This is a genomic window from thiotrophic endosymbiont of Bathymodiolus puteoserpentis (Logatchev), from assembly GCF_900127505.1.
Taxonomy (GTDB): domain Bacteria; phylum Pseudomonadota; class Gammaproteobacteria; order PS1; family Pseudothioglobaceae; genus Thiodubiliella.
The window spans coordinates 72,604-130,274 of record NZ_UEXF01000075.1 but is presented as its reverse complement, the minus strand read 5'-3'; the positions used below and the strand labels follow the sequence as shown (position 1 = coordinate 130,274).

39 protein-coding genes and 2 pseudogenes (1 of these 41 running past the window's edge) are annotated in these 57,671 nt (G+C 37.5%); 22 read left to right on the top strand and 19 right to left on the bottom strand.

The window, feature by feature from the left end; genetic code table 11:
* On the top strand, positions 1 to 424 hold the 3' end of the coding sequence (locus tag BHECKSOX2_RS09880) for a protein adenylyltransferase SelO (RefSeq protein WP_245391376.1). 1,013 nt of this gene lie to the left of the window's left edge; the window shows 424 of its 1,437 coding nt (coding positions 1,014-1,437); the start codon falls outside the window, past its left edge; it ends in the stop codon at positions 422 to 424.
* On the opposite strand, the gene BHECKSOX2_RS09875 is transcribed toward BHECKSOX2_RS09880, so the two are convergent.
* Together BHECKSOX2_RS09875 and BHECKSOX2_RS09870 are read right to left on the bottom strand one after the other, a co-directional pair.
* Complete coding sequence (locus BHECKSOX2_RS09875) at positions 421 to 1,419, bottom strand: hypothetical protein (RefSeq protein WP_090715480.1); 999 nt, start codon at positions 1,417 to 1,419, stop codon at positions 421 to 423. The two genes, BHECKSOX2_RS09880 and BHECKSOX2_RS09875, sit on opposite strands and share 4 nt — an antisense overlap.
* 1 nt (position 1,420) lies before the next feature.
* A complete protein-coding gene (locus BHECKSOX2_RS09870; protein WP_139683443.1) occupies positions 1,421 to 2,047 on the bottom strand; it encodes a site-2 protease family protein in 627 nt (208 codons plus the stop codon).
* A gap of 35 nt (positions 2,048 to 2,082) precedes the next feature.
* Here BHECKSOX2_RS09870 and BHECKSOX2_RS09865 point away from each other — a divergent pair, with 35 nt between their 5' ends.
* Both BHECKSOX2_RS09865 and asd read left to right on the top strand, forming a co-directional pair.
* On the top strand, positions 2,083 to 3,765 hold the full coding sequence (locus tag BHECKSOX2_RS09865; protein ID WP_139683430.1) for a proline--tRNA ligase: 1,683 nt from the start codon (positions 2,083 to 2,085) through the stop codon (positions 3,763 to 3,765).
* Positions 3,762 to 4,574, top strand: coding sequence for an archaetidylserine decarboxylase (gene asd / locus BHECKSOX2_RS09860; RefSeq protein ID WP_245391375.1), 813 nt, complete (start codon positions 3,762 to 3,764; stop codon positions 4,572 to 4,574). The genes BHECKSOX2_RS09865 and asd overlap by 4 nt, the downstream gene beginning before the upstream one ends.
* On the opposite strand, the gene BHECKSOX2_RS09855 is transcribed toward asd, so the two are convergent.
* From BHECKSOX2_RS09855 to BHECKSOX2_RS10375, 6 genes and pseudogenes are all read right to left on the bottom strand, one after another.
* Positions 4,566 to 5,813: an HlyC/CorC family transporter gene (locus tag BHECKSOX2_RS09855; protein ID WP_139683429.1), complete on the bottom strand. Its 1,248-nt coding sequence runs from the start codon at positions 5,811 to 5,813 to the stop codon at positions 4,566 to 4,568. The genes asd and BHECKSOX2_RS09855 overlap by 9 nt on opposite strands.
* Before the next feature lie 9 nt (positions 5,814 to 5,822).
* The gene (gene eno, locus BHECKSOX2_RS09850) at positions 5,823 to 7,103 is read right to left on the bottom strand and encodes a phosphopyruvate hydratase (protein ID WP_139683428.1); all 1,281 of its coding nucleotides are present in this window, start codon (positions 7,101 to 7,103) and stop codon (positions 5,823 to 5,825) included.
* A gap of 14 nt (positions 7,104 to 7,117) precedes the next feature.
* Complete coding sequence (gene dnaJ / locus BHECKSOX2_RS09845; RefSeq protein ID WP_139683427.1) at positions 7,118 to 8,227, bottom strand: molecular chaperone DnaJ; 1,110 nt, start codon at positions 8,225 to 8,227, stop codon at positions 7,118 to 7,120.
* A 72-nt stretch (positions 8,228 to 8,299) separates the two neighbouring features.
* Positions 8,300 to 10,231, bottom strand: a complete 1,932-nt coding sequence (dnaK, locus tag BHECKSOX2_RS09840) for a molecular chaperone DnaK (RefSeq protein WP_139683426.1) — start codon at positions 10,229 to 10,231, stop codon at positions 8,300 to 8,302.
* A gap of 265 nt (positions 10,232 to 10,496) precedes the next feature.
* Positions 10,497 to 10,976, bottom strand: coding sequence for a pantetheine-phosphate adenylyltransferase (coaD, locus tag BHECKSOX2_RS09835; protein ID WP_090714585.1), 480 nt, complete (start codon positions 10,974 to 10,976; stop codon positions 10,497 to 10,499).
* A 113-nt stretch (positions 10,977 to 11,089) separates the two neighbouring features.
* A pseudogene (locus tag BHECKSOX2_RS10375) lies at positions 11,090 to 11,329 on the bottom strand (transposase); the annotation flags it as partial.
* A gap of 136 nt (positions 11,330 to 11,465) precedes the next feature.
* Between BHECKSOX2_RS10375 and BHECKSOX2_RS09825 the strand changes: the two are divergent.
* The 5 genes from BHECKSOX2_RS09825 (at position 11,466) to BHECKSOX2_RS09805 (ending at position 23,858) form a co-directional block, all read left to right on the top strand.
* On the top strand, positions 11,466 to 12,428 hold the full coding sequence (locus BHECKSOX2_RS09825) for a transposase (protein ID WP_139683425.1): 963 nt from the start codon (positions 11,466 to 11,468) through the stop codon (positions 12,426 to 12,428).
* Positions 12,429 to 12,869: 441 nt separating this feature from the next.
* Positions 12,870 to 13,805, top strand: a complete 936-nt coding sequence (locus tag BHECKSOX2_RS09820; RefSeq protein ID WP_139683424.1) for a hypothetical protein — start codon at positions 12,870 to 12,872, stop codon at positions 13,803 to 13,805.
* A gap of 152 nt (positions 13,806 to 13,957) precedes the next feature.
* A complete protein-coding gene (locus BHECKSOX2_RS09815; RefSeq protein WP_139683423.1) occupies positions 13,958 to 21,262 on the top strand; it encodes an FISUMP domain-containing protein in 7,305 nt (2,434 codons plus the stop codon).
* Between the two features lie 115 nt (positions 21,263 to 21,377).
* On the top strand, positions 21,378 to 22,967 hold the full coding sequence (locus tag BHECKSOX2_RS09810; RefSeq protein WP_139683422.1) for a hypothetical protein: 1,590 nt from the start codon (positions 21,378 to 21,380) through the stop codon (positions 22,965 to 22,967).
* 264 nt (positions 22,968 to 23,231) lie between these two features.
* The gene (locus BHECKSOX2_RS09805; RefSeq protein ID WP_139683421.1) at positions 23,232 to 23,858 is read left to right on the top strand and encodes a hypothetical protein; all 627 of its coding nucleotides are present in this window, start codon (positions 23,232 to 23,234) and stop codon (positions 23,856 to 23,858) included.
* A gap of 337 nt (positions 23,859 to 24,195) precedes the next feature.
* Here BHECKSOX2_RS09805 and rsmD read toward each other — a convergent pair whose 3' ends face one another.
* The 3 genes from rsmD to BHECKSOX2_RS09790 are packed head-to-tail and all read right to left on the bottom strand — an operon-like array spanning position 24,196 to position 26,336.
* Complete coding sequence (rsmD, locus tag BHECKSOX2_RS09800; RefSeq protein WP_139683420.1) at positions 24,196 to 24,825, bottom strand: 16S rRNA (guanine(966)-N(2))-methyltransferase RsmD; 630 nt, start codon at positions 24,823 to 24,825, stop codon at positions 24,196 to 24,198.
* Positions 24,758 to 25,288 (bottom strand): inorganic diphosphatase, encoded by a 531-nt coding sequence (gene ppa, locus BHECKSOX2_RS09795; RefSeq protein ID WP_139683419.1) that lies wholly within the window; start codon positions 25,286 to 25,288, stop codon positions 24,758 to 24,760. The genes rsmD and ppa overlap by 68 nt, the downstream gene beginning before the upstream one ends.
* Positions 25,278 to 26,336, bottom strand: coding sequence for a ribonuclease D (locus BHECKSOX2_RS09790; protein ID WP_139683418.1), 1,059 nt, complete (start codon positions 26,334 to 26,336; stop codon positions 25,278 to 25,280). Before BHECKSOX2_RS09790 ends, ppa begins: the two co-directional genes overlap by 11 nt.
* Positions 26,337 to 26,412: 76 nt before the next feature.
* Here BHECKSOX2_RS09790 and BHECKSOX2_RS09785 point away from each other — a divergent pair, with 76 nt between their 5' ends.
* The 8 genes from BHECKSOX2_RS09785 to BHECKSOX2_RS09750 all read left to right on the top strand — a co-directional run bounded on the left by BHECKSOX2_RS09785 (position 26,413) and on the right by BHECKSOX2_RS09750 (position 37,462).
* Positions 26,413 to 28,584, top strand: coding sequence for a sensor histidine kinase (locus BHECKSOX2_RS09785; protein WP_139683417.1), 2,172 nt, complete (start codon positions 26,413 to 26,415; stop codon positions 28,582 to 28,584).
* A complete protein-coding gene (locus tag BHECKSOX2_RS09780) occupies positions 28,581 to 29,141 on the top strand; it encodes a response regulator (protein WP_090716154.1) in 561 nt (186 codons plus the stop codon). The genes BHECKSOX2_RS09785 and BHECKSOX2_RS09780 overlap by 4 nt, the downstream gene beginning before the upstream one ends.
* A 6-nt stretch (positions 29,142 to 29,147) precedes the next feature.
* Positions 29,148 to 30,521, top strand: coding sequence for a Trk system potassium transporter TrkA (gene trkA, locus BHECKSOX2_RS09775; RefSeq protein WP_139683416.1), 1,374 nt, complete (start codon positions 29,148 to 29,150; stop codon positions 30,519 to 30,521).
* 2 nt (positions 30,522 to 30,523) lie between these two features.
* The gene (locus tag BHECKSOX2_RS09770) at positions 30,524 to 31,972 is read left to right on the top strand and encodes a TrkH family potassium uptake protein (protein ID WP_090716149.1); all 1,449 of its coding nucleotides are present in this window, start codon (positions 30,524 to 30,526) and stop codon (positions 31,970 to 31,972) included.
* Between the two features lie 129 nt (positions 31,973 to 32,101).
* Positions 32,102 to 33,361: a TolC family protein gene (locus BHECKSOX2_RS09765; protein ID WP_139683415.1), complete on the top strand. Its 1,260-nt coding sequence runs from the start codon at positions 32,102 to 32,104 to the stop codon at positions 33,359 to 33,361.
* Between the two features lie 16 nt (positions 33,362 to 33,377).
* Entirely contained in the window at positions 33,378 to 35,498 is a 2,121-nt protein-coding gene (locus BHECKSOX2_RS09760; protein ID WP_237731661.1) for an ATP-binding cassette domain-containing protein, read from the top strand.
* A complete protein-coding gene (locus tag BHECKSOX2_RS09755; RefSeq protein ID WP_090715034.1) occupies positions 35,495 to 36,670 on the top strand; it encodes a beta-barrel domain-containing protein in 1,176 nt (391 codons plus the stop codon). Before BHECKSOX2_RS09760 ends, BHECKSOX2_RS09755 begins: the two co-directional genes overlap by 4 nt.
* Positions 36,671 to 37,462, top strand: coding sequence for a DUF2927 domain-containing protein (locus BHECKSOX2_RS09750; RefSeq protein ID WP_139683414.1), 792 nt, complete (start codon positions 36,671 to 36,673; stop codon positions 37,460 to 37,462). It abuts the gene before it with no gap.
* Positions 37,463 to 37,480: 18 nt separating this feature from the next.
* On the opposite strand, the gene dinG is transcribed toward BHECKSOX2_RS09750, so the two are convergent.
* The 4 genes from dinG to BHECKSOX2_RS09730 form a co-directional block, all read right to left on the bottom strand.
* On the bottom strand, positions 37,481 to 39,535 hold the full coding sequence (dinG, locus tag BHECKSOX2_RS09745; protein WP_139683413.1) for an ATP-dependent DNA helicase DinG: 2,055 nt from the start codon (positions 39,533 to 39,535) through the stop codon (positions 37,481 to 37,483).
* Positions 39,536 to 40,507 (bottom strand): polyprenyl synthetase family protein, encoded by a 972-nt coding sequence (locus BHECKSOX2_RS09740; RefSeq protein WP_139683412.1) that lies wholly within the window; start codon positions 40,505 to 40,507, stop codon positions 39,536 to 39,538.
* Between the two features lie 6 nt (positions 40,508 to 40,513).
* Complete coding sequence (rlmE, locus tag BHECKSOX2_RS09735) at positions 40,514 to 41,131, bottom strand: 23S rRNA (uridine(2552)-2'-O)-methyltransferase RlmE (RefSeq protein ID WP_139683411.1); 618 nt, start codon at positions 41,129 to 41,131, stop codon at positions 40,514 to 40,516.
* 539 nt (positions 41,132 to 41,670) lie between these two features.
* Positions 41,671 to 42,519 carry a hypothetical protein gene (locus BHECKSOX2_RS09730; protein ID WP_139683410.1) on the bottom strand — a complete coding sequence of 283 codons (849 nt, stop codon included), beginning with the start codon at positions 42,517 to 42,519 and terminating at the stop codon, positions 41,671 to 41,673.
* A 231-nt stretch (positions 42,520 to 42,750) separates the two neighbouring features.
* On the opposite strand from BHECKSOX2_RS09730, the gene typA reads away from it, so the two are divergent.
* Positions 42,751 to 44,556 (top strand): translational GTPase TypA, encoded by a 1,806-nt coding sequence (typA, locus tag BHECKSOX2_RS09725; protein ID WP_139683409.1) that lies wholly within the window; start codon positions 42,751 to 42,753, stop codon positions 44,554 to 44,556.
* A gap of 93 nt (positions 44,557 to 44,649) precedes the next feature.
* The gene (locus tag BHECKSOX2_RS09720) at positions 44,650 to 47,703 is read left to right on the top strand and encodes an efflux RND transporter permease subunit (RefSeq protein WP_139683408.1); all 3,054 of its coding nucleotides are present in this window, start codon (positions 44,650 to 44,652) and stop codon (positions 47,701 to 47,703) included.
* Positions 47,704 to 47,720: 17 nt separating this feature from the next.
* Here the strand turns inward: BHECKSOX2_RS09720 and ruvA are convergent, their stop codons facing one another.
* From ruvA to leuC, 4 genes are read right to left on the bottom strand one after another with little or no spacing between them, the layout of a single operon-like run.
* A complete protein-coding gene (gene ruvA / locus BHECKSOX2_RS09715) occupies positions 47,721 to 48,308 on the bottom strand; it encodes a Holliday junction branch migration protein RuvA (protein WP_139683407.1) in 588 nt (195 codons plus the stop codon).
* A gap of 21 nt (positions 48,309 to 48,329) precedes the next feature.
* Positions 48,330 to 48,944, bottom strand: coding sequence for a 3-isopropylmalate dehydratase small subunit (gene leuD / locus BHECKSOX2_RS09710; protein ID WP_139683406.1), 615 nt, complete (start codon positions 48,942 to 48,944; stop codon positions 48,330 to 48,332).
* Positions 48,937 to 50,649 (bottom strand): DUF262 domain-containing protein, encoded by a 1,713-nt coding sequence (locus BHECKSOX2_RS09705; protein ID WP_245391374.1) that lies wholly within the window; start codon positions 50,647 to 50,649, stop codon positions 48,937 to 48,939. The genes leuD and BHECKSOX2_RS09705 overlap by 8 nt, the downstream gene beginning before the upstream one ends.
* Positions 50,650 to 50,675: 26 nt before the next feature.
* The gene (gene leuC / locus BHECKSOX2_RS09700; RefSeq protein WP_139683404.1) at positions 50,676 to 52,079 is read right to left on the bottom strand and encodes a 3-isopropylmalate dehydratase large subunit; all 1,404 of its coding nucleotides are present in this window, start codon (positions 52,077 to 52,079) and stop codon (positions 50,676 to 50,678) included.
* A 57-nt stretch (positions 52,080 to 52,136) separates the two neighbouring features.
* On the opposite strand from leuC, the gene BHECKSOX2_RS09695 reads away from it, so the two are divergent.
* The 4 genes and pseudogenes from BHECKSOX2_RS09695 to BHECKSOX2_RS09680 all read left to right on the top strand — a co-directional run.
* Positions 52,137 to 53,897: an N-acetylglutaminylglutamine amidotransferase gene (locus BHECKSOX2_RS09695; RefSeq protein WP_139683403.1), complete on the top strand. Its 1,761-nt coding sequence runs from the start codon at positions 52,137 to 52,139 to the stop codon at positions 53,895 to 53,897.
* The gene (rnhA, locus tag BHECKSOX2_RS09690) at positions 53,890 to 54,324 is read left to right on the top strand and encodes a ribonuclease HI (RefSeq protein WP_139683402.1); all 435 of its coding nucleotides are present in this window, start codon (positions 53,890 to 53,892) and stop codon (positions 54,322 to 54,324) included. Before BHECKSOX2_RS09695 ends, rnhA begins: the two co-directional genes overlap by 8 nt.
* A gap of 111 nt (positions 54,325 to 54,435) precedes the next feature.
* Positions 54,436 to 54,903 (top strand): toxin-activating lysine-acyltransferase, encoded by a 468-nt coding sequence (locus BHECKSOX2_RS09685; protein ID WP_139683401.1) that lies wholly within the window; start codon positions 54,436 to 54,438, stop codon positions 54,901 to 54,903.
* A gap of 93 nt (positions 54,904 to 54,996) precedes the next feature.
* Positions 54,997 to 57,671, top strand: a pseudogene (locus BHECKSOX2_RS09680) (hypothetical protein); the annotation flags it as partial.

Below are 57,671 nucleotides of genomic sequence, written 5' to 3'. Positions count from 1 at the left end.
GCGAAAAAAGTTCGGTTTCACTCAAAAGGACGAGCAAGATAATGTACTAATCGGTCAATTTTTTGAAGTGCTGTATCAACATAAAAAAGACTATAGTAATTCATTAAGACAGTTGTCTGATATAGATAAATTAACGCAGGACACTGATTTTGATGCGTGGATTAAGTTGTATGACAAGCGCATTGCACAGGAAGATAATCCGAATAGAATAGAGATGATAAAGAGCGTAAATCCCAAGTATATTTTGCGTAATTATTTGGCAGAGGTTGCCATTCGAAAAGCAGAAGATGACAAGGATTATGGTGAGATTGACACGCTATTTACTTTACTGAGTAGCCCATTTTCTGAACACCAAGATCTTGAAGGTTATACGCAAGAAGCGCCAGATTGGGCAAAAAATTTAGAGGTGAGTTGCTCTTCTTAGTCTGACACTCGTGCTAAATATTTGCTGATTGATTCTGGCAATAAATTTAACAAAGCACTTCTGGCTTGATGCCAGAAAGCCGATAAAAGTAGCAGTGTGGCACCAATTAATACACCTGTTAAAGCAAAATTATAGCCAATGTCTCCATAGGTCTTTAAGATATTTGAAATTGCATACAGTACATACGCCATAGAGGAAACCATAAAGGCGCGTCTATCAACGGCGATGGACAATAAACTCATAAAGACATACAAGGCAATCACAATAATTAAGGTGCTAACACTTTCATTACCGTCTAGCACGCCAAGCATTCCAAAAATAGGGTGAATAATTAAGGGAGCAGATGCTAGATGCAACCAAAAAGCAACATCAGATTTGTAGGTAACTCTATGAATATCGGCATAATCCCAAAACATAGCCAATACAAAGGTAATGATGCCAAAAATCAATAAAATTGGCAGTAAATAATCTTTTGTTTCAGGAAAAATGGAGATACTGAGTGCAACTAAAAAAACAATGAGCGAAGTGGCTCCAACGGCAACTGTAATTGGCACTTTAAAGCGCAACCAATGCAAATAGGCGCCCAATGTTGACAAGGAAGCGGCAATGGTTATATTAATATTCTCTGAGAATGATAATAAATTCATACACAGAGTGAATATGCCACCAATAAAAGCAATTAATAAAACAATGGCAGGCAAGGACATTTTTCTTTTACGGACAAAAAATTCACTTAAACCCCATGTAATGATTGGAAATACAATATAACCACTGTTATTTTGGATAGCGTTTAACACCCATCCTGAGGAAAATAGCAATAATAAGCAAGCGATAACAACAAAAATATCGTTGAAACTACCAATCAGCTTAAAATTTTCTTCATCTACATGGTTTGTGTTTTTGCTTGTAGCAATAAATTGTCTAAAATTGTCAACCGATGATTGGTTGAAAATAGTTTGTTTTACAGCATTATTTAAGTCTTCTTCTGTGTACATATTAATTTAATAGTCCTAGTAAATAATTTAAAATAAAGTTAACGATAGGTAAGATTACTCGTTCAAAAATACCCAAGAACAACAAACCTAGTAAGATATATAGACCATAAGCTTCTAATTTATTATACCGATAAGCCAAGTGGTTTGGCAATAATGCACTCACCACACGAGAGCCATCCAGTGGTGGCAGGGGAAGCAAGTTAAACACACCCAAAACTAGATTGATAGCAATACCAAAGTGTGCCATATCCTCTAAAAGTTGAGATTGCAAGTTGCGTGCAAAGACAATAACCAATAACCATAACAATGCCATTATAAAGTTAGACACAGGTCCAGCAAGGGCAACTAAAATCATATCCTGTTTTGGAGATTTAAGGGCGTTAAAGTTGATGGGGACAGGCTTTGCCCAACCAAACAGAAAAGGTGATCCTGTGAAAAATAAGATCGCAGGCATTAAGATTGTACCCACTGGGTCAATGTGTTTAATCGGGTTTAAAGTCAGCCTACCAAGCATTCTAGCAGTGGAATCGCCACGCTGATTGGCAACCCAGCCGTGAGCAAATTCATGCACAGTGATAGCAAAGATTAAAGGAATTGCGTAAATTAAAAGCGTTTGAAAATCAGGCATAGGTAAAATCATATTTTTTGTTTTGACTATTATAAATGAAAACCAGCCAAATTCTTATCCCAACACAAAAAGAAGCGCCAAATGATGCACAGATTATTTCGCATCAATTGATGATTCGTGCGGGGCTTATTTCTAAACTTGCATCGGGCTTGTATTCGTATTTGCCGATGGGCTTGAGAGTATTGCAAAAAGTAGAGAAAATCATTCGTGAAGAAATGAATAACTCAGGTGCACAAGAAGTGCTAATGCCTGTTACACAACCTGCAGAGTTGTGGCAAGAATCAGGGCGTTGGGATGAATACGGTGCAGAATTATTACGCTTTCATGACAGACATAATAGAGCATTCTGCCTAGGCCCAACACATGAGGAGGTGGTTACCCATCTTGCTAGTCAATATCTTAATAGTTATAAGCAACTGCCGATGAATTTTTATCAAATTCAAACCAAGTTTCGTGATGAGATTCGCCCTCGTTTTGGGGTGATGCGTTCGCGGGAGTTTATTATGAAAGATGCGTATTCGTTTCATTTGGATAAGGACAGTATGCAGGCAGAATTTGAAAAAATGCACGCCACTTATTGCCAAATATTTGAGCGTCTTGGACTTAATTATCGCCCAGTGTTGGCAGACAGTGGTAGTATTGGTGGTGAGAGTTCTATTGAATTTCATGTGTTGGCAGAGTCTGGCGAAGATGCTATTTGCTTCTCTGATGAGTCTGATTATGCTGCTAATATTGAAAAAGTAGCTTTCTCTAAACAAGAAAAAACCAACAGTACCAGTGCCAGTGAAAAACAGGTATTAACGAAGAAGATAACCAGTATTGAAGAGGTTGCACAGTTCTTAAAAGTTGAGCAAGCGCAATGTGTAAAAACATTAATTATTAAGACGGCTAATGGTTATAAGGCTTTAGCGCTTCGTGGTGACCACGAGCTAAATGAAATCAAAACACAAAACTTATTGGGTGATTTTGAATTTGCCAGTGATGAGGAAATTAAGTCATTTGATTTGAAAAAAGGTTTTATTGGTGTTAAAGATTTAAGTATTGATTTGATTGTAGATTATTCAGCCGAAGTGATGGTGGATTTTGTCTGTGGTGCAAATCAATGGGACTATCATTTGACCGGTTGTGTGTGGGACGGTATTAAGTTTAAGACGGCTGATCTGCGTAATGCTGTTGCAGGTGATGCTTCACCCGATGGCAAGGGTAAGTTAGTGATTAAACGCGGTATTGAAGTGGGGCATATTTTCCAATTGGGTGATAAGTACTCCAAAGCGATGAACGCCAATGTGATTGGTGAATCTGGCAAAGCAGTGACGATGATGATGGGTTGTTATGGTATTGGTGTTACGCGTGTTGTGGCAGCCGCAATTGAGCAAAATTATGATGAGAGGGGTATTATTTTCCCAGCAAGTATTGCACCTTTTTGCGTGGTGATTGTGCCGATCAACTACAACAAATCCACTCGTGTTAAAGACTTAGCAGATAATTTATATCAGCAATATTTGGATGCTGGCATTGAAGTATTGCTTGACGATAGAAAAGAGCGTGCCGGTATTATGTTTGCCGATAGTGAGCTCTTAGGTATTCCGCATCGACTGGTGCTTAGTGATACGCATGCTGATAACGGCAATGTTGAATATAAAGCTAGAAATAACCCTGAAAAAATTGAAGTGAAATTCAATAACGCACTTGCCTTTATTCAATCAAAATTAAAATGATTTGGCTACAATACTTATTGCCACAGCATTGGCTTTCAAAGTTGATGTTTCGTTTTGCACGCATTGAAAATACTTGGCTTAAAAATACCTTTATTCGCTGGTTTGTTAAAACCTATCAAGTAAATTTGTCTGAGGCACAACGCGAGCAAGTAGAAGACTACAAGAGTTTTAACGACTTCTTTACCCGTAGTCTAAAGCCTGGTGCTAGAGTGATTGCCAAGTGTTCAATTGTCTGCCCTGTAGATGGTGTTGTTTCTCAAGTTGGCAATATTAACAATGCGCAAATCGTGCAAGCAAAAAATCATAATTACAGCGTGGCACAGTTGTTGGCAAATAATGAGAAAGCAGGCGAATTTACCAGTGGTTTTTTTACTACGATTTACCTCTCACCAAAAGACTATCATCGTATTCATATGCCTTATGATGGCAAATTGATTGCCATGGATTATATTCCTGGTGATTTATTCTCAGTCAATCAAAAAACTGTGCAAAGTGTCAATGGTTTGTTTGCTCGTAATGAGCGTGTGGTGTGTTATTTTGAGACTGAGTTTGGTATCTGTGGGTTTGTTTTGGTGGGGGCTATTTTTGTTGGCTCAATGCAAACGGTATGGCATGGACAAATTACCCCACCATATACCAAAAAAGTGAAACATTTTGATTATCAAAACCAGAATATTCAACTCAAAAAAGGTGAAGAAATGGGTAGATTTAATATGGGTTCAACCGTGATTATGCTCATGCCTAATAAAGACAACAAACTAAACCTCAAAGAAGGTGAAACGGTGAGGATGGGGCAGGCGTTAATCTAGTTTTGTTAATCTAACCAACTTAATGGTTTGCTCAGAAATTTGCACAATATCAATCAAGATGTTATCAATTTTTAGGCTGACATCATGTTTAGGAATGCTTTGTAATGTTTCTAAAATTAGACCGTTTAAAGTTTTAGCTTTAGTAACAGATAAGTCTAATTGCAACAATAGATTTAACTCTCGTATATTAACCCTAGGGTCAACTAAATAACTACCATCCTTCTGCTTAATGATTTCATCAATAATTTCATTTTGATTTGAAGTAAATTGACCCACAATTTCTTCCAGGATATCTTCAACAACAATCGCACCACGGACTTCACCGTACTCATCAACCACCAATCCCAAGCGTCTTTTTTGTGTTTGAAAATGCGCCAATTGGTGCGCTAGAGAAGTGCCTTCTGGCACAAAATAAGGTGTGCGAATCAATGTTAAGACATTCTCAATACTAAAGTCGCCTTTGGCATATAAATTTACAATATCACGCATATGTAGCAGACCTGTGATGTTGTCGCTTGATGTGTCATAAATTAGAAGTCTGGTATGTTGTATGTGTTTTAACTGCTTTAAAAGATCACCGGGCTTGTTAATGTCAACACTGATTAATTCATTTCTGGGGATCATAATATCTTCAACTTTCACTTTCTCTAAGTCAATAATATTAAGTAGCATTTTTTGATAGTTTGAGGCAATAATTGGCTTGGCATCATTCACTACCATTCTAAGCTCTTCTGAAGTAATGCTTTCGTTTTCATTTTGTGTTTTTACCCCTAAAGAAGCAAGAATAATTTTACTAATTTGTGCAATTATCCAAACAAAAGGCTTGAATAATTTGATAAATAGGTCAATAACAATCGAAGCGGGAAGGGCGACTTTTTCAGGGTTTTTAGCAGCAAAGGTTTTTGGTGTGGTTTCTGCAAAAACCAAAATAACAAAAGTTAATGCCAGTGATGCTAATATGACCGATCCTTCACCCCAAAGCTTAATTGCTAGTATCGTGGCAATACTGGCAGCAAAAATATTAACCAGATTATTACCCAATAAAATTGTGCCAATTAAATGGTCTAAATCATCTAGTAAACGCTCGGTGCGTTTGGCATTTTTGTTGGTTTTAGCGAGTACTTTGAGACGATAGCGATTAATCGCCATCATTGAAGTTTCAGTCGATGAGAAAAAAGCAGAAGCTAAGATAAGCCCTAATAGGATTATGATTAACCAAGGAGTTGAGAGTGAATCCAAGCGCTCAGTTTAACGCAAATGATTAAAAGCAGCAAGTCCAGGATAGATTGCATTCTCACCTAATTCTTCTTCAATACGCAATAGACGGTTATATTTTGCCAAACGATCAGAACGCGACAGTGAGCCTGTTTTAATTTGACCACAGCCTGTTGCTACAGCTAAATCTGCAATGGTGGTGTCTTCAGTTTCGCCAGATCGATGTGACATTACACAAGTGTAACCAGCCTTTTCAGCCATTTCCATGGCAGCAAAAGTTTCACTCAATGTGCCAATTTGATTAACTTTTATAAGGATTGAATTGGCGATATTTTTATCGATACCTTCGGCAAGAATCTTGCTGTTAGTAACGAATAAATCATCGCCAACCAGTTGTACTTTATCACCAATTTTCTTACTGAGTAAATCCCAACCATCCCAATCATCCTCGTCCATGCCATCTTCGATAGAGAGTATTGGGTAGTTTTCTACCCAGTTGGCTAAGTAATCAGTAAATTCTTGTGAAGTTAGTGAGCGATTTTCAGAAGCAAGATTGTAAGTGCCATTTTCATAGAACTCAGAACTGGCTGCATCAATGCCAATAAAGATGTCTTTGCCTGCGGTGTAGCCTGCTTTTTTAATGGCTTCTAAAATGACTTTAATCGCATCTTCATTCGAAGCAAGATCAGGTGCAAAACCCCCTTCATCACCAACAGCAGTATTGAGTCCTTTAGCCTCTAAGACAGATTTAAGATGGTGAAACACTTCTGCACCATAACGCAAAGCCTCTTTGAAACTTGGTGCACCCGCAGGGATAATCATAAATTCTTGAATGTCCACACTGTTGTTGGCGTGCTCACCGCCGTTGATAATGTTCATCATTGGTACTGGTAATTTGTACTTAGCGCCTAAATCTAATGTGTCGTACAGGGGTTTGTTCTGTCTGTTGGCATTCGCATGAGCCGCTGCCAATGATACTGCCAAAATAGCATTGGCACCTAGGCGTGATTTTGTCTGCGTGCCGTCAAGTGCAATCATTAAAGCGTCAATTTTTCCTAAATCTGTAATATCAGAACCCACTAAGGCCTGAGCAATTTCAGTATTGATAAATGCAACTGCTTTCAAAACACCTTTGCCAAGATAACGAGATTTGTCACCATCACGCAATTCTAACGCCTCGCGTGCACCTGTTGAAGCGCCTGATGGCACCATCGCACTACCCATTGTGCCATCGTTAAGAATAATATCTGCTTCAATGGTTGGGTTGCCTCTAGAATCTAGAATTTCACGAGCTTGAATGTGTTTGATTTTCACTGTGCGTCCTTTACTTATTTTAAAAATGACTTCATTTTACCAAAGAAGGAGTCTGACTCAGGGTGTTGTTTCTTTCCGCATGAGTTTGAGAATTCTTGTAACAATTCTTTTTGCTTTGTATTGAGATTAACAGGTGTCTCAAGTTTGACTTGGCAAATCAAATCACCTGTGCCACTACCTTGTAAACCAGTAATACCTTTGCCTTTTAAACGGAACTGTTTGTCTGTTTGTGTGCCTTCTGGAATTTTAATCTTTAATTTTCCACTCAGTGTTGGTACTTCAATACTACCACCTAGTGCCGCTGAGGCAAAATCAATGGGCACACCGCAATACAAATCATTGCCGTGACGCTCAAAAATATTGTGTGGTCTAACATGAATTTCAATATATAAATCACCGTTCGGTCCACCACGAGCGCCAGCTTCACCTTCGCCTGTGAGACGAATACGATTGCCAGTATCAACACCTGCAGGAATTTTAGCCGAGAGTGTTTTTTGTCTGCGAACCACACCTTTACCATGACAATCGCCACAAGGTGAATCAATCACTTGTCCCGCACCTCTACATTGTGGGCAAGGTTGTTGTACTTGGAAAGGGCCTTGCTGCATATGCACTTGTCCCGCACCTTGACAAGTGCCACAAGTTTTAGCACTGGTGCCTGGCTTAGCACCAGAACCATGACAAGTGTCACATTTTTCGCCTTTAGGAACACGGATTTGAACGGTCTTACCTTCGGCTGCTTCTTTTAGGTCTATTTCTAAATCGTAGCGTAAATCCGAACCACGATTATCTGCTTGCGCTTGGCGACTACCCCCAAAAATATCACCAAAAATATCACCAAAACCACCACCACCACCGAATGGGCTGCCACCACCAAAACCGCCGCCTGCATTGCCATTGACGCCTGCATGACCAAACTGGTCGTAGGCTTGTCGTTTTTGCTTATCAGACAAAACTGAATAGGCTTTTTGTATTTCCTTAAAGGTCCTCTCAGCGGACTCTTTGTTGTTTTTGTTGCGGTCAGGGTGATGTTTCATTGCTAAGCGTTTATACGCTTTTTTGATGATTTTTGCATCATCACCTTTGTTAACACCTAATACTTCGTAATAATCTCTTTCTGACATGGTCTAATTTCCCGTAAAGCAAAAAACCCTCTTTAACAGAAGGTCTTTTTGTGTGAGTTTAAATAAAACGATTTACTTCTTATCGTCGTCCTTAACTTCTTCAAAGTCGGCATCTACCACATCCGCATCTTGTGCGCCTGCATTAGCGGCATCAGTAAAGCCATCACCGCCCGCATCTGTAGCTACTTTTGCTTGTGCTTTTTCAGCCAAAGGTTGAGCTACTTCGCTAAGACTTTGAACTTTAGTATCAATGGCTTCTTTGTCATCTGCTTTCATAGCTTCTTCAAGCTCAGTAATTGCTGCCTCAATTGCCGTTTTTTCATCGTCTGATACTTCATCTTTGTGTTCATCTAACAGTTGCTTGGTTGAGTGAATGATTGAATCTGCCATATTACGCGTGGTTACCAATTCTTGGAATTTCTTATCTTCCTCGGCGTTCGCTTCTGCATCTTTAATCATCTTTTCAACTTCTTCATCGCTCAAGCCACTTGATGCTTTAATGGTAATGCTTTGCTCTTTGCCAGAGTTCTTATCCTTGGCAGAAACATTTAAAATACCATCAGAATCAATGTCTAAAGTTACTTCAATTTGCGGCTGACCTTTGGGCGCATTAGGAATGCCCTCAAGGTTGAATTGACCCAATGACTTGTTTGCACTTGCAATTTCACGCTCACCTTGTAAAACATGAACCGTTACCGCTGACTGGTTGTCTGCTGCAGTTGAGAAGACTTGCGATGCATTGGTTGGAATGGTTGTGTTCTTTTCAATCAACTTAGTCATTACGCCACCCATAGTCTCAATACCGAGTGATAATGGTGTTACATCTAATAACAAGACATCTTTAACATCGCCGCCAAGTACGCCTGCTTGCACCGCAGCACCCATTGCCACTGCCTCATCAGGGTTAACATCTTTTTTCGGCTCTTTGCCAAAGAATTTTTTCACTGCTTCTTGCACTTTAGGCATACGCGTAGAGCCACCAACGATAATCACTTCATCAATATCTTTGGCAGATAAATCTGCATCTTTCAATGCAATCTTACAAGGGTCAATTGAGCGCTTGATTAAATCTTCAACCAAAGATTCTAATTTAGCACGGGTCAATTTAATATTAAGGTGTTTAGGGCCTGAGGCGTCAGCGGTAACATACGGAAGATTAACCTCAGTTTGCTCAGAAGAAGACAACTCAATCTTGGCTTTTTCTGCTGCTTCTTTTAAGCGTTGTAGTGCCATTGGGTCATTTTTTAAATCAACGCCTTGCTCTTTTTTAAATTCATCTACCAAGTAATTAATAATGCGCTGGTCAAAATCTTCACCTCCTAGAAAAGTATCGCCGTTGGTTGACAAAACTTCAAAGTGTTTTTCACCATCAATGTCTTCCATTTCAATAATGGAAACATCAAATGTACCACCACCTAAGTCGTATACAGCAACAGTTTTGTCGCCTTTAGATTTGTCTACACCGTAAGCCAATGCCGCTGCTGTTGGCTCATTGATAATGCGCTTAACATCCAAACCTGCAATCTTGCCGGCATCTTTGGTGGCTTGCCTCTGTGAGTCGTTAAAATAAGCAGGAACTGTAATAACCGCTTCTGTTACTTTTTCACCTAAATAGTCTTCGGCTGTTTTTTTCATCTTTTCAATAACTTTTGCTGAAATCTCAGGTGCCGCCATTTTTTTGCCGTTCACCTCAACCCATGCATCGCCATTGTCTGCTTTAACAATTTTGTAAGGTACAAGATCAATATCTTTTTGTACTGCTTCTTCGTCAAAACGACGACCGATTAATCGTTTAATTGCATATAGTGTGTTTTCAGGGTTAGTAACCGCTTGTCGTTTGGCGCTTTGACCTACCAAAACTTCCTCTGAATCTTTTGGAAAAGCAATAATAGAGGGGGTGGTGCGATCACCTTCAGAATTTTCAATGATCTTTATATTGCCACCATCCATAATGGCAACACATGAATTGGTGGTTCCTAAATCAATACCGATAATTTTTGACATTTTTTGCTCCTTTTAAATAGTTGTGGAGCTTATATAGGGACATAAAAAATTTAGTCAAGTAAAAAATGGATTAAATTTTTTTCTTTTAGAGGTCTTTGCATAAATTAGGAATGATTGGAAAAATCCAATTTTTGCCCAATTGATGATTTCTTTAAACCTTGTCTTAGCAGGGCTAAGACTAGGTTTAACCTCCTAGAGGACTGCTGGGTATCGCTGGAAAAATCGCCAAGTGGGTGAAAAGTGGATTTATGATGATTATTCTTATTTATGCAAAGGTTTCTTTTAATAGGGTTTCAATATTAGCTGGTACAAAACTACTAATATTGCCACCAAGGGATAAAATTTCTCTAACTAAGGAAGAAGAGATATTGGCATATTGTTCTGCTGGGGTCATAAATAGGGTTTCAATATGGGGGTTGAGATGTTTGTTCATACCTGAGAGTTGGAACTCATATTCAAAATCACTTACCGCTCGCAATCCACGCAAAATAATCTGTGCATTTTGTGCCTCGGCGAAGTCCACCAATAAAGTATCAAAACTCATCACTTTGATATTATCAATATCCGTCAAGGCATCTCTAGCGCCTTTTAATCTATTGTTAATAGTTAAAAAAGATGATTTTTTGCTATTTTGCGTAATGCCAATAATCACGGTATCAAATAATTTGCTAGCGCGTTTTATTAAGTCAATATGTCCATTAGTAATGGGGTCAAAAGAACCGGGATAAATTGCAATTTTTTTCATGTCTCTGATTATACCTTCTTGAATTCAAATCATCACTACAACGCTTAATTAGTCGCCCCTTAAAAACCCATTCCAAACCAAACCAAAACCACCCATTTTGCCAACCATCTAAATCAACAAAACTGCTTTTTATCCAGCACCACAAAAAACCTTAGGTATTTTACAAAAAATAAGCCTAGTTTTTGCCAAAACAAAAAAATAGTGGCTATCACCAGCCATTTTCTCAAATTCCAAGCACAGGCAGCTATTAAAACATTAATCTCATCACCAACTTGCCCTTTGAGTAGGTTTCTAGAGAGTCTAAAATCTGATTTAAGATGTCCGATAATCGGCTCAATCGCTGCGCGTCTTTTACACAGTTTGCGCTTTTTGTCTTGTTGATAACGATTGTCTCGCTTAAGGGACTGTTGAAAATAAAAACCCAAAAAACAACCAAAAAACACCATATTTATAGTAAAATACTATTAATATCAACAACTTAAAAAAATAATGACCACTCAAACAGAAATCATCAACCTAGAAGACTTAGTTCCAACCAACCACCTCTATCGTAAATTCACCAAACTTATTGATTTAGACAAAATAACCAATAAGCACTTAACCACAATTGCTGGTAATAGTAATTACAAAGGCTACGGTATCAACACCCTATTTAAAACATTGTTATTACAACATCTAGAAGATATTAGCGACAGAGCGTTAGAAAGATTCTTACAAGAAAATACCGCTGCCAAATGGTTTTGTAATTTCGCTTTAAGCGATAAAACGCCAACTTATAGTATCTTTTCAAAGATGCGAACAAAAATAGGCACACATCTTTTATCCAAAATTTTTAACGAAGTTAAAAATATACTTAAATCCAAAGGCTATCTAAATGAAGTCTTTACCTTTATTGACGCTTCTCATTTAGTCGCAAAAGCCAACCTTTGGCAAGAGCGAGATTTAGCCATTGCTAATAAATTAGAAAAACTCAACAACACAACGCTACCAAAGGTGGCTTATGACCAACAAGCAAAGTTTGGCGCCAAAGGTAAAAATAAATTCTGGTATGGTTTTAAAAAACACATTAGTGTGGATATGCAATCAGGGTTAATCAACAAAGTTGCATTAACCCCTGCTAACATCACAGATGCCAAAGGTTTAAAACATGTACTACCAGGCTCTGGTGCCATCTATGCAGATAAAGGCTATTGTGATAAACAAACTCATATTGATGCTAAACGCAAAGGTTGTAATCTAAAGGCTATCTTGAAAAACAATATGAAAAATAAAAATAAGGGTAGAGACAGTTTTATCACAAAAATGCGTAGTCCGTATGAGCGAGTATTCTCTCAAACTAATCATCGAACAAGGTATAGGGGTGTTGCTAAAAATCAGTTTGCAATGTTTATGGAATCATTGGCGTTTAATCTTAAAAGAATGGTGATTTTAAATGAAGAGTATGGTTTTTAAGGGAGGGGTATTGTTTGTTTTTTGTTGATTTTAAGGGAAATTGACAAAAAATGGGAAGATAGCGGGGTTTAATGGGGGAAATTGGGTTTTAGATTTTTTTAAAAAAATTATTTAAATTTAACGGTTTCATACAGGTACAATTTTATTTTTAGAGATATTGTGATTTTTAAGTGCTAAAAGTTAGACTTTATCACTTATTAAAGAAAGGAGACCTTTGCATAAGGTAGGGGTGATTGACAAAATCCAATTTTTGCCCAATTAGTGATTTCTTTAAACCTTTTCCTAGCAGGGTTAAGGCTGAGTTTACCCACCTAGAGAACTGCTGGGTGTCGCTGGAAAAATCGTCAAGTGGGTGAAAAGTGGGTTTCTGATGATTATTCCTATTTATGCAAAGGTCTCAAAGTGTTAAAAATAATAAAATAGTTTGTCATTGGGAGAGAAATGAGAACAATCAAATTAAGTATATTGAGTTTGTTGCTTTTTAGTAGTTTAAGCGCACTAGGAGAGCAGTGTTACAATAAAGCAGGAAAAAAAATTCCAAACTCTGTTTACACCTACACTAGGGTTGATAGTATGCATACTTGCACATGTACTGGTGGATTTAAGTATACGGATAATAATTCATCTGATAAAGTTATTGGTAATGTATTCACGGGAACTTGCACCCCCATTGAGAACAGTTCTGCAACCATATCGCCAGCCACATGGGCTGTTCCTGTTGCAATAGTAAGTGTTGCAATTGCTTCTGGTGCTGGTTACTATTTTTATAAATCGAATTTTTTTAGTCTACACGCAAATTTAAATGAGAATATTGTAGCAAGAAATATCCGACATATTAATGAAGAAGGGCGTGAATTATTTGATTCAGGAAACCCAGAAGGCACTACTTCTGAGATTCAGCAGCTGCGTTCTGAATATGATCCTCTTATTCCTTCAGGAGAAAATCCCTCCTCAAGCATGACAATGGAGGAATTTTCTTTAGGAAAACCCATAGACGAACTTGAAATTATACCGGAAGAGATGTCATTTGCAGATGCGCCTTTCAACGAAAGTTTGCTGGAAACAACTGTTCCAATTGCAGATCGGCGGCTTAAAGATAAAGATTGGCATTGGCTTTGGGATAAAGATAATGAAGTTAAACCAGGTGAGGACCTTTTATCAAAAATAGAAAAACAAATACAAGATGTTCGAGAAGCCTATAAGGCAGCTGGCGGAGAAAATATAGAGATGGAAGAAATGTTTCCAAAGCAATCAATCTCTAATCCTGAGATTCCTGGTATTCCTGATGCTGCCATTGGAACCAATCCGCCTAAGGACATAGAAAAATGGAATAGAGACAAGGAGTTGACAGAGGAAGAGGGCGAGACATGTTTTTGAGCCTCTTAAATTTGAAATAACTCCAACTAAAGCGTTATTTAATTGTTTATTAAATTTTACACAATACATAAACAAAAAATAACGCAAGTTTTGAATGGACTATAACATTAAAAAAAGTTTTACAATTTATTATTTACCACAGAGATTAATTTATGCAAACAGTTAAGACACTAATTATTGGTTTATTTATTTATGGACTATCCAATATCGGCATATCGGCAAAATCATTGGCAGATCTATTCACTTCTGACGATATCTCATTAAATCAATTTAGCGCACCAACGCTAGGCGGTAGCACTCAGCCCCCTGTTGTATTAACACCAGGTAGCACCCCAAATACTAATATACCTTCTAACCAATTTGGCACACCAACACTAGACAGCCACCCCCCTGTTGTTATACCAGACACTGAACTACATACTGATGCGCTCTCTATAGCTGCATCTGAGGCATTTGTATCAGACATGTTCAAAGATCGTGATGTATACATGATATTTCTTAAACACCTTCAGGTATCGTTGTCATTTAACGACAACTTTAAGGCGATCAACGATTTTTTAAACATAAAGTGCCGTAACAAATGCGATATAAAGTCAATTTTTGCTGTGCTTGATAAATTCAGAAGCGAGAGTTTGTTTTTTTGGGTTGGAAAGTACCGCACCAATTTGAAGTTTAACAAGAAAGGTCAAACCTTTACACTTTTTATAACTAATGGCGCCAAAGTAGAAAACAACAAAGTTGTAGACGGCTCTGTCTTTATAAACGACACACCTATTTATAATGCTATATTTAAGGATAAACAGTTAACTTGGGGCTATGACACTGACTCAATGCAACCTAATACCTCTAAAGGCAACATTAATTTTTTTGATATTTTTCTTGAAAATTCTTTTATAGGTCACAATTTTTTTGGCACATTAGTAGTTGATAATAAGATTACAGGAGAAGAAAATATTTATAAATTCACAGGTTTTTCTCGTGTCCGGACACCAAGTAAGTTGTCGATAAAGGGAAGGGGTGGTTTAAAAAACGGAACAGAAAGCCACTCAAACACAGGAGCCAATTCTAAAAACAGCTCAGGGGATGGCTCTGGAAATGATTCAGGAGACGACTCAGAAAATACATTATCAAACGCCAGTTTTGATATCAACGACTACTACCCAGAACCAATGGGCGTTGGACTGGTCAATTACAAAGCGGATCTCTTTGGTTCGCAAGTATGGACTGTTGAAAATATGCACCATTTCCCAAGCAAACACATGAAGGATATTTTTTTTACAGAGGGTGGTGAAAAGTATTATAAATGGGCCGCAGCTATGAATTCAGAAACCAAAGAAGGCGCAAAAGGAATGTGTGCACCAGGCTGGCGTATTCCAACAGATTCAGATTGGAAAAAGTTAGAAGGTTATTTGCACATGAGCAAAACCCAACAAGATAAAAATAATGCTTATCGAGGCAAAGATCAGGCTAGTTTGCTTCACCAAGGTCGTTTTAACGCTGAATTGTTAGGTTTTTTTGGAACCGATAATCATTTGTTAAAACAAGGCAGCGAAGCTCATTTTATTAGTTCCAGCAAATCCACTACTCCCTCAGATCATTTTATAGGTCGCAAAATTACAACTGTGCCAGCATCTGATGTACGTTTTATATTAATTAAACAAACCACTTTTGGTAAGATGGCAATAGGCAATGTGAAAGTGATGAGTAAGGGTCAGAATATTGTACTCAATAAAACAGCTTTAGCCTATGAAGCTGGCGTTGATAGCGATAAAATAGCTGAAAGTAACACACTTAAAGATAATACAGGTGGCTCCATTCAAGTTACTGGTGACACTACTAAAAGCTTGCCTTTCATGCCTTCCACCCCAACAAGCGTACCTAATATTGTTAACAACCCTGATTTAGGCTTTTTAAGCAAAAAAAATTCAGACAAAGTTGGCATTGATAGCGATAAAATAACTGAAAGCAACACACCTAAAGACAATGTAGGTGGCTTTACTCAAGTTACTGGTGATACCACTAAAAGCTTGTCTTTCATGCCTTCCACCCCAACAAGTATACCTAATATTGTTAACAATTCTGATTTAGGCTTTTTAAGCAAAAAATATTCAGACAAAGGGTGGATAATCATTGATTTGGGTGCAAAATATAAAATTGATCGTATTAGCATCACCGAGTTACTCTATAAATTTAAACGAGTGTCAGCCGCAGGGTTGGCTGTTTTTACTTCTAGTGAAAAAATAAGCACCAAAAAACCCCTAGCAGAACTTAGGGTTGATCCTAATGTTAGCAGCATGGGAATCTCCATTAGGAGACCTTTAGGTGAGTATATACATAATTTTGACATTGACAAAATAACCCTAGATTTATGGCGTGGTGACATCAGCAATGATAATGGCTCTAGTGTGCGTTGCATTCAAAATGACACTGCACCAGCCTTAACTGTTACCAGCGCTGAAAATATCATTCAGATTGGCAAGCCACTAGAGCTTCCAATTACGATTTTGAACTTTGCACCGGGCTTGATTAATAGTTGGTCAATTCATCCAGTACTGGACAATGGTTTGGTGTTTGACACCAAAACAGGTCTCATCTCAGGCACTCCTAACAAACTTCAAAGCAGAGTAAGATACGATATTGCTGCCACTAACGACAAAGGCACAAGCACTGCTACTATTTATATTACAATTGTACCAATATTGGTTAATAACATTGAAGTGTCAGGCAAGAATGTCTTAAAAATTGGCGAAACTGTTCAACTTAGTGCCACTATCAGCCCTAGTGATGCAACCAACAAAAATCTTTTATGGTTGGCAGATGAAAATGTTAAGATTGACAGTAAAACAGGTAAGGTTACTGGACTTAAAGAAGGAATTTCCAGCATTAGAGCGGTTTCTAGTAACGGTTTTGTCGTTGGCAGATTTGAGGTGTTGGTGGTTGATTCGCAAACCGTTGTTGCTAATAAAAAACCTTATAAAATTATTTTATCCGAGACAACAGGGAAAATTTGGCTGGATAGAAATTTAGGCGCATTTCAAGCCTGTAAAACCACTCAAGACAAGAGTTGTTATGGCAATTTATACCAATGGGGTAGAGGTAATGATGGACACCAGTCTAGAGGTCATGTGAGAAAAACCGCAATTTTAGCAAATAGTATTACACCTAGTAGTAACGGCTTTATAGTTAGTGGTAACTCAAACTCAGAAGATGATTGGACAGCATCTGATGTTGACGAATCAGGCAAAAAAAGGGCGGCAGCCTGGAGTAAAAGTGACAATAATATTTGTCCAGTAGGCTTTAGGGTGCCAACTTCTAAAGAGCTAATAAGCGCAGCAACAGACGCCTCGTTAAAATTTTCATTAAGCGGCAACCGCAATGTCAAAGGTAGAATAGAAAACCTTGGTAAAAAGGGTTTTTATTGGAGCAGAAACCTTACTACTAATTCATTTCCTAGAAAGCGTTTGTCTGATGGTTTTGAATTTAATAGCAACGATAACTTCGCCATCATAGCAAAAGAACGCATGCAAGGCTTTAGTGTACGCTGTATCAATGATACCGAATCTGGCACACCCATTATTATTCCTAGCGTTAATCAGTTAAGCACGCGTATCGGCGAAACTTTTACCCCAATTACCTTCACCAATTTTGGCCCTGCTGCTACCCAATGGTCCATCAGACCCATACCTAGTAACGGACTGTCTTTTGATAGAAATACCGGGACAATTTCAGGCAGGCCAAAAAAAGTAATGCCAGAGACCTACTACACTGTTGCTGCCACCAATAGTTTTGGTGCAAATACTGCACTAGTCCGCATTACTGTAAATTCTGTTGCCGTTCCTGTTACCAACATTCAACTTAGCCATAACACCTCACAAATAAAAGGTAGGAATATTCTTGAAGTAGGGGAAACCATCACGCTTAGCGCTGCAATCACCCCCAGTAATGCCACTATTCAAGATCTTTTATGGAAGGTAAAATCTAATTATGCTACTATTTCTGGAACACAAAGTGGCGCCACTCTCACAGGTGTAAGTGCTGGTGTGGCAGATATTTATGCCACTTCCCTAGATGGAGAATATGTAGTTGCCAAGCTTACCGTCCATATTATTGACAAGGTGTTTCAAGGAAAAATTTACAATACAGTTGTTTCACCAAAAACTAAGCGAGTTTGGCTAGACAGAAACACAGGTGCAGATCAAGTTTGTGCCAGTAACAATGAGGTTGAATGTTATGGCAATTTGTATCAGTTTGGACGAGCTTCAGATGGACACCAGCTACGCATAAATGGCACTTTTAAAAAAGAACAAGCCAAGACAATTACACCGAACGAAGTTACTTTTTTCACAAATACAGACCAATCTAAGAATTTAGCAAACGATCCAGTTGATGATGATCGTGGTTGGGTTGAGCAAACATGGGATTCATTTTCCGATTGGATTACTGGTAGTAGTGACTCCCATGCCCTTAAATCCATAATTCAACAAGAATACGACTGGACAAAGGCAGACAAAAAAAGCGTTGATCGTGTTAAATTTTGGTCTAATAACACTGTTACCTCTGATGAAGCCAGAGTTTGTCCAGTCGGCTTTGAAGTGCCCAGTATAGATGAGATCAGTGCTGAAATGGGGTATTTCCCAACATCTGGTAGAGCCACAGCACTTAAAAGTTTCTTAAAATTACCAGCAGCAGGCAGTCGACAATTTCATGATGGCAATCTAAAAAATGAAGGAATTGAAGGGCGTTATTGGAGTAAAACTCCTGTTGGAGCGCACCATACAAAAAACTTAGTTTTCTCTCCAGCGCGCATGGATGTATATAGGGGCATCGATAAATCCCCTAGAAGTAGCATCAATAAAGACCCTATATTTCCTGACTCTAGATACACAGACACCAATAAACCACTTAGAGAGCACACAGCCAATGCTAACGGCTATAGCGTTCGTTGTATAAAAAGTGAAGCAAAAATGGTGGCTGGTGGCATTAAATACAAGACTGTTAAAATTGGTAGCCAGAGATGGACAGCTGAAACGATGCGTCATGGCAATGGCAGAAAAGACAGTTCTAGTTATTACGCTGGCGTTGATGATGTTAAAGCTGGATTAACAGGAAAGTTATACAGATACAGTGTTGCCATGAATAACTCAACAAAAGAGAACGCACAAGGAATTTGCGCATCAGGTTGGCATATTCCAAGTAGAAAAGACTGGACAATTTTGAAAGAATATATGGACAGTAGTCACAATAAAACAGCAGCCACTTTGTTCCTTACACCCTTATTCACTAATACGACAAATTATGTTACCTTATCAAAAAAACTCCACTCTATATTAGCAGATGTATATATTAATCTATGGACTTCTAATAAGAGCACATCGTCAGGGCATAGTATAGACGAGGCTCAAGTGCGTTGCATAGAGGATGAAGAAGTAATGGAGATAGAAGGCACTAAATACAGAACCGTTAGAATTGGCGCTCAAGTATGGACCTCTGAAAATATGCGCCATAGGGCTAATGCAGATGAAATTACTGCTAGTGATGGTTCATTTTCTCTTTATAAGCGTTCGAATAAAGGCAGACTCTATACTTGGTCTGAGGCTATGAAGGGTTCCACTATAGAAGGAGCACAGGGAATTTGTGCATCAGGTTGGCATATTCCAACTACCCAAGATTGGAAGACACTGGAGATGTATTTGGGTATGAGTGCTACAGAATCAAATAAAAATATGGCGTGGCGTGGCACTAATCAAGGCACACAACTCAAAAAAGCTGGAGACAGTGGCTTTGAAGCTATTATGACAGGTGTTATGAGGGGTGGAGTGCTAAGTGTTTTTAACGATAGTGTTAAACAAACTTATTTTTGGTCTTCCAGGCAAAAAATTTCCGATCATAGTATGGCTTGGAAACTGGCATTAGATCTCTCAAAACCTAAAGTTTTTTATGGCACTACCTATGAAACCGACGCTGCCAGCGTGCGTTGTATCAAGAATAACGAAGTCATGAAAGCAGGTGGCATTAACTACAATAGCGTTATCATTGGTGGTCAAGTATGGACCTCTGAAAATATGCGTCATGGTACCAACAGTGCAGAAAACGGTGTCTATTCATATAAGGACAAAATAAGTAACGATAAGTTATATGGCAAATCTTACACTTGGAGCGCCGCCATGAAGGGTTCTATTAAAGAGGGCGCACAAGGAATTTGTGCAGAAAATTGGCGCATTCCAACAGAGAGAGATTGGAAAAACCTAGAAAAATATTTAGGCATGGATGCAGAAGCAATGGATTCAGAAAATGCTTGGCGTGGTACTAACCAAGGCACCAAACTCAAAAAAGGTGGCATTGGCTTTAATGCCGATCTAAAAGAGGGCAAAAATCCTTTTGGTGATACTGCCTTAGTCACTTCCATGTGGACTTCGACATCATTCCCCGAATCTAGTATGGCGCGCTCAAGAACACTAGAGAGCACAAAAGATCAAATTTATAGCGGTGCTAATTCCAAAGATACTGCACTTAGTGTGCGTTGTATAAAACAACAAACAATGGTAGGTATAAATTTGGCTTTGCACAAAACAGCGACACAATCCTCTATGGACCTTCTTGCTAAGAAGGCTGTTGATGGCTCAACTGACGGCAACTTCTTTGGAGGCAGTACCACTCACACCAGCTCAGAGAGAAACCCATGGTGGATGGTTGATTTAGGTCAGGAGTACCCTATTGATAAAATCAATATCTTTAATCGAACTGACTGTTGTAAAGACAGGTTGAGCAATTATCGCGTTATAATTTCTAATGACCCCTCCCTTAATAAAGCTTCTTATGTAAAAGATTTTCACAGTTACCCCAACCCCAAGAAAACCATTGATGTATCTATGTATCACCTAAGAGGTCGTTATGTTAGGATTGAATTACTTGGTGAGAGTGAGCAAGTTTTATCTTTGGCAGAAGTTCAAGTTATAATGCAAGAAGATGTTTTTACAGCCGCTATAAATGCAAAGAATCAAGTGTTAAATGCAAAAAATATATCATTGAAAAAACCCACTAAGCAGTCCTCTACAGATTTAACAACCACTAGTAAATTGGTTGTTGATGGTAACACTGATGGTAATTATGACAATCATAGCGTTTCCAGAACTAGAGAAGAGCCACAAGATACTTGGTGGACTGTTGATTTGCAAGGGGATTATCATATTACAAAAATCAATATCTTTAATCGGACTGACTGTTGTAAAAATAGGTTGAGAAATTATCGTGTTACTATTGCTAATGACGCTAACTTTTCTGACATTAAATATATAAAAGAATTTCATGTTGCGCCCGACCCTAAAGTCACAATTGATCTGTCTGAGTACGACATAGAGGGCCGTCATGTTAAAATTGAAGCACTTAAACTTCCTGGCAGGAAATCAATTTTATCTTTGGCAGAAGTTCAAGTGATGGGCATTGAAGCTCCTCATTAGTGCGTAAATAATAGTAGTTTTTGAAATAAAGGTTGTCTATCAAAAATTACATATAAGCAAAGTAAGTGACAGACATCGAAAAGCGTATTTGTATTTAAAGAATCTAGGATATTTTATGATATTAACAAAATTTAATTTTTTAACACTAATTTTTAGCGCCTTACTGACATTTAATGTTAACGCTACTACATGTAATAACGACGAGTTCGATAATTTGATAGAAAAACAAGAAAGTGCTAATCCAACTGAAATAGAGGCTCTTCCTACAGAAAGCGAATATATTAGCGCTGTCAACAGAACCCTCAGTTCAGTGGCAACGGACACATCTGCAATTTTAGAAGAAACTATTGCAGACACAGCTATAATAACAGCAGAAACAGCGGTATCGGTTTTAGGTGCAATTGGCGTAGTTGTTGCAGTGGGGGTAACAATTTACAATATTGTAACAACTTTTGAAGATCCCAAATCAACAGTTATAGACAAAACGACTGTTCTCGCTGTTGCAGCAGTTCCAGTTCTTGGGCTTATTATCATGTTAGTTAATGATTTTGGACCTTCACCCTATCGCAAAGTAAGAAACAAAATTGATGATTCGTTAAAAGTTGTTGCTAAACAATATGCTTATACTAGTAGCAAAAAAGGCGCTGCCAGCCTAGAATCATTTGTATTAAAGGTTGAGAAAAATTTAACAGAGTCAATAAACAATACAGCTTCTTCAAGAAAAGTCCATGCTGATTATAGCAAAATTCTGCTTCGTCATTATGTGGAGCAGTATTTATTATCTGCTAAAAGATTGAACGACAATTTATCAAAGATATATGCAAAACAATGGATGAAAGCTTCTCCACATTTTATTGCCCTAAATACCGCTCTTAATGGAGCAGTTAGTGAAATGGAAATTGCTCCACCCGATATTATCTCCAGTCAAACGCTTGCGCTTTGCAAGGTTGATGACGATCATTATTTTTTAAGCTTTAAGGGCAAAAAAGCCAACCAAATAAAAAAATGTTTAGATGGTATCTTTTATGACTATAAAACTCATTTTAAGGGTTATACTTTAGATGATACAATCACAATTAGCGCCCCAGATCTCAAACAAACCCCACCTGTAGAAGTTGTTCAAAACACATCATTTAATGAATTTTTAACATCTTATGCAAAAGCTTACAATCATTTTTTAAGTAATATAAAAATCAAGTACGCCAATAGTATTTATAAAGAAAACAAAGAAATGACAAAAACAATTTGCCATAAACAAAAAACCTCTGGAGAAGCTTTTTTAGAAAAAGCGAAAGAGGAAGTATGGAGCTTAGCAGAATCTATATTTAGAGGAACAAATCATATTAACAATAGCGGGCAAAGTATTATTACAAATTGCTGGCACGGAAGAGAATATTTATGTAAAGTAAAGCTCAAGTATGAGAAAGATAAAGATGTTTCCATCACTCCTGCACTTGCTAAGATAGATGCTTTACAAGTGCTGATAGATGATGCACATCAATATTGTGTTGAAGGGGAATATCATGGTGACGATTCCTCTCATGATTTGTTTGTCAATGCTTTGAATACGGATCGTTTCTTCCCCATGCTTAATGAAGAGAATACTTCTAAGTTGTTCTCTGATATATTTCAAGGAGTTAAAGCAGTTCTCTTGTTTTCTGTTAAGCGGCAATCTAAGATCGCTTATGAAAGTAGAAAGCAATAGTTTGCGAATTTAATCTTATGGGCCACCCTCAAAAATCTCAGTATGATTTAGGGAATGCAGAAAATAGTATATTTTTTTACCTAAAAACGAAGAGAATAGCCCGCTATTTGACGAGTTTTTGAGTAAAAAAAGTGCTGTTTTATGTGTTTCATGAATGGAAACCCCTGCATTAAACCAAAAAAACCACCACTCAAATCAAAAACAACTCCAATTTATCATCAATTTATAGTAAAACATTATAATTCTTAAAAAAAAGGACAAAAAATGAAAAAAACAATAATGATTTTAATTATAGCGTTCATAACAGCAATATCATCAACTACATTTGCTAATCACAACAAGAACAATGGCACACTTGACTATATTGTTAACATAGTAGAGTTGATTGATGCAGTGGTGAAAAATGGCAAAAAAGCAGCATTTGACTTAGATGTTGAACATGATGAGGGCATTTATTTAATGTCACCGCATATGGTAATATTTCCGATGGATGTTGAATATTCAGGTACTTCCCCCCAAGCAATTCCTAAAAATCAACAAAAATATAAAAAAATCAACGCTGGAACAGCTGGTAATGTCATATTATATGCTATAGTTGGCAAGCAAAATTTGCATGGCAACAAAACACCAAAAGATTTTGATAAGCGCACTGCTGCACTACTTAGATACATTAACAGCATTCGCACAAATCACGCAGACAAAGATGTTTATAATGATATCAAATCAGTCTTAGGACAAGATTTCCATCCATTTTGTATATCTAGTAAATTTCTTCAATATTTCAATCTTGAAGGTGGCAATATTAGAGAGTGGATGAGCCTTAGAAATGCTATTATTGATGCCCATCATAATAATATTGACTTTTGCAGTAAAGGGATAGATGGCAAGTAAATAAAACCTTTTTTACTTTTGTTAAATCTTTTTTGTATCGCCCATTCAAGTTCCAAGTACAACTTTTTAGAACTAGTAAAAAGTTGTATAAATGAACCTGCAATCCTCTAAAAAATTAACACTCAGTAAAAGTAGAATTTTCTTATAATAAAAACATAAGGAGATTCAAATGAATACAACACATAAATCAGAAAATTCGTTGTTTTAGATGCCTCTTTTCACTCACATAAAGCCATAGCGCCTAGGGAAGAATTGCCTTGACAAGCCGTTATGGTTCTCGTTTAAATCTCTTTCCTGGCTATGATATCCTTAAGTTGAATCTTGGGAATAAGGTAATTTATATAAAGGTTTCTACCAAGCAGTAGTGAACGGCGCCAGATTTTTTTTGTTTGCTGAGGTTGGTTTTTGTCAAATAGTGTGTTTTTAAAAATTTCATTGTTATTTCAAATTCAGATTCTATATAAATTTTGCCACCAATAGCAATAAAATCATTTTTTGAGATTAATTTTAAGGCGTTTGCTAGATAGTTTTTATTAAAAGGAGGGTCTAGTAAAATCAAGTCAAAGGGTATTTTTGGTTTTTTGTTTAAAAATGCAAAGGCATCTTGTTTAAAAATGGCTAAATTATCTGTTTTTAATAATTGTTTATTCTGCTTGAGAAAATGTACGGCGTTTGTATTTTTTTCTACACTGGTTACTTGTTTTGCACCACGAGAAAGCGCCTCAAAACTCAAGGCGCCACTGCCAGAAAATAAGTCTAAAAAAGTTTTACCCTGTGTTTCAAATTGTAACCAGTTAAACAAAGTTTCACGCACTTTTCCAGGGCTAGGACGCAAAGTATCAACATCAGGAAAGCTAAATTTCCTACCTCGATACTCACCACCAATAATAGTAAAGTTGTTATTTTTGATAGGCGTTAAAAGAATCTTGTAACTCTTTTTTGGCTTCTTCAGCGTCACCCCAGCCATCAATCTTTACCCATTTACCCTCATCAAGGTCTTTATAGTAAGTGAAAAAATGCTCAATTTGATCTTTAAGCGTTACTTCCACATCATCAATGCATTTAATATCTCGATAAGATTTGCAGAGTTTGTCAATCGGCACTGCCAAAATCTTATAGTCTCTGCCTGCTTCATCGGTCATTCTTAAAACGCCAATAGGGCGCACCGTAATCACCGAATCGTGAATCAGAGGATAAGGCGTAATCACTAGCACATCTGCAGGATCACCGTCATCGGCTAAGGTTTCTGGTACAAAACCGTAATTGCATGGATAAAACATTGGCGTTGAGATAAATCTATCAACAAACATCGCACCTGTTTCTTTGTCAATTTCATATTTGACTGGTGATGACTGAGCGGGTATTTCAATAATTACATTGACTTCATCAGGTATATTGCCTGCTGATACGGGTTTTAAACTATTTTGCATTTTCTAACTCCTCTTTTAGTATTTGATAACGCCAACCACTGAGAAAATTCACCGATTGGTCACCACGGATATATCTTAACAAGGTTTTGCTAGTGGCAATAACTTCTGTGGTTAGATTATACTGATTTGCTTTTGCTTGAATGCCTTTTTGTAAAATGACTCTTTGTGCTCTTTCTGCTGGTGTGGGTGGTGTATGTTGAGCATCAATCTTGATATCGTATAGTTGTGGATACTGCGTTAAGAAACTTTCAAATGATTGTTGTTTTTTATCGTTAAAATTATCTTTTCCCATTGCGATATTGATTAAATCATCATCAGACAATATCCATTTTCTAGGTTTGTTTTTATCAATCGCTGTGTGCTCTCTCCAAGCACAGAGTTGTGTGCTAATATTGTGCATTTTTTTAGGTAAATGCGAAACCCCTTTCACGCGCCTCCATGCTTGAGTGATATCGACTTCATACAAACTAATATCAAGCAGGGATTGGCCTTCTTCCATTAGCCATTTTAGTTTTTGCTCATTTTCTAAGCGTGTTTTAAGTTGGCGGTAATTTTTAATTAAATAACGCACATCATCTAGTGAATACTCTATTGCCCCATCGGGTAGTGGGCGTGTAGTCCAGTCAAATCGGGTATAGGCTTTTTCCAAGTGCACACCTTGCAAAATTTCAGTCAGACTTTGATAAGATATTTGTGCGCCAGGATTACATGTGTCAGGGCGTAAGTCTTTTAATAAATCAAGTGCAATTTGGGTGTCGAATAATTGCGTGGGTAGTTTCCCAGAAAGACAATACATTGCTTCGATATCTTGTCTTGCGCTGTGCACAATCCAAAGGCAATGCTTTTGATAAAGTTTGTCAAATAAAGGTTGCAAATTTTCGATTGCCAAAATATCAATACAATCTGTAGCACTCTTGGTAGCAATTTGCACCAAGCATAGCAGTGGATAATAAGTATTCACGCGTTTAAATTCTGTGTCAATTGCCAACTCAGTTTCGTCTTCAATGGCATGTAAAAAATCGCTTAGTTGTGTTTGTGTTTGTATCATTGTTGTATTTTAGCAACAATTAGTCTTAGTGGCTATTTTTATGAGATAATCAGCACATACACGCGACAAACGAACTATGATTTTTGAACAAAATTTCTCCCTCAAGAAAGTACCGAATAAATGGGTTTGGCCAATTGCTTTCTTAATTTCAATAGGCGGTTTGTCTTATATGGGGATCAATCCATACTTGATTAAAGATTGGTGGTGGGTGCTGGTATCTTATAATGTTGTTGTTATTTTTATTGCAGGTTTTTATGTATTTCTTGCTGTTTCTAAGGTTAAACAAGACAACAAAAATGGTGTCATTGGCACGCGATTTACTTGGACTTTTATCAAGATTATCCCTCTACTCACAATTGCGCCAGTATTTTCTTTTTATCTATTTTCATTTCAGACGGTACAGGATAATGTTAAGCGCTCTGAGGATACCTACAATAATTTCAATAAAGTATTTTTAAATCAAGTAAATAGCCTATATCATGGTTTACAAATGGTTCGAGATGACCGCTATGTTGATTTCACTAAAGTATTATTACAGCAAATTCAAAGTTATTCTAATTTCCAACAAGATGCAAAAGATTATGACGCTAAGATGCAGGCTTTTGTTCAAGGCTTGATTGATAAAAAATACGCTTGTTCATTGGTGTTAAAAAATGAAAAAGACATCATAATTACACAAATAAGCCAAAGGGATACTTGTATTGTTGAGGACAATCAACCGTTATCGTCTCAGCAGGATTTTGTTGCTTTTGAAGATGAAAATTTAAAGTTGTTTCAAGTGCAAATGTCCAGTCATTATTTAAGTAAAAATGCGGATAAAAAAATCTTGGATTTGACTGCTGTATATGCAACAGATCCGCATCTATTGCGTTTTTTAGGTCAAGTTAAAAGTTTTTATAATTTTGCTAGCAGTGTCACCTTTGATGTTAATACTTCACTCACGAAAAAACGCTTTTTATTAGATTTTTCATCGACCATTTTGCTGACAGTTTTGAGTATGTTGCTCATTGTGTTTAGAATGATTGACCAATTGATGCGCCCAATGCATAATCTCTCACTTGCCACTAAAGAAATTGCCAAGGGTAATTATGGTGTCATGGTTCACAATCAGGAAAAAAACAAAGATGTGCGTCGCCTGATTGAGCAATTTAATGAAATGTCTAAGCAAATTCAGCAATCACGCCAAGGATTAAGTACACATAATTTGTATTTAGAAACCATTTTAAGATATTCTTTTGGTGTGATTGGTTTAGATCAAGACAAAAAAATTCAGTTTGTTAATTCTGTTATCGGCAAAATACTGGGCATTGAAAATGAGCAACAGTTTGTGGGCAAGTTGTGCGATAGCGTTATTAAGAAAAATAGTTATCTTGAGTCATTATTTTTTATCATTCAAGACAGGTTCAACCAAGAAGGCGGCGAATGGAGTGAAGAAATTGAGGTAACTTTATCAAACAAGCGTGTTTTGTTGTCTTGTCAAGGTGCGGCATTAGATGTTAGTGATACAACTTTGGGTTATGTCATTATTGTTAAGGACATTTCGAAACTACACCGTGCACAGAAAAAAGCCGCTTGGGGTGAAGTGGCAATGCGTATGGCACACGAGATTAAAAACCCACTTACTCCTATTTTATTGTCAGCGCAGCGCTTAAGAAATAAATTTTTAGAAAAACTTAAAGGTAAGGATTTGGAAATCGTGGATAAAACCACGGGTGTTATTATTGACCAAGTGAAGTCTATAGATGCAATGGTCAGTGCCTTTTCTGATTATGCCAACACACCACAAGTTGAGAGAAAATTACTGGATTTAAATACACTGATTAATCAGTCAATTGCTTTGTACGATGCGCAAAAAAATATCAGTATTGAGCTTGATCTCTCAGGCGATGTGCCTAAATTACTCTTAGATGCTAATAGTATTTCTAGGGTGCTAATTAACCTAGTTAAGAATTCCACTGAATCGGTTAATAAAGGGCATGATTTGACCATTAATATTGCCACCCAATATTTAAAAGATAAGGGTATAGTGCGTTTAAGTATTAAAGACAATGGTGATGGTTTTGATGAGTCTGTACTTGAATCTATGTTTGAGCCTTATGTAACGACTAAAGAAAAAGGTAGTGGGTTGGGTATGGCAATTGTGCAAAATATTATTGAACAACACGATGGGCGTATTTTTGCCAGCAATGTTAAACCTCATGGGGCAATGGTCATCATTGAATTTGGATACAAAAAGGAGGGCGTATGATAATTGGCAATATTTTGATTATTGACGATGAAAGCATCAATGCTGAGGCGATAAAAGATACCTTGGAAGATGTTAACTATAATGTGGTTTTGGCAGCGGACGCTCAGCAGGCAAAAATCATCGTAAAAAAACAAACTTTTGATTTAATTATGATGGATGTGTGGATGCCTGGACAAGATGGTATGTCACTATTGGAAGAATGGATGAGCGCAGGTTTTTCTACGCCAGTAGTGATGATGTCTGGCCATGCAGAGCATCAAGATGTGGTTAAAGCGATTAAGCTGGGTGCGGTTGATTTTCTAAAAAAACCACTACATGATATTTTGCCGTTAGTACGCAAACTTTTGGCTGAAAAAATCAATGATGATAAGCTAAAAATTGGTGGTATTAATTTTGACTTACCACTTAAAGCTGTTAGAAATATTTTTGAGGCGCAGTATTTTGAGCATCATCTAGCTCAAAATAATCACAACATTGCCAAAGTGGCAGAATTAGCTGGATTGGAGAGAACCACATTGTATCGTAAGTTAAAAGATTTAGGCATTGATAAGAAATAATACATTATGAGAATTTTAATCTTAGGTGCAGGGCAAGTAGGCGCATCACTCGCTCGCTATCTCAGTAAAGATACTGAAAATGAAATCACCATTGTGGATAAAGACGCAACTAATTTAGCCGACATTGCCCGTCATTTAGATGTCAAAACCATTTGTGGGCAAGCTTCATATCCAAATATTTTAGAGCAAGCAGAAATTAGATCTATGGATATGGTGATTGCCGTTACCAAATCTGATGAAGGCAATATGTTGGCTTGTCAGATGGCACACACACTTTACAATGTAGACAAAAAAATTGCACGCATCCGCACCGCTGAGTATCTATATCACGACAAATTATTTTCCAATCAGGCTATTCCAATTGACTTTGTGATTACCCCAGAAGTTTTGGTAACCAATTTTATTAAACGCGTGGTTGAACAACCAGGTGCTGAACAAATCTTTGAATTTGACAATGGATTGATGCAATTAGTAGAAACCAAAGCTCATGCAGGCACACCTATTGTTGGACGACCTATTAAGGAACTACACGAGCACTTACCCAAAACACATATGCGTATTGTTGCCATTTATCGTAATGCTCAAGCTATTCCTGCTTATGGTGATACCGTGATTAAAGACGGCGATAGAGTGTATTTTGTAACTAAAAAAGAAAGTATTTCTCAAGTGTTGAAAGAATTTAGGCGCCTAGACCGACCTTATAAAAATATCATCATTGCTGGCGGCGGTTTGATTGGACTTAGTTTAGCCAAATTTTTAGAAAAAAACCATCATGTTCGCCTTATTGAACTTAACAAACAACGCGTTAAAAAAATTGCTGACGAGTTAGAAAACACCCTTGTTTTGCATGGTAATGCCTCTGACCAAGATTTATTAACAGAAGAAGGTATCGAAAGCACCGACTTATTTCTAGCACTCACTGATTCTGATGAGATAAATGTGATTGTCTCAATTTTGGCAAAACGCCTCGGTGCATACAAAACCGTCGCCTTAGTTAAACGCAATGTGTATAAAGATTTAGCCACCCAAAGTGACGGCGTAGATATGGTCGTATCTCCCGACCAAATTACCACCAGCGGTATTTTGGCACATATCCGCAAGGGCGATACCATGATGGCGCATTCTCTACGACAGGGAAAGGCAGAAGCCATTGAAGTCATTGTTCATGGTGATAAACATCATTCTGATGTGGTGGGTAAAACCATTGAAGAGATTAAATTGCCCAAAGGCACTGTATTTGCCTCTGTTGTTCGTGGTGATGAAGTCATGATGGCTTCAAGAACATTAGTAATTAAAGAAAACGACCATGTGCTTTTAGTGCTGAGTGATGTTAGCAAAATTCACCAGATAGAAGAATTGTTTGAAGGCTATTTTGATTAATTATGCAACTTAATATTGTATTCAAAACCATCGGCTTACTACTAATGGTTTTTAGCTTAACACAACTGCCACCGATATTGGTTGATTTGATTTATGCCGAGCAGCAATACTCTATCTTTTTAACGGCATTATTGCTCACATTGGGTAGTGGAGTGTTGTTATGGGTAAAATTTAAAAACACCAAAGAAACATTTAGAATTCGTGAAGGTATTTTAGTGGTGGTGAGTTTTTGGTTTGTACTTTCATTGTTTGCAACCATTCCATTTTTACTCTCAGATGCTTTGCAAATGTCTTTTAGTGATGCATTTTTTGAGTCAATGTCGGGTCTCACTACCACGGGTGCTACTGTCATTTCTGGATTGGATAACCTACCCAAGGCAATCCTGTATTATCGCCAGCAATTACAATGGCTAGGTGGCATGGGTATTATTGTCTTAGCGCTAGCGATTTTGCCAATGTTAGGCGTAAGTGGTATGGAACTTTACCACGCTGAATCCAGTGGTATTTCTAAAGATAGATTAACGCCAAAACTCACCCAAACTGCCAAAGTTTTATGGATGATTTATATCGGTTTTACCATTGCTTGTGCATTGGGTTATTACTTAGCAGGTATGAATATTTTTGATGCTATTGGACACAGTTATGCCACCGTTGCAATTGGCGGTTTCTCCACACATGATGCTTCTATTGGTTATTTTGACTCTGTTGCCATTGAATCTGTTGCTGTTGTGTTTATGTTTTTAGCAGGTATTAATTTTTCATTGCATTTTTTTGTTTGGCGACAAAATCATATTAATCATTATTATTATGATTCAGAATTTAAAACCTATGTCATATTTTTAAGTTTTTTAACTGTGGTGGTTTCGCTTTATTTAATCAACATAGGGCAATACCAAAGTATCTTTGAGGCGTTTAGATACGGTATTTTTCAAAGCGTTTCTATGGCAACCACCACAGGTTTTGCTTCCACTAATTTTTCAATGTGGGTATTTATGCTCCCTGTGCTATTAATTTTTTCCAGTTTTGTGGGCGCGTGTGCTGGGTCAACGGGTGGTGGTATTAAAGTTGTGCGGGTACTATTAATGTTTAAACTTGCCGCCAAAGAAATCAAAAAATTCATTCATCCTAACGCCCAAATTAATATAAAACTTAATAAACACAGTGTTGCGGAAAACACCTTGGTATCAGTCTGGGGCTTTTTTTCCTTATATGTTATTGCTTTTATTTTTATTATGGTCGCCTTAATGTTCACAGGGCTTGATCAGGTCAGTAGTTTTTCAGCCACCGCTGCTAGTATTAATAATTTAGGCCCAGCTTTGGGTAAAGTTGCTGCCAACTATAGTAGCATCAGCGACAGTGCCAAATGGATTCTAAGTTTTTCTATGCTTCTCGGTCGCTTAGAAATCTTAACTTTAATGGCGCTCTTACACAAAGCTTTTTGGCGTTTCTAGTAAATTGATAAGGACGAATTTTGTTAAGGATTCATAGAAAAAAGTCAATAAAAAACAATCTTTATATTGCACCTGTAATTTTTACACATATTTTAGATTATAATAGGGTGAATTTTATTAGGAGGCACTATGTTTTTTAGGTATTTATTGGTATTTTTATTAAGCAGTTTTTGTCTGAGTGTTAATGCAAAAGATGATAATTATAGTTTAAATGGTTTGATTTATAAAGCATTTAATTACCACCCTTCAATTAAATCAAGCACCTCTTTGTTGTCTTCTGCAGAAAAAAGTCTTGAGTCAGCAAAATGGCAGTATTTCCCAACACCAAACATTTCAATAAGCCAAGTAAAAGCCTCAACTGCAGACCTAAGCTATCTTGGAGATGATAAAGTTATTAGGCTGGGGCTTAATCAAATACTTTGGGCAGGAGGCAGAATTGATGCAGGTATGGAAAAAGCTCAGGCACAACTGAGTATTCGTAAGTCTATCTCACGTGTTGTAAAAAGGAACTTGGCTTTTAATGTGATTCGTTTTTATAGTGCTTGGTATGGTAGTCATTTAAAGCGTGAAGCATTTTCTGAAAGTAAACAAGAGTATGAGTCTTTACAAAAAAGAATTGAGCGTCGTATTGAGCAAGGACTTTCCTCTGGGAGTGATTTGTTATTAGTTAGTAGTCGTCTACTGCAAGTAAGCGCTAATTTAAATTCTGCTATTACAAAACATCAAGAGGCATTACTGCAGTTGGAAGAGTTGGTTGGTGAGTCTTTAAATACAGATCTTTTAATTAAAAATATTTCAACTAATTATGTGATTGATGGTGTGAAAAAAGTATTGCTTAATCAAGCGCTTGAAATTGATCCAAAGTTAAAAGAATTATCAGGAAAAGTTAAAGAGAGTCGTTCGACTTATAAGCAAGCAAAATCTAGTTTGTCTCCACAGCTTAATTTAAGAGTTGAGAGGCAATGGGGCAATCATAATATTGTTAATGCCGATACCGAGAACCGTATTTTTCTTGAACTCTCTAGCAGTTTTGGTGCAGGTTTAAGTGCATTCTCTAAAATTGAGAGAGCAAGATTAGAAGAGCGCTCTATTTTGCTTGATTTAGAGACCCAGAACAAAAAAACAATCACAGAATTTGAAAATGATTGGCTCTCTTATCAGTCACTATCTAAACAAAATAAACTACTAGAGTCTGCTTTATTGGCATCACAAAAAATACAACAGTCTTGGTATCGACAATTTTTAGCAGGTAGAAAACAATGGCAAGATGTGATGAATTCTATTCGTGAAGTAGCGCAGTTAAAATCTCAGATTGCAGATATGACTGCAGGGTCTTTATCGGTTAGTTGGCGCTTGGCGATACGCATTAAAGGTGCTGATGCAATTTAGTATATAGTAAAAAATCATGACAACAAATACAAATAAAAGTAACGACATTAAACAAATACTGTTAAGCACTCTGCAGCGTCTATCGCAAATGCAACGATCGCGTTTTGACCGTGTTGAATTGCAACAAGTTATTGAAGATGAAGTTAAAGAAGGTCTTGCTAATTTTTCAATATTGCAAAATATTTGTCAGGCATTATTAGTACACAAACCTAAAAAACTTAAATCTGTTGACGACCCTTCGCTTTTGCCGTTATTGATATTTGATAATATTGGAAAAAAATGGGGTATTTTAAAAACCCTTAATAGTAAAGAGCAGTGGATTTCTGAGTGGTTTTCAATTGAGCAGAACACTTGGTTGGAAGTTGTTATTGAAGATTTTAATGATTATGAGATTTTTTCTTTAAAGCTTAAGAAAAAATTTGATGCAAATAGCAGTCGAATTTTTCAAATGGTTAAATCTGAGTTGATTAGGCATAAAAAATGGTTGATCGATGCTTCGGTTTCTGGTGTGCTCATCAATACGGTTGCTGTTACTAGTGCATTTTATTCAATGCAAATTTATGACCGTGTGGTGCCAACAGGTGCGCAACAAACTTTGCTCGTATTAACCATTGGCATACTTTTTATTGTTGGACTAGAGTTTGTTGCTAAATTAGTGCGTGCAGGGTTGTATGAAAAACTCATTGAAAGTGTTGATAGGCGTTTATCTAGAGATGTTTATAAGCGATTTTTATCGCTGAGAATGGATCAATTACCAAAAAGTGTAGGAAGTTTGGCGTCTCAAATGCGAGGTTATGAATCAGTGCGAAATTTTCTATCAGCAATTACAACTTACTTGATTGTTGATGTGCCTTTTGTATTGTTTTACATAGCTTTAATCTTATTGATTGGCGGTTATTTAGCGTTAGTACCCGTGGTATTTTTTGTGATTGCAACTTTTGTTGGCTTGTATTTTCATAAAAAAATAGAAGCACTTGCTGATAACATTAATGAATCGGTGAATCTTAAAGTTGGATTATTGGTTGAATCAGTAGAAGGCGCAGAGACCATTAAATCAGGTCAAGGAGGTTGGCGCATGCTGTCTAATTGGATGAATGTGACTGACGAAGGGCGTGGTTATGATTTAGAGATGAAACGCATGACAGATCAATCTCAGTATATGGTTGCTCTTTTTCAACAGTCATCTTTTATTTTAATGGTGGCATCAGGTGCACTGTTAATTGGTGGTGGTAGTTTAACAATGGGTGGTTTAATTGCTTGTTCAATTTTATCAGGTAGAATTTTAGCGCCTGTTGCACAAATCCCTTCTCATTTAGTGCAATGGGCTAACACCAAATCAGCGATTCGCTCTTTAGATGCTATTTGGGATTTAAAGTGTGATCATGACGATATAGAGCAGCCGATTGTCTTGGAGAATTTGCGTGGAGAATTCTATATTGAGCCTAAGACACAATTTAATTATGGTGGAAAAGTGGCACTCGTGTTGCCAGAATTAACTATTAAACCAGGCGAGAAAATTGCAGTTCTGGGTCCAATTGGCTCTGGAAAAACAACCCTATTGCGCTTGTTGAGCGGCATGTATAAACCAAATATCGGTAGAATTTTACTAGATGATATTGATTTGGCGCATATTTCTAAACCCATGTTAGCTGAAAAAATTGGATTCTTGCAACAAGAGGGGCGTTTGTTTAAAGGCACACTCAGAGAGAACTTGATTTTAGGTTTGGTTGATCCAGGAGATGGCAAGATTTTAGAAGTTGCCAAAATGACAGGGTTGTTAGATAGTGTGATTGCAAGCCATGAAAAGGGTTTAGAACAAGAGATATTTGAAGGAGGAATGGGGCTTTCTGGCGGTCAAAAACAACTGGTTAATTTAACAAGAGTGGTTTTACGATCTCCTAAATTTTGGCTACTTGATGAGCCAACTGCCTCAGTTGATAAAAATTTAGAAAGATTATTGATTAATTTATTTAAACAAATACTAACCCCAGAAGATACTTTGGTGTTAGTCACACATAAAATGGAAATGTTAGAATTGATAGACCGATTAATTGTTGTTAACAAAAGTCAAGTGATTATGGATGGTCCAAGAGATGAGATTATCGCTCAGCTTTCTGGAGGGGCAAAGCAAAAATGAAAATAAAATTAGAATCCGTTTTGTCAAAAATTGAACATTCATTTTCTGTTAGTTATGTTTTATTGGGTGGTTTTGTTGGTTTTTTGTTATGGGCGAGTTTGTTTGATATTGATGAGACTGTGCGTTCTCAAGGTAGTATTGTGGCAAATGGGAATACCCAGATTATTCAAGTTGCTGATGGCGGTGTTTTGTCTAAGTTGCTGGTATCAGAGGGTGATCAAGTTAAGCAAGGAGAACTCCTTGCAACACTTGAGAAAGATAGAGCTCAAGCTGGTTATCATGAGATTAGATCTCAAGTTGCCTATTCAAAATCAGCATTAGCAAGAGCAAGTGCCGAAGTATTGGAAGAGCCAATCGTATTTGACGAACTAACACAAAGTTATCCTGATTTTATTAATGCACAGAAAGCGCTTTATGTGCAGAAAAAACGCTCTTTAAATCAAGAAGTTGGCGTGTTAGAAGAAAGCCTTGATCTTGCCAACAAGGAGTGGGAGATGACACAAACATTGGCCAAAACGGGTGATGTAAGTGAGTTAGAGGTTTTAAGATCAAAGCAAAAGCGTTTAGAGTTTAAGCGTATGATTATGGAAGTCAAAAATCAATATTATGAAAAAGCTTCTCGTGAGATTGAAAGATTAGAAGGGGATCTTGCCAAAAACCTGCATAAACTTAGAGAACAAGAAAGTATTTTGGAATATACTAATATTCACTCACCTGTTTCTGGCGTGGTTAAGGAATTAAAAGTGACAACTATTGGCGGCGTCCTTAGGTCTGGTGATCAATTAATGGAGGTTTCGCCCTCTCAAGGCGGTGTTATTTTAGAGGCAAGAATTAATCCTATTGATATTGGTCGAGTCAATCTTGGACTACCTGTTGTCATCAAATTGGATGCATTTGATTATACAGTTTTTGGTGGTTTAAAAGGCATCGTGACTTATATTAGTTCTGACACTTTACTAGATAAAGACCCATCAGGTAGACAAGTTACTTTTTATCAAGTGAATGTGGAGATACAAGGTCCAGAGCATAAGAACAATGCAAAATCTAAAGAAATTAAGGTTAAATTAGGAATGTCTGGTACCATTGATATTAAAGTCGGTACACGCTCTTTGTTTAAATATTTAACCAAGCCAATTACACGAGGTTTTGGCGGTGCACTTAACGAGCAGTAAATGTTATTTTCTAGATTTAAGTTAATCAAGTCTGGATTTAAGTTTTCACTGATTTTTTTACTTGTTACGCAGGTTAATGCGTACAAGCCATTATGGCAATCTAAGGAGTATATCAAAAAATCTTTCTTTGAAATTGCTTATAATAATGAGTACTCTAAAGAAAAAAGCAAACTAAGGCGCTGGGAAAAACCCATTAAATACAGAGTAGATTATTTTAATTTACCGCCAAAGATTGAAATGGTTGAGACTTTAATTAATGAGCATTTTAAAGATTTATCTAGTATCATCAATTTACCAATTACCAAAGATGATAAAAATCCTAATTTTAGAATTGTACTAACCAAAAAATCACATTATAAAGATGCTATCAGTCGTTATATGACTAGTAAGGTAAAAAATATTGAAAATGAGTCAAATTGTTTATTATCCTTTAGGCATAAAGCATACCAACTAATTGGCGCAACTGTTATTATTCCTGTTGACCATGCAATGCGTTACGGTTTACTACCTGCTTGTGTAGTGGAAGAGCTCACTCAGGCCATGGGGCTACCAAACGATTCTGATTGGGTTAATCCTTCGGTGGCAAATGACAAAAGTATCTTAGATTTATTAACAGGACTTGATTACTTGATGCTAAAAATATTGTATGACAAACGCCTTGTTGTTGGTTTGGATGTTGGGCAAAGTAGCGCTATAGTTGATACTATATTATTTGATTTTGAGCAACAAAACTTAATCAAGAATTCTGTATTAAAATCAAGAGAACTCCGACTCAGCAAACAGTTGGAGTAAAAAAATAAGAATTGCTTTTTATTCAACGACTATATTGTAATTGGGTAGGGCGTTGAGAAGTTGTTTGCCGTAGAATTTAGTGACAAGTCGATTATCAAAAATGGTGATTTTGCCTGTATCAGTTTCAGTACGAATCAATCTACCGCAGGCTTGAATGAGTTTGAGCGAAGCATCAGGTAGGGATATCTCCATAAATGGGTTGCGTTTTTGTGATTCTAAGTAGTCTGCTAGTGTCTTGTCAATCGGTGAGGTAGGCACATTAAAGCGTAGTTTTACAATAATCACATGGGTAAGATTGTCGCCTTTGAGGTCTACGCCTTCGGCAAAACTATCCAGTCCAAAAATCACACTAGCTTGATTTTGTTGTCGCAAATTGATGTGTTTTTCTAAAATCCCTTTTTTTGAGAATTCGCCTTGCACCAATAAATGTGGTTCGAGCTTGTTTTCAACCAAGTCTGCTACCATTTGCATTTGTTTGTTTGAAGCGAACAATACCAGTGTACCTTGATTGGGATCAATACGCTGTAATAGTTGTGTGGCAACTTCTTGTGTGTGCTCATAGACTTGTTGAGGTGCAGCCTTAAATTTGGCAATTACGAAATCTACTTGTTCAAAAGAAAAAGGCGATGGTAGACGCAAATATTGGTTTTGTGTTTTCACCAAACCTAATTGTTTATTTAGCCTGTCAAAACTACCCAGTGAAGATAGCGTGGCAGAAGTTAAGACACAACCTGCTGCCTTGGACCAAATTAGAGTATCTAAGTTAGTAGAGATATCTGTTTGTGCGCTACAAAGGCTATAGTTGGTCTTTTTATTAGAGATATTTTTTTCAATCCAGCGAGAATAAGGTGATTTTTTAGCATCATCATCAGTTCTTAAAAATGATAAGAATAGCTCAACAATATTGATTAAATGTTGTTCGCATTCACCAAGGGCGTTATTCAGTGGGCTAGCAATATGCTTATCAATGGGTTTTATTTTTAAGTAATCTTCCCATGATTTTTTCAAGATGATGAATTTGTTTAGAGTGTGGGTGATTAAGGTGTTGAGTTGTGTGCTAATTTTAGCAATACCACTATCAACTTTTCCTTGATTAAATAGGTATACATTTTCATCAAAAGACAGCGATTTTAATAAGCTACTCAAGTCTTGTAAGTAGCCATCTATTTGTTTAATATCAATTTCAATCGGATCTTGTTCGGTGAGTTCGGCGATTTGTTCACTGAGTCCTTTGGCTTGACGAAGGCTACTTTTGATAAATTCGGTATTGGTGCTCAGCGAAAAGTGCGATAAGGCTTTAGTATTTAGATGGTGCGCTTCATCAAAAATAAATATACTATCTGCCACATCAGGTAGCACTGTATTTCCTGTTGATAAATCTGCTAATACTAAGTCGTGGTTGGCAATAATCACATCAGCTTGGGCGATTTTTTTTCGTGCTTTAAAAAAAGCACAATCTTGATAAAATTCACAGTTTTTCACAGTGCAAGTGAAACGATTACAGGCAATTTTTTGCCACAGCATAGTCTCAGGAGTTTTGGTTAAATCATCAATCTCGCCATTCCATTTTTTTGCTTCGTAGTCATCGTGTAAATGGTTTAATGCTCTTAATTGATACTGGTTAGGGGGTTTGTCAAATAATAAATCGGTGTTAAGTGGCAACTCTTCGCTAGCGTTATCTTGTGCTAAATTAATCAAATCTCGAATACATACATAACGAGAACGCCCTTTAGCCAATGTGTATTCAAAATCCACTGTACAATATTTTTGCGCTTTGGGTAAGTCTTTTAACAACAGTTGCTCTTGTAAGGCAACATTTGCACTAGAAACAATTAGCGTTTTTTTGCTGAATTTAGCAATAGGGATGCTACTTAGTAGGTAAGCAAAAGTCTTACCTGTGCCAGTTGGCGCTTCTACGCATAGAATTTTGTTGCTATCGTATTCTCCAGCTAAAGTTTTGGAGATTTCTGCAATCATTTTGTTTTGTGAGCCGCGTACTTGAAAGCCATCCATATCTTCTTTTAACGCAATAAACGAATCACGGATTTTGGCTTTTAACTCGTCAGAAAGCATTTAAGATTTTCTTTGCAAGGATAGATCGCAAAGCAAAATAAGTGCTTCTTTGTATTTAGAATCTTGTAAAGAGTCTAATGATTTTTTTGCAAGGTTGGCTGATTTCTGCGCTTGTTTGCGGGTGTAATCAAAAGCATTCACTGATTGTAAAATACCAAGGACCTGTTCAATTTTAGAATTGTCTGCGTTATTAATGGCGTCTTTTAGCAGTTGCCTGTCTTTGGCAACCGTATTTTTGAGTGCATAAATTATCGGTAGTGTGGTTTTACCTTCACTTAAATCATCACCAACTTCTTTACCCATAGTCTCAGCATTAGATTGGTAATCCAACACATCGTCGATAATTTGAAAGGCATTACCGAGATGCAAGCCGTAATTTTTTAGCGCTTGTTCTTGTACTTTGTCTATATTTGATAAAAGTCCACCAATTTGTGTTGCTGCTTGAAATAATACCGCTGTTTTGCGTTCAATGACTTGATAATATTCTTCTTCAGTAAGGGCAGAATTTTGACAATTTAGCAGTTGTAACACCTCACCTTGTGCAATTTCATTAGTGGCTTTAGATAGAATTGTCATAATGCGCATTGAATCAGATTTAACCATCATTTCGAACGCACGAGAATAAAGGAAGTCACCTACCAGCACGCTGGCAGCATTACCCCAAACCTTGTTGGCAGTTTCTTTGCCACGGCGTGACTTAGACTCATCAACAATATCATCGTGTAATAAGGTAGCGGTATGAATAAGTTCAATCACTACTGCCATTAAATGATGATGCTCACCTTGGTAATGGGTGGCGCGTGCACATAACAACAACAACAGCGGACGCAAACGCTTACCGCCAGCGTTAATAATATAACCACTCATCTGATTGATAAGTGCCACATTAGAGCCCAGATGTTCAATTAATACTTGGTCAGTTTTATTAATGTCATTTTGAATTAGATTTTGAATATCTTCAAAGGTGTTCATAGGTGTTTATTTTAAACTATTGGCTAATAGATATACTTCTTTAGAGCGTGCGCGTGATGCCTTGGGTTTGCGAATGACTACTTTGTTAAAAGCCACTCGAGCAGCCTTGACATACTCATCAAAGCCCACACCTTGAAAGACTTTAACAAAGAAGTAACCTTGTGGTGTGAGTGTTTTTATTGCCAAATCTAGTGCTAATTCGCACAGATACATAGATTTTGGAATATCAACAGAGAGTTGTCCGCTCATATTTGGTGCCATATCGCTAAGCACTATATCAACTTTTTTGCCTTTTGTGAGTGCGAGTAATGCTTCGTAAACTTCAATTTTAGTAAAGTCACCACGCAGGAAATCCACACCATCAATGGGTTTAATATTCAAAATATCGCTAGCAATCACTTGTCCTTTTCTGCCAACCATTTTAATTGCAACTTGACTCCAACCACCAGGGGCAGCGCCTAAATCCAAGACCACATTGCCAGATTTGATAAATTTGTCTTTATCATTGATTTCAGTTAGTTTATAAACTGCCCGCGAGCGATAACCCTCCTTTTGTGCGCGTTTTACATACTCATCATTTAGATGTTCATTCATCCAGCGAGCAGAAGATCCTTTTTTTGTCATATTAAATTAATATTTAATGGGAGACCTTTGTATAAATAGGAATAATCATCAAAAACCCACTTTTCACCCACTTGACGATTTTTCCAGCGACACCCAGCAGTCCTCTAGGAGGGTAACCCAGCCTTAGCCCTGCTAGGACAAGCTTTAAAGAAATCATCAATTGGGCAAAAATTGGATTTTGCCAATCACCTTTATTTTATACAAAGACCTCAATAATATCATTGTCGTTTATTCATATTTATTAAGGGGTGGAAATATATGGATATCTATTTCTTTGCACTGCACTTCTGGGCTGGCTGGCTAACCCCCTCCTTTCGATAACATTGCCTTCGCTTTTATTTATACCTGCAAAATCAATAACTTTTGTATCGGTTTTGCTAAATAGTATATAAAATTTTCCTGAATTATTGTCAACAATAGAGTTTGTCGTATAGGCGCTAATAATCAGATTATCTACAGATACCAAAAAACCCCGGTACAATTTATGTATTTCATAAATTGTACCGGGGTTTTTGTAGGAATCCTAAACTAATCAATTACTATAAAATAGCAAGGTCTTGCACCTCATTCCAGTTATTTCCACTAATATCAGAAACTATTGACTCGTTAACAGTTTTGTAGCATCCCGTGCTGTTAGAATATGGAGTTTCTTCTGTATTTTGATCAAGCAAAGTAAGTTTATACTGAGCTCCTTCTGTATTTTGATCAATCAAGATATCATTAATACCATATCTGATAAAAACATCAGTAAGATTAATTCCTTCTTCAGTGTGCCAAGTTCTTTGATAAATCAAGATATCATCAGTGCTATCGCTGACAGAATCCTCAGTAAGTTTATACTGAGTTCCTTCTGTATTTTGATCAATCAAGGTACCATTAGTCATATCGATAACAAGAACATTAGTATCATAGGCGGTAGAATCATCAGTAACATCAATCCCTTCTCCAGTGCCTTTGTTATTAAAATCTTCTTGTGTTTTGTCGTTGGCTTGATTGTCATTATGCTTGTCTTCTGTTTTAGCAATAGCGTCGTCAGCAACTTCAATGGTATTTTTGGCGATTTCAGCAGAAGCATCAGCTTTTGCAATAGCGTCTTTAGCGATTTCAGCAGAAGCATCAGCTTTTGCAATAGCGTCTTTTGCTAGAATGGCATAATAATCAGCCTTTTTAATAGAATAATCGTCTCCGTCGCGTTTAGCAACTTGAGCAGTTTCATTGGCATGCTCAATAGCAATTTTAGCAGCCTGAGCGTCTTTATCGGCATTTTCAATAGCGATTTTAGCGACTTTGGCATCAGCACTAGCTATTTTAGTGGTGTCTTCAACAGTTGCTCTCTTATAACTACAGGCTATTTCTATTTTAGTGCTTTTATCGTCTTTATATGTCATTTGTTATTCCCTCTTATTGGTTTATGTTAAAAATTAAACTACTTTACTACATTAAGTAGATTATACAACAAATTTTTGGATAACTCAATTTATAAATATAATGCCTTTATACGGTTTGACAAAATAAGTGTTGCAATCCAATGTTTTGGCTAATTGTCTTTATTTTAATGCTAATATAGGGATACTTTAGGGGATAATAGCGAATTTTTTAAACACTTTCAATATCATAAAATGAACGATAAGCTTAGGAATATTGCCATTATTGCCCATGTTGACCATGGAAAAACGACACTGGTTGATAAATTATTGGAGCAGTCTCAGACTTTTAATGAGCGCTTTGAGTCAAGTGATAGAATGATGGATTCTAATGATTTAGAAAAAGAACGAGGTATTACTATCTCTAGTAAGAACACGGCGATTAAGTGGAATGATTATCATATTAACATTGTTGACACGCCAGGACACGCTGACTTTGGTGGTGAGGTAGAGCGTGTACTGTCAATGGTAGATTCAGTTTTGCTATTAGTAGATGCACAGGAAGGTCCAATGCCACAAACGCGTTTTGTGACTAAGAAGGCTTTTGACCAAGGACTTAATCCAATCGTGGTGATTAATAAAATTGATAAAGATGCAGCACGCCCTGATTGGGTGATTGACCAAGTATTTGATTTATTTGATCAATTGGGTGCAACCGATGAACAATTAGATTTTCCGATTATTTACGCTTCAAGTATTAATGGTTATGCGAGTTTAGAAGACGATGTACGCTCAGGTGACATGACACCAATGTTTGAAACCATTGTGGATAAAGTAGCGGCACCCGATGTTGATGTTAATGCACCATTGCAAATGCAAATTACTGCTTTAGACTATTCATCATTTATTGGTGCGATTGGTATTGGACGCATTACCCGTGGCACAATTAAGAAAAATCAGCAAGTGATGGTGGTGAGCGCTGATGGTGCGCAGCGCAAGGCCAAAATTGCAGGTTTGATGGGCTTTATGGGTTTGGAAAAGATAGATACAAACAGCGCTGAGGCGGGTAATATTGCTTGTGTCACAGGTATTGAAGGTATTTCTATTTCAGATACGATTTGTGATGTTGAAACCGTTGAAGCCTTGCCACCACTTAGTGTGGATGAGCCAACAGTATCAATGGCATTTCGTGTCAATGATTCGCCGTTTGCAGGTCAAGATGGTAAATACATTACTTCAAGAAATATCCGTGACCGTTTGGATAAAGAGCTTATTTATAATGTGGCACTTCGTGTTGAAAATACACAAGACCCATCTGAGTTTTTAGTATCGGGTCGGGGTGAGCTACATTTATCTATATTGATTGAAACCATGCGCCGTGAAGGGTTTGAGTTGGCAGTAGGTCGTCCACAGGTAATTTTAAAAGAGATTGATGGGGTGATTTGTGAGCCGTTTGAAGATTTGAGCGTGGATGTTGAAAGTCAGCATCAAGGCACAGTAATGGAAAAACTCGGCGAGCGCAAAGGCGAATTAACCAATATGATGCCTGATGGCAATGGTAGAGTGAAATTAGATTTTAATATCCCTGCACGCGGTTTGATTGGTTTTAGAACAGAATTTTTAACCGCTACGACAGGCACAGGTTTAATGAACTCTTCATTTGATGCTTACAAGCCAAGAAAAGAGGGTGAGATTGGGCAGCGAAACAATGGTTCGCTTATTTCTATGACACAAGGTCAAGCAGTGGCATATGCGATTTTTAACTTGCAAAAATCAGGTAAATTCTTTGTTGAACACAATACTGATATTTATGAAGGTATGGTGGTGGGCATTCACTCGCGTGATAAGGATTTGGTGGTAAATGTCATGAAAGGTAAGCAGCTCACCAATGTTCGTGCCTCAGGTACTGATGAGGCTGTGTCTCTTACGCCTGCAATTAAGCTTGATTTAGAGCAAGCATTAGAGTTTATTGATGATGATGAATTGGTTGAAGTAACGCCAAACAATACGCGTATTCGTAAGCGTCTATTAACTGAAACTGAAAGAAAAAGAGCGCGGTAACAGTTAATAAATCGCAAAAAATTATCACATTTATGATGTTACGATCCCTTCAGTAATTTTTTTTGTTTAGGTGTTTTGGTATACTAGTGCATTATGGATAGTTTTTTTAGTTTCTTTGTTAAACAAAAAAAGTTAGCACTGGTTTTTACCGTCAGTGTTATTGTTGTTGGATTGTTTTCTTTGTTTAATATTCAAAGAGATCAATTTCCTGTCGTAGATTTTGAAGTTGTCACTATTGTTACAGCTTATTCTGGTGCCTCCCCTGAGGATGTTGAACAAAATGTTACTAACCCAATCGAAGATGAGCTTCGAGGCATCACAGGAATTGATAGCTTCACCTCATTTTCTCGTGAAGGGATCTCTAGTATTTTTGTAACACTGTCTCAAGATACAAGTGATATTGGCGCCTTAAAACAAGAAATTACCAATGCAGTTGATCGAGTTAGAAGCTTTCCAAAAGAGGTAGTGGACTTACCCAAGGTAGTTGATCGAAAAATCTCACTTAGAAGTATTTTAAAAGTGAACCTTAGTAGCAAAACCCTCTCTTTTTCCGAATTAAGAAACAGTGTTGATGTGATTGCCAGAGAGCTAGAGTTGGTTGATGGGGTTTCTGAAGTGGTTAAGGAAGGGTATTTAGACAGGGAAATCCAAATTAGAATTGATACTGATAAACTCTATCAATATGAATTATCCCTGCCGCAAGTGATTGATGCCATTGAAAAACGCAATCAGCGTTATACAGTAGGAAATAATCATGACATTACTGATGAAAAAACCATTGTTGTATTGGCTAATTTTGATAAAGCACAGGCCGTTGGTGATGTGGTTGTTAAGTCAAGTTTTGATGGGCCGGTAATACACTTAAAAGACATTGCCAGTATTACTGATGGCAATGTTGAGGAAAAATCTATCATTCGTGTTAACAGTAATAAAGGTTTTATTCTGAACATTCGTAAGCAAGAGCAAGCGGATATTATTACCACCATTGATTTAATCAAAGAAAAAATAAACGAACTACAGCGTAAAAAACATCCAAAATTGAGGATTTTTTATTCTTCTGATTTATCTAAATTGGTGCGTAATCGACTTGATATTGTCACCAAGAATGGGGTGATTGGTTTGTTGCTGGTATTGCTTGTACTTGGTGTGTTTTTATCTTTAAAAACAGCATTTTGGGTGGCACTTAGTTTGCCAGTATCTCTATTAGGTGCAGTGGCACTATTAGATGCGAGTGGCGAGACTATTAACCTAATATCTTTGGCAGCAATGATACTAGTGCTGGGTATTGTGGTGGATGATTCAATTATTGTAGCAGAAAGCATCCACCGCCATAAGCATAAGGGAGGGGATAAATATCAGTCTGCTGTACGAGGCTTTAAACGCGTTATTATGCCAGTAGTTGCCACAATATTAACCACTATTTTTGCATTTTCATCTATGTTTTTAATGGGTGGGACAATGGGTAAATTTATTTATGTTATTCCACTGGTGGTGATTTTTGCCCTTACGCTGTCTTTTATAGAGGTGACAATTGCCTTGCCAGCACATCTGGCTGGCCTAGATGAAAAACCGCTTGGGCAAGCTTTGTTTGATAAAATTGAAAAATGGTTTGAAGGCTTTCTCAATAAAGTATTAAGGCTGCGTTATTTGGTGGTAGTGGTATTTCTAGTGGCTTTGTTGGGTTCAGTGTATTTTGTTGCAACACAAATGCATTTTACCATGTTTCCTGCTATAGGCGCGGATGTAATTAAGGCAAAACTACAAATGCCGGCGGGCAGTTCTTTGCAGCATACAATGCAAATTAGTCAGAAAGTAGAAAAGTTAATTACCAAAATAGTGGGTGATGATCTAGATTCACTAACCAATGTTATTGGTCGAGAATTTGACCATATGGCAAAATTTAGTATTGACTTAGTTCCTTCTGGGAAAAGAAAGCAACAAGTAGAAAAATTATTATCACAGTTAAAAAATCACGCTCAAGATATTCCAGAAGTTGAAAAACTAACCTTTTCAGTCAGGCGACCAGGTCCACCACAAGGTGAAGATGTTGAGATACAAATTATTGGGAGTAATGACAAGCAACGCCAAGGTGCTGCTAATGAACTTGAGAAAATTTTCTCCAATGTCAAAGGACTAGATAATATTGATAGAGATGATAAATTAGGTAAATCACGCATTGAAGTGGTGCTTGATTTTGAAAAAATGGCAAGACTAAATGTTGATTTTGAAACTGTGAATCGTTATCTAAGGTCTGTTTTTACTGGTATTGATGTTACTGATATCCGTTATGGCGATACCGATGTTAATTTTCGTATGTATCTAGGTAACCCAAAGCAATCTGAGGGTGTTATTAGTACATTAAAAATTAGTAACCGTAATGCTAGACCAGTACCACTTAAGCAATTTTCATCGATTCAATATATTGATGGAGAGCCAGATTTTAATCATTTTGATGGACAGCGTTCAGTGCTAGTTAGCGGTAGTGTTGATGACCAAGTAACGACATCACAAGCTATTATTAAGCAAGCGTTAGAACAGCTAAATGCAACTGTTTTGTATCCTGATGTTCGTATTCTGAATGAAGGAGGTGCAAAAGAAACGCAAAAATCAATGAAGAGTTTGCTAAAGGCGTTCATGATAGCAGTTTTTGCAATATTTTTATTATTGGTGCTATTGTTTAATTCCTACACCCAGCCGTTATTGGTATTAAGTGCCATTCCATTTTCAGCTATTGGCGTTATTTGGGCATTTTTCCTGCACGCTCAAGCGCTCAGTTTTTTTGCCATGCTAGGCGGTTTGGCGCTTATTGGCGTGATTGTAAACGATTCTTTGGTGATGGTGTCACACCTGAATTATTTAAAACAAAAATTATCTACCACTACACCTGTGTTTGAATGGGTAGTGCGTGGTGCAAAAGAGCGTTTGCGTGCGGTCGTGCTAACCACACTTACCACTTTAGCGGGCGTCATTCCAATGGCTTATGGTATTGGTGGTAGCGATTTTCTCTTGCAACCCATGGCATTGTCGTTAGGTTATGGGTTACTCTTCGGTACTTTAATAACTTTGGTGTTGCTGCCGTGTCTGTATTTAATAAATTATGAGTTTGTGAGCTGGATAGAAGGAAAGAAAGTTAAGTTTAAGGCTTAATCTTTGACTAATTTTCATTATTTATTCTGGAGTGCTAAGCGAATAAGTTGCTCAGTACTTAATGAATTATCAGTGATGGCGCTCAGCATCTTTTCAGCTTCCTTAACCTTAAAGCCGAGCGCTTGTAGTGCAGATAATGCTTTTCCAGTGTTTGGATTGCTGTTGCTAAGTGCAACAGTTTGGTGATTGGTGTCAGTGAGTTCAAGTTTTGTCAAACGGTCTTTAAGTTCAACAATCAACTTTTGTGCGGTTTTCTTGCCAATACCTGGCGTTTTTGCCAGTAATGCATCATCATCATTGGCAACTGCACTCATTAGCGTGGCAATATCAAGATGTGACAAAATCGATAATGCCACTTTGGGTCCAACACCATTGACACGAATCAACTCTCTGAATATGGTTTTTTCATCTTTAGAGATAAAGCCGTACAGTGTTTGCGCGTCTTCTTTAACATGAAAATGTGTATGTAGCGTCAGTTCACCTCTATTTTCCATGGCGTAAAAAGTAGGCATTGGGCAAAGCACTTCATAGCCAATACCACCTACCTCAAGTAGCACTTCAGGTGGGTTTTTTTCTAAAATTTTGCCTGTTAATTGCCCAATCATGATAGCTAAATTATAGCCTTCTTACAACCAAGAATAAGTTTTGAAGTAGTTTTTTTCAAAGTTTTTAATCTCTTTAGCATATTGCAAAGTTAGGTCAATATCGTCTAAGCCGTTTGTTAAGCGTCGTTTGCGTTCGCCATCAATATCGAATGTGTAAGTTTTGCTATTAGCAAGGATAGTTTGCGCTTTAAGGTCAATGGTGATTGCATTGCCAAATGCAAATAATTCGTCCATCACATTATTATCTTGCACAATTGGTAAGAGTCCATTTTTAAAGCAATTATTGTAAAAAATATCGGCAAAACTCGGTGCAATAATCACCCGAAAACCATAATCTTCTAACGCCCAAGGCGCATGCTCGCGACTTGATCCACAGCCGAAATTCTCTCTTGCTAAAAGTATTTGTGCACCTTGATACTCAGATTTATTTAAAATAAAATCTGTATTGAGTGGGCGCTTGCTATTGTCCATACCTACTTCGCCGTGGTCTAGGTAGCGCCACTCGTCGAATAAATTCACGCCAAAGCCCGAGCGCTTGATGGATTTCAAGAATTGCTTAGGAATAATCGCATCGGTATCCACATTTGCTCTATCAAGCGGTGCGGTAATAGAGGTTAGTGTAGTAAATTTATTCATAATTTATACTCCAAGTATTTACGGCTTGTTTCGCCAGCCAGTCTTGATGACTCTCAAGTGTTTCGCTATCCCATTCAGCGTATTCAGATATTTTTTGAGAGAGTTTAGAGAGAGAATTTTGGTAAATCGCCTTTTTCTCATTGAACAGTTGAGTGCCGCAGTTTTTGTTATCTTCTTTTATTAATAGCGTCATATTACCCAATCTGTCAACAGCTTGGCGATGTTGCTCTTGATAATATCTTTCCCATTCTTCGGTGATATTATAGGGGGCAATATGCTCTAAAGTCCAAGTGTTGTAATCTGAAGCGGTGTTTGCCAGTTTGTTTTCAACCTCTGTTAATAGAAAGCGAATTTTTTTATTGCTTTGTCGGCTGGGCATAGTATGATATTTTAATACGGATTGGAACGCTTGATCATTGGGATATAACTGCTTAAACTCTGGTTGATTTTTAATATGACTTGCTCGTTCCAATTCTCCACTTGAAATTTTCATTGCTAATGTGTTGTAAGTCTTTTCTTGCTCGTTGGGCGAAGAGTGAATAATGACATTGTAACGAATAGATAAAATATATAAATATTTGGCAAGTTTTACAAACTCATCGGGACTAAACTTATCATAAGCGGTTAATAGCAGTAAAAACGGCTGTTTAATGTTGAATAATTTAAAAGCCTTTAAGTAGGGTTTGACTGAATCATAATTTGGATTGCCCCATAATTTATCTTCTGCATCGTTAAGTGCTGCATAGATAGGGGCGTATTTCGATAGATTTCTTAAATAGTCTACAGTCTCTTTCGGTTGTTGAATTTTATCTCTAATACTGGCAAATAATTTTTTCTTGGTAACTAGAGAGTAATGCGTATTATGGTAATAACGCACAAAGTCCGTGAAATTTCTCTCCCCTAATTCTGAAATGATGCCACTCCACTTTTCATCCATGTCATTAAGTTCGCTCTCATCAACAGTACGCTGATTGTTATCAACAACTTTTGAAAATAAATAATTTTTAAGCAAATCGGGGGTTGAAAGTTGAACGCCTCTAGCGTTTAGCGTTTCAAAAACTTTGTAAGCATTTAAGTTATTATCTACTACAATTTTAGTAAACAACATGCCATCTGCTGTTCGTTCAATAAATTTAGCAATATTTAAGCCAGAGTCATGGGTTATTTTTTTGCAGAAAAATTCAAAACAATCCGACATTAATTTGTCTGTTTTGGTTAAATTTCTATTGACTAGGGGTTGCAAATCTTCAGTCAGTTTTTTAAATTTAGTATTGTTATTTCTATTTAAAACTAGTTTGTTATAAGGCGCAAGTGTGGTAGGGCTTAATGTACCAATAAAACCTCTTCTTATTTCGTTTAATCGTATTTTATTATCTTCAGTATTTTCGTTGTCATTAGGTAAATTTTGAATCTTATGCATGGCTGATAAAATCAAAAGAGATAGAGTAATAAGGCGCTGTTGCCCATCAATGATTACAAAATTGTTTTTATCTTTTTCATTACGCTGAAGGACAATATAGCCCATATAATGCTCTTCTTCGTTTAAATTTTCAATATCTTCCTCTTCTTCGTTTAAATTTTCAATATCTTCCCATAGCTCTTCCCATTGTTCTTTATCCCATGAGTAATCTCTTTGGAAATGCGGCACATTATATTTAACGCTGTTACCCATTAAAGCTTTAAAAGTCTGATTGCTGGGTTCCATCGCAAGAAATGACGTATTTTTACGCATCAAACATTTGAAAAATGACCCGCAATCGCGCTGGCAGCAGCAATTGCAGGGCTAACTAAATGCGTGAATGAACCTTGTCCTTGACGACCCTCAAAATTGCGATTTGAAGTTGAAGCGCATCGTTCACCAGCTTCTAGTTTATCTGCATTCATTGCCAAACACATAGAGCAACCTGCTTCACGCCACTCAAACCCGCTATCTATAAATATTTTATCCAAACCTTCATATTCAGCTTGTTTTTTAATCAAACCAGAGCCAGGGACGACCAAGGCAAGTTTGATATTGCTGGCAATATGTTTGCCTTTTGCAACTTCAGCAGCAATGCGTAAATCCTCAATACGAGAGTTGGTGCAGGAGCCAATAAAAACTTTGTCAATTTTAATGTCTGAAATCTTAGTATCGGCTTTAAGATGTGTGTAATTCAACGCATTTTCCCAACTGGTTTTTTGTACTTCGTCTTTGGCGTTTTTAGGGTTAGGCACGACCTCATCAATGGCGATGACCATTTCAGGCGAAGTACCCCAAGTAACTTGTGGCTTGATATCATTGGCTTTAAAACTCAATATTTTGTCAAAATGTGCACCATCATCAGAGCGTAGAGTATGCCAATATTTAACCGCCTTATCCCAGTTTTTACCTGCTGGAGATAGCGCTCTGCCTTTGACATAGTCAATGGTTTTGTCATCAACTGCTATCATGCCACAACGACTGCCTGCTTCAATTGCCATGTTGCATAAGGTCATTCTGCCTTCAATTGATAGATTTTCAATGGTGCTACCTGAAAACTCAATTGCATAGCCTGTGCCACCTGCAGTGCCGATTTTTCCGATGATATAAAGTGCCACATCTTTAGCACTGACATATTTATCCAACTCACCATTCACTTCAATCTTGAGATTTTTTGACCTAGATTGCCACAGGCAACCTGTGGCTAAAACATGCTCTACTTCCGAAGTGCCAATGCCAAATGCCAATGCACCCAATGCACCATGTGTAGAAGTGTGCGAATCGCCACAAACGATGCTCATTCCTGGTAGCGTGGCGCCTTGTTCAGGGCCAACCACATGCACAATGCCTTGACGGATATCGTTCATTGGTATTTCATTAATACCAAATGTTTTGCAGTTTTTATCCAGTGTTTCAATTTGTAATTTAGAGATAGGGTCTGTAATACCATTCACGCCTGATGAGCGATTTGTGGTTGGCACATTATGATCAGGCACAGCTAAGTTTGCTTGTAATCGCCAGGGCTTTCTACCCGCCATTGCTAAGCCTTCAAAGGCTTGAGGAGAGGTAACTTCGTGAATGAGTTGTCTATCAATATAAATAAGTGCAGTGCTCTTTTCTTCACGCACCACATGTGCATTCATTAATTTGTCGTAAAGTGTTTGTGCTTGAGTCATTACTGATAGTCAATAACTTGATAAAATAGACTATTTTACATTCTCTATAACTTTAATATGTGTGGTATTTGTGGTCAATTAAGATTTGATAAGCAAGTGGTTAAGTCGCAAGACTTAGAAACAATGATGCAAAAAATTGCCCGCCGTGGTCCTGATGATAGTGGTATTTGGCTTGATAAAAATGTAGGGCTTGGGCATCGACGCTTGAGCATTATTGATCTGTCTAATCACGCACACCAGCCGATGGTGGATGATACCTTAAGTCTGAGCTTGGTGTTTAATGGTACGATTTATAACTATAAATCCTTGCGTCAAGATTTAATCAAACAAGGTTATAGATTTTTCTCTACTTCTGATACTGAAGTCATTCTTAAGTCTTATCATCTGTGGGGTGAAGATTGTGTTTTGCACCTGGATGGTATGTTTGCTTTTTGTATTTGGGATGGCAAAAAATTGTTTGTTGCGCGTGATAGAATGGGGATCAAGCCGTTGTATTTTAATCTTACAAATCAAACATTTAGTTTTGCTTCTAATACGCAAGCTTTGAGCGTAATTGGCGCAGATACCAGTATTAACTCAATAGCGTTACAACAACAATTATCCTTGCACGGCGTAGTGCCAGCACCGAATACCATTTTAAATGGCGTTAATAAAGTCAAGCCTGCCACCACCTTGAGTATTGACAGCAAGGGCAAGATTGTTGAAAAACAGTATTGGCAACCAAAAGCACAAAGAACGGGTTTGACAGATGAGGAATATTTAGAAAAAACGCATGAATTACTGATTAAAGCTGTTGATAAAAGAATGTTGGCAGCCGATGTGCCAATTGGTGTGCTGCTCTCAGGTGGGTTGGATTCTTCGTTATTGGTTGGACTTTTGCATGAGGCAGGACACTCAGATATTCGTACTTTTTCAATTGGTTTTGAAGATATTGACGATGAGAGCGGTTCAGAGTTTGAATATTCTGACCAAATTGTTAAGAAATTCAATACTAAGCATGAAAAGTATATAGTGAGCAATTCACAGGTATTGCCACGACTTGAAGAGGCAGTAGCAAATATGGCAGAACCAATGGTAGGGCAGGACGCAGTGGCGTTTTATTTGTTATCCGAACAAGTGTCAAAACATATTAAAGTGGTGTTATCAGGGCAGGGTGCAGATGAGGCTTTTGCTGGGTATTTTTGGTATGCGCGTATGCAAAGCGAATCAGGTAGTGAATTTGAGCGTTTTGCCAAACACTATGTTGATAGACCTTATGAAGAATATTTACAAACGGTCAATGCAAGTTATCACACAGGTAATCACACGCAAGATTGGCTAAATAAAGAATTTTCTAAGGACAATACGGGAGAATTTATGGATAAGATTTTTCGTACTGATATTACCCGTTTAATCGTTGATGACCCAGTGAAACGCGTGGACAATATGACTATGGCATGGGGTTTGGAGGCACGCGTTCCGTTTATGGACACCCATTTGATTGAGCATGCACTGAGCATACCACCGAGTTTAAAAATGCGTGATGGGGGCAAATATCCACTCAAACGTATCTCACGCGGGCTTTTACCTGATAGCGTGATTGATAGAAAAAAAGGCTATTTTCCAATGCCGGCACTCAAATATGTGCGTGGTGAATTTTTAGAATTTATGACAGATATTCTTAATTCTACTCAGTGCATTAACCGAGGGCTTTATAATCAAAATTTTGTGCAAAAAGTCATCAGTCAGCCTGAGCAATATATGACAGCGCTGAATGGTTCACGCCTGTGGCATTTGGCGTTATTAGAATATTGGTTACAAGTGAATATTGATGGATAAAATACTTATTTATACTGATGGAGGCTGTCGAGGTAATCCAGGTATTGGTGGCTGGGGTGTGTGGTTACGCTATGGTGAGTATTCGAAGCAACTCAATGGTGCAGAGAAAGACACCACCAATAATCGCATGGAACTCATGGCTGCAATTAAGGCGTTGGAGGCAATTAAATCAAGCAGTATCCACATTGATTTATATACCGACTCAAAATATGTGATGAACGGGATAACACAATGGATTACTGGATGGAAGAAAAAAAATTGGAAAACAGCGGCAAAAAAACCTGTTAAAAATGTGGATTTATGGCAAAAATTAGATGAACTCAATCAAAAGCATCGGGTCTCATGGTTTTGGGTTAAGGGTCATAGTGGCGATAAAGGCAATGATATGGCGGATTTATTAGCCAATCAGGCAATGGATAATTTTTAAATAAAGTAGCATTGCGCTTATTCCTAAATTTGCACTTAGAATTTGAATTTAGGGTGTACAATAAAACCCTTTTTTATTTTTTTATATTTAACAGACTTACTTTATTGAATTATGGCGCTAGAAAAAATCACCGAAAAAATGTACATGGAAATCTTAGGAAATGCATTTTGGTTGTCAAGACAATCAGAATTACATTGCAAGCATTATAATATTTGTGGTTTTTTTAGTCGCATTTCAGAGGGGATTTTACTTGATCAATACAAATTAATTCGCAACAACAACGATATGCCTTTAGCTTTTGCTGTATGGGCAAGAGTTGATGACAAAACCCTAGATAAGATATTGCATGAAGATTATAAAATAGTTGCTAACGAGTGGAATAATGGAGACAACATATACTTTTTGGAATATATTTGTCCATTTGAGCATATTTTTCAATTTAATCGAGAAATAAGAAAAACCTTGCCTAATAAAGCTAAAGTGTACGCTACAAGGGTTAAGGTTGCCAAGGATGAAAATAATAAAATTATACCTTGTAAGCGCATCATGAAACTGGTTAACAACCTTTATTCAAGATGATGATTTATAATGTTTACAGTAAGTATTCATCCGTCCAACAAAGGCTTATGTTATTAAAATATTATTATTTGTGCAAAAAATTGTGAGGTTTTTATGGGTTCAATAATAAAACAAATTGTTGACGCTATTGTGTATTTTGTATCAGGAACATACAAAGGAGATGATGGTGACAACACACTAACCGCTGTTGGTTTCGCAGTATGGGGTGATGGCGCTCATATGTATGGCGGCAACGATACAATATATGCTGCCAGTTTAAAGCTGGATGTTTATGATACTTGGGGGCATTTATATATCTACGGAGCTGCTGGCTTTATGACTGTTGATAAAAGCGGCTGGGGCAATATGTCTGTCGCTGGTCTTGCTGGTGCAATGGATTTACAGCATACTGGACGATCGGGCAATATTGACTTTAAAGGCGCAGCGGCAAGTAATTACATATATCGTCGGGGCGATTCGGGGAATATTTCATTTAAAGGTGCTGGCATATCCAACAGAGTGATTAGTAAGGTAAGGCGTGGCAATATTTCATTTGAAGGTATTGGTGCATCTAATATTGTGGAGCGTACAGGGGGGGATCAAGGCGACATTCACTTTACTGGCGCTGGGGTGTCAAACATAGTTACCAACAGTGCAAATAAAGGCAGTATTTATTTCATTGGACTAGGTGCTTACAACAAAGTGGAGCGCAGAGGTTATTCGGGTAATATTGATTTTAATGGGGCAGGTTTTTACAATGAAGTTGTTAATGCCGTCACCCACGAGGGTAATATTGATTTTTTCGGTGCTGGTGGATACAATTTAGTGGAGCGCAGAGGGGGGCGTAAGGGTAATATTGTCTTCAAGGGTGTTGGTGTAGCTAATCATGTTATCAATACAGCTGAGTATGGCAATACTGATTTTATTGGCGGTGGCGGTGCCAATATTATTGAGCATTCGGCTAATGGCAATGTCTCATTTAAAGGGATAGGTGCTATTAACAAGGTAACACACACGGGTGATTATGGCAATATAAACTTTGTTGGCGGTGGCGGTGGTAATATTATTACTCGCTCTGGATTAAAAGGTAATGGCAATTTAACAGTAGTAGGTGGTGGCAATGTTGTTACTTGGTCAACCAGCGGTAGATTAAAGGCAGAACTCGGTGGCTTTTGCTTAAACCTGTTAAAGAGATACGGCAGTGGTAATACTGAGTTAATGCTGGTTTCATTGGGCAATATTGTTGATGTAGAAGTTTCTAAAGGCAATCTTAGCTTAATCGGCGCTGGTGTGGCAAACATAATTAGTTATAAAGGGAGAGGCACTTTAAACGCCAAATTACTCGGCGGTTCAACTATCATCACCAGAAGGGGCTACGGGAATTCAATTCTGTATCTTGCGGCGGGTGCCAATGTCTTTACTGATTTTTCTACAGGCAATGTCAGTGGCTTTTTATTTGGCGGCGTTAATGCTGTTACTAAACAAGGCGATGGCAATATTGACTTGGCAATGTATGGCGGTGCCAATGTTCTAACGCAAGTTGGTAAGGGCAATATTAAAGCCATGATGTTTGGCGGTGCCAATATCATTACCAAAGTAGGCGACGGTAATATTTTAGCACTATTATTTGGTAAAGCAAATATTGTTACTCAAGTTGGTAAGGGCAAGATGTATTTGTTAATGCTGGGCATAGGTAATATTGCCACCAAAATAGGAAATGGCGATGTTATTGTTGGCATGTTTGGTGTTGGCAATGTGCTAACCCATGTTGGCAATGGTATGACCGCTGCATTAATGGTATCTGTGGGGGTTAATTTTTTTACCAAGGTTGGCAATGGCCCAACGCTGGCATTAATGTTTTCAGCAGGTGGTAATATATTCACTCATATTGGCAACGGGTTAAGCGCCGCTTTAATGATAGGCGGAAAAGCCAATATCTTTACCAAAGTTGGCAATGGCACAACAGTAGCAGTAATGCTAGCAGGTTATGCTAATATATTCACCCATGTTGGGGATGGTTTTAGTGCCGCTTTAATGATAGGTGGGCAGGCTAATATTTTTACCAAAGTTGGCAATGACACCACTTTGGCGGCTATGGTTGGTAATTTCAATATTTTTACTCACATTGGCAACGGATTTTCAGTTGCGTTTGCAATTGGGCAGGCTAATATTGTAACCAAAGTTGGATCAGGTGATCTAATTACAGCGGCTATTGGTCAAGCCAATATTGTTACCCATGTTAATTTAGAAGGAAGTGGCAACACCATGAGTTTGGTGGTTGGCCAAGCCAATATTATTAGCAGAGTATCTTCGGTGGAGGGTTTTACAGTTACCGTATCCCCACTAGATTCCGTAGTCTCAGACCCTGTTTTGGAAAAACATCGCCTCTTCCCAAGAGGTAATGTATTTTCTGCACCACAAAAATTCTTAACATCAGGCGTTGATGCACTCAAAGCAACTGGTGCTGCATTATTAGGTAGAAAGAACGAAGGCAGCATGGTTACATTTGCCGTAGGTCGGGCCAATATTATCACTCACATTGGTAATGGTGCAATGCTAGGTATAGGCATTGGCCAGGCCAATATCATTAGTAAAGTGGGCTTGGGTCAAACCATCCAAGCTGGTATCGGTCAAGCCAATGTTCTTACTTCCGTTGGCGATAATGACAGTTTGCAAATTGCCGTTGGCAACGGCAATCTTGTTACTAAAGTGGGCTCTGGCTATAGCGCCATGATTGCCGTTGGTAAAGTCAATATCACCACCAAAGTGGGTGATGGTTTTCATGTCGG

Bases quoted from the DNA above. Each gene is read 5' to 3' on its own strand.
- BHECKSOX2_RS09870 (WP_139683443.1), bottom strand. From the start codon at position 2,047: ATGCCTGATTTTCAAACGCTTTTAATTTACGCAATTCCTTTAATCTTT.
- BHECKSOX2_RS09765 (WP_139683415.1), top strand. From the start codon at position 32,102: ATGTTTTTTAGGTATTTATTGGTATTTTTATTAAGCAGTTTTTGTCTG.
- BHECKSOX2_RS09720 (WP_139683408.1), top strand. From the start codon at position 44,650: ATGGATAGTTTTTTTAGTTTCTTTGTTAAACAAAAAAAGTTAGCACTG.
- leuC (WP_139683404.1), bottom strand. From the start codon at position 52,079: ATGACTCAAGCACAAACACTTTACGACAAATTAATGAATGCACATGTG.
- BHECKSOX2_RS09815 (WP_139683423.1), top strand. From the start codon at position 13,958: ATGCAAACAGTTAAGACACTAATTATTGGTTTATTTATTTATGGACTA.
- BHECKSOX2_RS09780 (WP_090716154.1), top strand. From the start codon at position 28,581: ATGATAATTGGCAATATTTTGATTATTGACGATGAAAGCATCAATGCT.
- typA (WP_139683409.1), top strand. From the start codon at position 42,751: ATGAACGATAAGCTTAGGAATATTGCCATTATTGCCCATGTTGACCAT.
- ppa (WP_139683419.1), bottom strand. From the start codon at position 25,288: ATGCAAAATAGTTTAAAACCCGTATCAGCAGGCAATATACCTGATGAA.
- dinG (WP_139683413.1), bottom strand. From the start codon at position 39,535: ATGCTTTCTGACGAGTTAAAAGCCAAAATCCGTGATTCGTTTATTGCG.
- BHECKSOX2_RS09740 (WP_139683412.1), bottom strand. From the start codon at position 40,507: ATGAACACCTTTGAAGATATTCAAAATCTAATTCAAAATGACATTAAT.
- dnaK (WP_139683426.1), bottom strand. From the start codon at position 10,231: ATGTCAAAAATTATCGGTATTGATTTAGGAACCACCAATTCATGTGTT.
- BHECKSOX2_RS09760 (WP_237731661.1), top strand. From the start codon at position 33,378: ATGACAACAAATACAAATAAAAGTAACGACATTAAACAAATACTGTTA.
- BHECKSOX2_RS09705 (WP_245391374.1), bottom strand. From the start codon at position 50,649: ATGGAACCCAGCAATCAGACTTTTAAAGCTTTAATGGGTAACAGCGTT.
- coaD (WP_090714585.1), bottom strand. From the start codon at position 10,976: ATGAAAAAAATTGCAATTTATCCCGGTTCTTTTGACCCCATTACTAAT.
- BHECKSOX2_RS09865 (WP_139683430.1), top strand. From the start codon at position 2,083: ATGAAAACCAGCCAAATTCTTATCCCAACACAAAAAGAAGCGCCAAAT.
- BHECKSOX2_RS09685 (WP_139683401.1), top strand. From the start codon at position 54,436: ATGGCGCTAGAAAAAATCACCGAAAAAATGTACATGGAAATCTTAGGA.
- rlmE (WP_139683411.1), bottom strand. From the start codon at position 41,131: ATGACAAAAAAAGGATCTTCTGCTCGCTGGATGAATGAACATCTAAAT.
- BHECKSOX2_RS09790 (WP_139683418.1), bottom strand. From the start codon at position 26,336: ATGATACAAACACAAACACAACTAAGCGATTTTTTACATGCCATTGAA.
- BHECKSOX2_RS09785 (WP_139683417.1), top strand. From the start codon at position 26,413: ATGATTTTTGAACAAAATTTCTCCCTCAAGAAAGTACCGAATAAATGG.
- dnaJ (WP_139683427.1), bottom strand. From the start codon at position 8,227: ATGTCAGAAAGAGATTATTACGAAGTATTAGGTGTTAACAAAGGTGAT.
- BHECKSOX2_RS09875 (WP_090715480.1), bottom strand. From the start codon at position 1,419: ATGTACACAGAAGAAGACTTAAATAATGCTGTAAAACAAACTATTTTC.
- BHECKSOX2_RS09825 (WP_139683425.1), top strand. From the start codon at position 11,466: ATGACCACTCAAACAGAAATCATCAACCTAGAAGACTTAGTTCCAACC.
- leuD (WP_139683406.1), bottom strand. From the start codon at position 48,944: ATGAATAAATTTACTACACTAACCTCTATTACCGCACCGCTTGATAGA.
- BHECKSOX2_RS09810 (WP_139683422.1), top strand. From the start codon at position 21,378: ATGATATTAACAAAATTTAATTTTTTAACACTAATTTTTAGCGCCTTA.
- rnhA (WP_139683402.1), top strand. From the start codon at position 53,890: ATGGATAAAATACTTATTTATACTGATGGAGGCTGTCGAGGTAATCCA.
- trkA (WP_139683416.1), top strand. From the start codon at position 29,148: ATGAGAATTTTAATCTTAGGTGCAGGGCAAGTAGGCGCATCACTCGCT.
- asd (WP_245391375.1), top strand. From the start codon at position 3,762: ATGATTTGGCTACAATACTTATTGCCACAGCATTGGCTTTCAAAGTTG.
- BHECKSOX2_RS09750 (WP_139683414.1), top strand. From the start codon at position 36,671: ATGTTATTTTCTAGATTTAAGTTAATCAAGTCTGGATTTAAGTTTTCA.
- BHECKSOX2_RS09755 (WP_090715034.1), top strand. From the start codon at position 35,495: ATGAAAATAAAATTAGAATCCGTTTTGTCAAAAATTGAACATTCATTT.
- BHECKSOX2_RS09770 (WP_090716149.1), top strand. From the start codon at position 30,524: ATGCAACTTAATATTGTATTCAAAACCATCGGCTTACTACTAATGGTT.
- rsmD (WP_139683420.1), bottom strand. From the start codon at position 24,825: ATGGCTGGGGTGACGCTGAAGAAGCCAAAAAAGAGTTACAAGATTCTT.
- ruvA (WP_139683407.1), bottom strand. From the start codon at position 48,308: ATGATTGGGCAATTAACAGGCAAAATTTTAGAAAAAAACCCACCTGAA.
- BHECKSOX2_RS09805 (WP_139683421.1), top strand. From the start codon at position 23,232: ATGAAAAAAACAATAATGATTTTAATTATAGCGTTCATAACAGCAATA.
- BHECKSOX2_RS09730 (WP_139683410.1), bottom strand. From the start codon at position 42,519: ATGACATATAAAGACGATAAAAGCACTAAAATAGAAATAGCCTGTAGT.
- BHECKSOX2_RS09820 (WP_139683424.1), top strand. From the start codon at position 12,870: ATGAGAACAATCAAATTAAGTATATTGAGTTTGTTGCTTTTTAGTAGT.
- BHECKSOX2_RS09695 (WP_139683403.1), top strand. From the start codon at position 52,137: ATGTGTGGTATTTGTGGTCAATTAAGATTTGATAAGCAAGTGGTTAAG.